At 53.0% G+C, this 57,671-nt stretch carries 45 protein-coding genes, 1 other RNA gene and 1 pseudogene; 12 read left to right on the top strand and 35 right to left on the bottom strand.

The genetic code is table 11. The features are described from left to right. Positions 1-75 precede the first annotated feature (75 nt). The 19 genes and pseudogenes from ftsA to pdxR form a co-directional block, all read right to left on the bottom strand. Positions 76-1,362: a cell division protein FtsA gene (ftsA, locus tag E1162_RS18065; protein ID WP_371312029.1), complete on the bottom strand. Its 1,287-nt coding sequence runs from the start codon at positions 1,360-1,362 to the stop codon at positions 76-78. Positions 1,363-1,394: 32 nt separating this feature from the next. Next, entirely contained in the window at positions 1,395-2,309 is a 915-nt protein-coding gene (locus E1162_RS18060; RefSeq protein ID WP_257099104.1) for a cell division protein FtsQ/DivIB, read from the bottom strand. Continuing rightward, entirely contained in the window at positions 2,297-3,220 is a 924-nt protein-coding gene (locus E1162_RS18055; protein ID WP_155134361.1) for a D-alanine--D-alanine ligase, read from the bottom strand. The genes E1162_RS18060 and E1162_RS18055 overlap by 13 nt, the downstream gene beginning before the upstream one ends. A gap of 6 nt (positions 3,221-3,226) precedes the next feature. Next, positions 3,227-4,192 (bottom strand): UDP-N-acetylmuramate dehydrogenase, encoded by a 966-nt coding sequence (gene murB, locus E1162_RS18050; protein WP_155134358.1) that lies wholly within the window; start codon positions 4,190-4,192, stop codon positions 3,227-3,229. Further along, entirely contained in the window at positions 4,192-5,607 is a 1,416-nt protein-coding gene (gene murC, locus E1162_RS18045) for a UDP-N-acetylmuramate--L-alanine ligase (protein WP_155134355.1), read from the bottom strand. The genes murB and murC overlap by 1 nt, the downstream gene beginning before the upstream one ends. After that, on the bottom strand, positions 5,604-6,728 hold the full coding sequence (gene murG, locus E1162_RS18040; protein WP_155134352.1) for an undecaprenyldiphospho-muramoylpentapeptide beta-N-acetylglucosaminyltransferase: 1,125 nt from the start codon (positions 6,726-6,728) through the stop codon (positions 5,604-5,606). The genes murC and murG overlap by 4 nt, the downstream gene beginning before the upstream one ends. Positions 6,729-6,744: 16 nt before the next feature. Further along, complete coding sequence (locus E1162_RS18035; protein WP_155134349.1) at positions 6,745-7,899, bottom strand: FtsW/RodA/SpoVE family cell cycle protein; 1,155 nt, start codon at positions 7,897-7,899, stop codon at positions 6,745-6,747. Next, positions 7,899-9,299, bottom strand: coding sequence for a UDP-N-acetylmuramoyl-L-alanine--D-glutamate ligase (murD, locus tag E1162_RS18030; RefSeq protein WP_155134346.1), 1,401 nt, complete (start codon positions 9,297-9,299; stop codon positions 7,899-7,901). The genes E1162_RS18035 and murD overlap by 1 nt, the downstream gene beginning before the upstream one ends. A 10-nt stretch (positions 9,300-9,309) precedes the next feature. Continuing rightward, positions 9,310-10,395 (bottom strand): phospho-N-acetylmuramoyl-pentapeptide-transferase, encoded by a 1,086-nt coding sequence (gene mraY / locus E1162_RS18025; protein WP_155134343.1) that lies wholly within the window; start codon positions 10,393-10,395, stop codon positions 9,310-9,312. Positions 10,396-10,405: 10 nt separating this feature from the next. Continuing rightward, on the bottom strand, positions 10,406-12,199 hold the full coding sequence (locus E1162_RS19655; protein ID WP_257099129.1) for a UDP-N-acetylmuramoylalanyl-D-glutamyl-2,6-diaminopimelate--D-alanyl-D-alanine ligase: 1,794 nt from the start codon (positions 12,197-12,199) through the stop codon (positions 10,406-10,408). Between the two features lie 516 nt (positions 12,200-12,715). Then, positions 12,716-14,185: pseudogene (locus tag E1162_RS19650) on the bottom strand (UDP-N-acetylmuramoyl-L-alanyl-D-glutamate--2,6-diaminopimelate ligase); the annotation flags it as partial. A 95-nt stretch (positions 14,186-14,280) separates the two neighbouring features. Further along, positions 14,281-15,990, bottom strand: coding sequence for a peptidoglycan D,D-transpeptidase FtsI family protein (locus E1162_RS18015; RefSeq protein WP_155134336.1), 1,710 nt, complete (start codon positions 15,988-15,990; stop codon positions 14,281-14,283). A gap of 9 nt (positions 15,991-15,999) precedes the next feature. Continuing rightward, positions 16,000-16,353 (bottom strand): cell division protein FtsL, encoded by a 354-nt coding sequence (ftsL, locus tag E1162_RS18010; protein ID WP_155134333.1) that lies wholly within the window; start codon positions 16,351-16,353, stop codon positions 16,000-16,002. 4 nt (positions 16,354-16,357) lie between these two features. Then, positions 16,358-17,395, bottom strand: coding sequence for a 16S rRNA (cytosine(1402)-N(4))-methyltransferase RsmH (gene rsmH, locus E1162_RS18005; RefSeq protein ID WP_155134330.1), 1,038 nt, complete (start codon positions 17,393-17,395; stop codon positions 16,358-16,360). Next, positions 17,395-17,868, bottom strand: a complete 474-nt coding sequence (locus E1162_RS18000; RefSeq protein WP_155134327.1) for a division/cell wall cluster transcriptional repressor MraZ — start codon at positions 17,866-17,868, stop codon at positions 17,395-17,397. Before E1162_RS18000 ends, rsmH begins: the two co-directional genes overlap by 1 nt. A 540-nt stretch (positions 17,869-18,408) precedes the next feature. After that, entirely contained in the window at positions 18,409-19,230 is an 822-nt protein-coding gene (locus tag E1162_RS17995; protein ID WP_155134324.1) for a sugar phosphate isomerase/epimerase family protein, read from the bottom strand. A gap of 150 nt (positions 19,231-19,380) precedes the next feature. Further along, positions 19,381-19,524 (bottom strand): hypothetical protein, encoded by a 144-nt coding sequence (locus E1162_RS17990; protein ID WP_155134321.1) that lies wholly within the window; start codon positions 19,522-19,524, stop codon positions 19,381-19,383. Positions 19,525-19,945: 421 nt separating this feature from the next. Next, positions 19,946-20,341: RNase P RNA component class A (rnpB, locus tag E1162_RS17985), an RNA gene on the bottom strand. A gap of 58 nt (positions 20,342-20,399) precedes the next feature. Further along, positions 20,400-21,836, bottom strand: a complete 1,437-nt coding sequence (gene pdxR / locus E1162_RS17980) for a MocR-like pyridoxine biosynthesis transcription factor PdxR (protein WP_155134318.1) — start codon at positions 21,834-21,836, stop codon at positions 20,400-20,402. Positions 21,837-22,030: 194 nt separating this feature from the next. Here pdxR and E1162_RS17975 point away from each other — a divergent pair, with 194 nt between their 5' ends. Continuing rightward, positions 22,031-22,735 carry a pyridoxamine 5'-phosphate oxidase family protein gene (locus E1162_RS17975; RefSeq protein WP_155134315.1) on the top strand — a complete coding sequence of 235 codons (705 nt, stop codon included), beginning with the start codon at positions 22,031-22,033 and terminating at the stop codon, positions 22,733-22,735. A 157-nt stretch (positions 22,736-22,892) separates the two neighbouring features. On the opposite strand, the gene E1162_RS17970 is transcribed toward E1162_RS17975, so the two are convergent. The 3 genes from E1162_RS17970 to E1162_RS17960 form a co-directional block, all read right to left on the bottom strand. Next, complete coding sequence (locus tag E1162_RS17970) at positions 22,893-23,381, bottom strand: lytic transglycosylase domain-containing protein (protein ID WP_155134312.1); 489 nt, start codon at positions 23,379-23,381, stop codon at positions 22,893-22,895. Between the two features lie 263 nt (positions 23,382-23,644). Then, the gene (locus E1162_RS17965) at positions 23,645-24,400 is read right to left on the bottom strand and encodes a peptidoglycan recognition protein family protein (RefSeq protein ID WP_155134309.1); all 756 of its coding nucleotides are present in this window, start codon (positions 24,398-24,400) and stop codon (positions 23,645-23,647) included. Beyond that, on the bottom strand, positions 24,397-25,089 hold the full coding sequence (locus E1162_RS17960; RefSeq protein WP_155134306.1) for a molecular chaperone DjiA: 693 nt from the start codon (positions 25,087-25,089) through the stop codon (positions 24,397-24,399). Before E1162_RS17960 ends, E1162_RS17965 begins: the two co-directional genes overlap by 4 nt. A gap of 185 nt (positions 25,090-25,274) precedes the next feature. Between E1162_RS17960 and E1162_RS17955 the strand changes: the two genes are divergently transcribed. Then, positions 25,275-27,341, top strand: a complete 2,067-nt coding sequence (locus E1162_RS17955) for a putative bifunctional diguanylate cyclase/phosphodiesterase (protein WP_371312012.1) — start codon at positions 25,275-25,277, stop codon at positions 27,339-27,341. 39 nt (positions 27,342-27,380) lie between these two features. Here E1162_RS17955 and E1162_RS17950 read toward each other — a convergent pair whose 3' ends face one another. Beyond that, entirely contained in the window at positions 27,381-27,839 is a 459-nt protein-coding gene (locus E1162_RS17950; protein WP_155135103.1) for a winged helix DNA-binding protein, read from the bottom strand. Between the two features lie 353 nt (positions 27,840-28,192). Here E1162_RS17950 and E1162_RS17945 point away from each other — a divergent pair, with 353 nt between their 5' ends. The 3 genes from E1162_RS17945 (at position 28,193) to yiaY (ending at position 34,111) form a co-directional block, all read left to right on the top strand. Beyond that, positions 28,193-28,933, top strand: a complete 741-nt coding sequence (locus E1162_RS17945) for a sulfite exporter TauE/SafE family protein (RefSeq protein WP_155134303.1) — start codon at positions 28,193-28,195, stop codon at positions 28,931-28,933. Between the two features lie 82 nt (positions 28,934-29,015). After that, positions 29,016-32,618: a hydantoinase B/oxoprolinase family protein gene (locus tag E1162_RS17940; RefSeq protein WP_155134300.1), complete on the top strand. Its 3,603-nt coding sequence runs from the start codon at positions 29,016-29,018 to the stop codon at positions 32,616-32,618. 341 nt (positions 32,619-32,959) lie between these two features. Further along, positions 32,960-34,111: an L-threonine dehydrogenase gene (yiaY, locus tag E1162_RS17935; protein WP_155134297.1), complete on the top strand. Its 1,152-nt coding sequence runs from the start codon at positions 32,960-32,962 to the stop codon at positions 34,109-34,111. Between the two features lie 75 nt (positions 34,112-34,186). Here the strand turns inward: yiaY and E1162_RS17930 are convergent, their stop codons facing one another. Further along, on the bottom strand, positions 34,187-34,936 hold the full coding sequence (locus E1162_RS17930) for a sulfite exporter TauE/SafE family protein (protein ID WP_257099103.1): 750 nt from the start codon (positions 34,934-34,936) through the stop codon (positions 34,187-34,189). Between the two features lie 173 nt (positions 34,937-35,109). On the opposite strand from E1162_RS17930, the gene E1162_RS17925 reads away from it, so the two are divergent. Both E1162_RS17925 and E1162_RS17920 read left to right on the top strand, forming a co-directional pair. Continuing rightward, positions 35,110-35,694 carry a thioesterase family protein gene (locus E1162_RS17925; protein ID WP_155134293.1) on the top strand — a complete coding sequence of 195 codons (585 nt, stop codon included), beginning with the start codon at positions 35,110-35,112 and terminating at the stop codon, positions 35,692-35,694. Between the two features lie 16 nt (positions 35,695-35,710). Continuing rightward, a complete protein-coding gene (locus E1162_RS17920; protein WP_306455052.1) occupies positions 35,711-36,379 on the top strand; it encodes a glutathione S-transferase in 669 nt (222 codons plus the stop codon). Between the two features lie 20 nt (positions 36,380-36,399). Here E1162_RS17920 and E1162_RS17915 read toward each other — a convergent pair whose 3' ends face one another. Beyond that, entirely contained in the window at positions 36,400-37,158 is a 759-nt protein-coding gene (locus E1162_RS17915) for a HugZ family pyridoxamine 5'-phosphate oxidase (RefSeq protein WP_155134290.1), read from the bottom strand. A gap of 264 nt (positions 37,159-37,422) precedes the next feature. Here E1162_RS17915 and E1162_RS17910 point away from each other — a divergent pair, with 264 nt between their 5' ends. Further along, a complete protein-coding gene (locus E1162_RS17910; protein WP_155134287.1) occupies positions 37,423-37,911 on the top strand; it encodes a BA14K family protein in 489 nt (162 codons plus the stop codon). A gap of 63 nt (positions 37,912-37,974) precedes the next feature. Here E1162_RS17910 and E1162_RS19645 read toward each other — a convergent pair whose 3' ends face one another. From E1162_RS19645 to E1162_RS17875, 7 genes are all read right to left on the bottom strand, one after another. Then, the gene (locus E1162_RS19645) at positions 37,975-38,841 is read right to left on the bottom strand and encodes an extensin family protein (protein WP_257099102.1); all 867 of its coding nucleotides are present in this window, start codon (positions 38,839-38,841) and stop codon (positions 37,975-37,977) included. Between the two features lie 603 nt (positions 38,842-39,444). Beyond that, entirely contained in the window at positions 39,445-40,059 is a 615-nt protein-coding gene (locus E1162_RS17900; RefSeq protein WP_155134284.1) for an FMN-dependent NADH-azoreductase, read from the bottom strand. 155 nt (positions 40,060-40,214) lie between these two features. Continuing rightward, positions 40,215-43,964: a methionine synthase gene (gene metH / locus E1162_RS17895; protein ID WP_155134281.1), complete on the bottom strand. Its 3,750-nt coding sequence runs from the start codon at positions 43,962-43,964 to the stop codon at positions 40,215-40,217. Between the two features lie 44 nt (positions 43,965-44,008). Further along, on the bottom strand, positions 44,009-44,935 hold the full coding sequence (gene metF / locus E1162_RS17890) for a methylenetetrahydrofolate reductase [NAD(P)H] (RefSeq protein ID WP_155134278.1): 927 nt from the start codon (positions 44,933-44,935) through the stop codon (positions 44,009-44,011). A gap of 1 nt (position 44,936) precedes the next feature. Next, entirely contained in the window at positions 44,937-45,932 is a 996-nt protein-coding gene (locus tag E1162_RS17885) for an ArsR/SmtB family transcription factor (protein WP_155135091.1), read from the bottom strand. A 217-nt stretch (positions 45,933-46,149) separates the two neighbouring features. Continuing rightward, positions 46,150-48,513, bottom strand: a complete 2,364-nt coding sequence (locus tag E1162_RS17880) for a mechanosensitive ion channel family protein (protein ID WP_155134275.1) — start codon at positions 48,511-48,513, stop codon at positions 46,150-46,152. 109 nt (positions 48,514-48,622) lie between these two features. Continuing rightward, positions 48,623-49,714 carry a DUF2336 domain-containing protein gene (locus E1162_RS17875; RefSeq protein WP_155134272.1) on the bottom strand — a complete coding sequence of 364 codons (1,092 nt, stop codon included), beginning with the start codon at positions 49,712-49,714 and terminating at the stop codon, positions 48,623-48,625. Positions 49,715-50,070: 356 nt separating this feature from the next. Between E1162_RS17875 and E1162_RS17870 the strand changes: the two genes are divergently transcribed. Beyond that, complete coding sequence (locus tag E1162_RS17870; RefSeq protein WP_155134269.1) at positions 50,071-50,661, top strand: helix-turn-helix transcriptional regulator; 591 nt, start codon at positions 50,071-50,073, stop codon at positions 50,659-50,661. 5 nt (positions 50,662-50,666) lie between these two features. Here E1162_RS17870 and E1162_RS17865 read toward each other — a convergent pair whose 3' ends face one another. Then, a complete protein-coding gene (locus tag E1162_RS17865; RefSeq protein WP_155134266.1) occupies positions 50,667-51,296 on the bottom strand; it encodes a helix-turn-helix transcriptional regulator in 630 nt (209 codons plus the stop codon). A 302-nt stretch (positions 51,297-51,598) separates the two neighbouring features. Here E1162_RS17865 and E1162_RS17860 point away from each other — a divergent pair, with 302 nt between their 5' ends. After that, positions 51,599-53,770, top strand: a complete 2,172-nt coding sequence (locus E1162_RS17860; protein WP_155134263.1) for a diguanylate cyclase domain-containing protein — start codon at positions 51,599-51,601, stop codon at positions 53,768-53,770. Positions 53,771-53,896: 126 nt separating this feature from the next. After that, a complete protein-coding gene (locus tag E1162_RS17855) occupies positions 53,897-54,199 on the top strand; it encodes a DUF2293 domain-containing protein (protein WP_371312010.1) in 303 nt (100 codons plus the stop codon). Here E1162_RS17855 and E1162_RS17850 read toward each other — a convergent pair. Next, complete coding sequence (locus tag E1162_RS17850; RefSeq protein WP_257099101.1) at positions 54,180-54,455, bottom strand: hypothetical protein; 276 nt, start codon at positions 54,453-54,455, stop codon at positions 54,180-54,182. The two genes, E1162_RS17855 and E1162_RS17850, sit on opposite strands and share 20 nt — an antisense overlap. 278 nt (positions 54,456-54,733) lie before the next feature. On the opposite strand from E1162_RS17850, the gene E1162_RS17845 reads away from it, so the two are divergent. After that, positions 54,734-55,657: a glycoside hydrolase family 18 protein gene (locus E1162_RS17845; RefSeq protein WP_155134257.1), complete on the top strand. Its 924-nt coding sequence runs from the start codon at positions 54,734-54,736 to the stop codon at positions 55,655-55,657. Between the two features lie 67 nt (positions 55,658-55,724). Here E1162_RS17845 and ettA read toward each other — a convergent pair whose 3' ends face one another. Further along, positions 55,725-57,374: an energy-dependent translational throttle protein EttA gene (gene ettA / locus E1162_RS17840; RefSeq protein WP_155134254.1), complete on the bottom strand. Its 1,650-nt coding sequence runs from the start codon at positions 57,372-57,374 to the stop codon at positions 55,725-55,727. Positions 57,375-57,671 lie beyond the last annotated feature (297 nt).

The following is a 57,671-nucleotide window of genomic DNA, read 5'->3' as shown; positions in this document are numbered from 1 at the left end:
GCCCTAACGGGCATGCCATTTCTCTCTCGTGCGTCCGCCCTCCCGGGCGAAACTTTTACCCAACGCGCTTGCGCGTCAGAAACTCTCCCTTAGCCACTGGCTCATACGGGCGAAATAACTACCCTTGTGAGACCAACGGCCCCGCGCAGAGCGCGGCTCAAACTGTTCTACCTGCGCAACCTGCGGGTAAATCAAAAGACCCACAGCAGCAGAAAACGCTGGTCCCTTTGCCGATTCCGGCAGGCCAGCAACTCCCAAAGGACGGCCAAGGCGCACGTTACGTCCCAGTATGCGACGTGCGGTCTCTGGCAAACCGGTCAACTGGCTCGCACCACCAGTCAAAACAACGCGTTTACCAACCCGTCCTGCAAATCCGCTATCGACCAAACGGTCACGGATCATTTCCAAAATCTCTTCAACACGCGGGCGGATAACCCGAGTCAACATTGCCCGCGGGATCTGTGTAGGCAGATCACCTTCGCTATCGACCGGAGGCACGGAAATGAAGTCGCGATCATCAACAGCGCTTGGCAGTGCAGAGCCATGCAGTGTCTTGATCCGCTCCGCATCTTCCATGCGGGTCGACAACGCCCGTGCGATGTCCATTGTGACGTGATTGCCGCCAACAGCGATGGCATCCAGATGCACCATCTGATTGTCGACGAAAATAGAGATTGTCGTTGTTCCACCGCCCATATCGATACAAGCCACGCCAAGTTCGGTTTCATCACCAACAAGGGTAGAAAGACCAGAGGCATATGGCGTTGCAACGAGGGACTCCACAGAAAGGTGACCGCGTTCGATGCAAAGCTCCAGATTGCGTACCGGAGGCAGCTCCGCTGTCACCACTTGCATATCAACGCCCAGCTTACGGCCCATCATGCCGCGCGGGTCGCTGATGCCGCGATTTCCATCAAGGCTGTAGGAAATCGGCAGCGCATGCATAATTGCACGCCCTTCGGTGACCGTGTGTGACGAACCTGCCGTCAACACGCGCTGGATGTCAGCTTCCGAAACGCTCTCTGCGGAAATCGGAACACCTGCGGAGAAAATCTCGCTCTGTAGACGGCCGCAAGTAACAGTCGTCAGAAGCGACTCCACCATCACGCCTGCCATACGTTCGGCACCATCCACCGCACGGCGGATTGCTTCTTCAGCCAGTGCCAAATCTACCACCACGCCAGACTTGATGCCCCGTGAGCGCTGATAGCCGTAGCCCAGCACTTCGACACTGTGAGTACGGCCCGGCAAAACTTCACCGTCTTCTTTCGGTGTCAGCTTTGCAATCAAGCAGCAGACCTTGGTCGATCCCACATCAAGAACCGAAACCACCGTAGCGCGCCGGCTCGGTAGCGGGCGCATACGTGGCAAGTAGACTATGCTTCTTTTGCCGCTCATGTATCTGCCCCATTACGCAGTGACCGCGGGCGCGCTTTCATAGTGGCTTTGCGGCGCAAAGCTGCATCTTCCGAAAGGCGCACAACCACACGGTCTTCCAACCTCAAATCAACTGCAACAATATCCCTGCTCAGCAAGCCACCATCTGCATCCAGACGGGTTAGCTCCAGCAAGGCTTCATGCACGCCCCGTTCAGGAAGACGCACAACAATTCCGTTATCCAGATTAAGATCCCAGCGGCGCTCGGAGATCAGGCTGGCAGCCCGCACGCGAGAACGAAGTGCCGGGAACTTGTCCAGCTCATGCTTGATTTCCCCGGCACGGCGCTGAGCACCGTGATGAACAACACGCAGCAGGTTAGCGTAACGACCATCAACCTCGTCAGTGATGACCTCGCCTTCCTCATTCACAACCGAAATCACATCGCCGCGCTGCCACAAGGCAAACGGAACTTCCTCTGTGATTTTGACAGTGAGCGTGCCCGGATAAAGCTTTTGAAGCGAAGCACTGCGTACCCACGGGATCTGCTCGATCCGCTCGCGGGCATCATGTGCATCAAACAGCATGAGAGACGGTCTCTCGTGCAATTCGAGCGCTTCAAGAATTTGGAACTCGGCGACCCGCTGAAGACCTTCCATTTCGATGGCATCAACGGCAAAGCCGAAGGTAGAGGTTACTGATTCGGAAACTGAACGAACGTGTCCGCCCAAAACAATACCGTACACTGCGGCCATGGAGAGGAACCCCAAAGCGCCCGCAGTACCTGCCCAACGCGGCAAAAGTGCAAAAATACCCACCACGCCCCATGCAGGGCGCTGGTGCAGGCGCGAGACACCAGGGCGAGAGACATGGAAGCCCCTACCCAATCTGGCTGTCTTCAGCGCACTGAATTTTGCCTTTATCTTCCGCAACTTGCGTCCTCCACGATCCAACTTACAAGGGCTTTGAAATCGTGCCCTGCGTGGGCGGCAATCTCAGGAAGCAAAGAAGTTGGCGTCATGCCTGGTTGAGTATTCACTTCAAGACAAATCAGTTCACCAGTTCCATTCGGCCCTTCGTTGAAGCGGAAGTCCGCTCTTGAAACGCCACGACAGCCCAGAGCCTGATGTGCCTTCAGACTAAGTTTTTGTAGTTCTTGGTAAACAGATGGTAAAATTTTTGCAGGAAGTACGTGCTGAGAGCCTCCAGGCACGTATTTACTGTCATAATCATAGAAGGTGTGACCTAACGGAACGATCTCGATAACGCCCAGAGCAACGTCGCCCATTACCGCACAGGTCAGCTCACGACCGGGAATGTATCGCTCCACCATGACAACCTCGCCGTGCTGCCAGTCAGAGCCTGTAAGTTCTTGCGGAGGATATTCTTGGCCCTCCCTAACAATTAGCACCCCAAAACTTGACCCATCGGAAATAGGCTTAATAACATAAGGGGGTTCCATCACATGTGAACGGGCAGCCTCTTCTCTCGATACTACCATTTCCTCTGCGACAGGGATGCCAGAAGCCTTCATAACTGCTTTGGCTTTTACTTTATTCATAGCAACAGCAGAGGCCATTACACCGCTGTGAGTATACGGGATACCCAGTACCTCAAGGATACCCTGAATGCAGCCGTCTTCACCAAATGGGCCATGCAAAGCATTGAAAACCACGTCCGGAGACAGGTCCTGTAAAATCTGTGCAATATTCCGGTCAACATCAACGCGGGTTACCTTGTAGCCTGCCTCTTCCAAGGCATCGGCGCAGGCATTACCCGAACTGAGAGAAACCGGACGCTCGTTGACCCATCCGCCCATCAGGACGGCTACATGCTTTGCCATGAATGATTACTCCCCTACTTCGCCAAGGAAAGGCAGCACTTCACGGTCCTCTGCGAACCGTCCAAGACGCTTAATTTCCCATTCCAGACGAATACCTGTCGCCTTTGCAGCGCGGGCACGAACCGTTTCACCTAGAGTTTCGAGGTCGTAAGCTGTCGCATCCGCAGTGTTCAACATAAAGTTGCAATGCAATTCCGACATTTTTGCGCCGCCGATTTGCAATCCACGGCAACCAGCAGCGTCAACGACTTTCCAAGCACTCGTTCCCTCAGGGTTCTTGAAGGTCGAGCCACCTGTTTTTTCACGGATCGGCTGAGCTGCTTCACGGTGTGCAGTCACTTCATCCATCTCGCGGCGGATGACGCCCTCGTCCTCGTGGTAGCCCTCAAGCACAGCACTGGTAAAAATAAGGTCCTTCGGCGCGGAGGAATGGCGATAGGCATAGCCCATATCCTCATTGCTCAAAGTGACAATTTCGCCCGATCTTGAGACTGCGTTAACGTTAACGACCCGTTGCTTTGTCTCTGTACCGTGGGCACCTGCATTCATGCGCAGTGCTCCGCCAAGAGCACCTGGAATACCGGTGTAGAACGCAAAACCGCCAATAGAGTTCTGGGCAGCAACTTCCGCCAGCTTCTTGTCCGGCACGCTTGCGCCTGCCTTCAGGCGGTGACCACCAAGGTGCTCAACCTGACCAAAGCCCTTCATTGGCAGGCGAATAACAACGCCTTCGATGCCGCCGTCACGAACCAGCAGGTTGGAACCAAGGCCAACCACAGTAACAGGCACTTCCTCTGGCAAAGCTTTGAGGAAGGTTGCAAGGTCCAATTCATCAGCCGGCTGGAACAGCAACTGCGCTGGACCGCCTACACGAAACCATGTGATTGCGGAGAGCAGCTGGTTAGGCACCAAACGCCCGCGGATTTCATTGGCAGTATCACCAAGCAGCGGCAGAAGATCAGGATAGGTCATCAAGCCTCCCCGCCATCAAGTGCAGCCAGTTCCTCTGGAAGCTTGTAGGCCCACTGAGTGATAGTGCCAGCGCCGAGGCAAACAACAAAGTCACCCGGCTGCGCAAGTTCACGAACAGTTGCAGCAAGTTCCTGAGGAACTGTGATGGAATGAACGGAGCGGTGACCGCCTGCTTTCAAACCGGAAACAAGGCCCTGCTCGTCAAAGCCTTCAATCGGCGCTTCACCGGCAGAATAGACCGGAGCGACAATCACGCTGTCAGCATCGTTAAAGCAGGTGCAGAAGTCTTCAAACAGGCTCTCAAGACGAGAATAGCGGTGCGGCTGAACAACAGCGACCACTTTACCCTTGGTTGCTTCACGTGCTGCATGGAGCACTGCTTTGATTTCAACCGGATGGTGACCGTAATCGTCGAAGATTTCGACGCCGTTCCAAGTGCCGGTGTGGGTGAAGCGACGCTTCACACCGCCAAAGCCTGCAAGGCCCTTGCGAATATCTTCGCCGGAAATGCCAAGCTGATAAGCAACAGCGATTGCAGCCGTTGCGTTGGAAACGTTGTGCAGACCCGGCATTGGCAGAACGAGGTCTTCAAGCACCTCTTCCTCACCCGTCTGGCGATCACGCAAATGAACGGAGAACTGCGCCTTGGCACCGTTCATCGTAACGTTCATGAAACGCACGTCAGACTGAGGGTTGCTGCCGTAGGTCACGATCTTGCGGTCTTCGATCTGGCCAACCAGAGACTGAACCTCAGGGTGGTCCAGACACATAACCGCAAAGCCATAAAACGGAACGTTCTCGACAAACTGGGTGAATGCAGCGCGAACGCCTTCAAAGTCACCGTAGTGGTCAAGGTGCTCAGGGTCGATGTTGGTCACAACAGCAATGTCGGCAGGAAGCTTTACGAACGTGCCGTCAGACTCGTCAGCCTCAACCACCATCCAGTCGCCATCGCCCATACGTGCGTTGGTTCCGTAAGCGTTGATGATACCGCCGTTGATTACGGTCGGGTCCATACTGCCAGCATCCAGAAGCGCAGCGACCATAGAGGTGGTCGTTGTCTTGCCGTGCGTGCCGCCAATAGCGATCGCCTGCTTGAAGCGCATCAGCTCAGCCAGCATCTCAGCGCGGCGTACCACAGGCAGCAGACGTTCACGCGCAGTGCGCAGCTCTACGTTTTCCGCCTTGATTGCAGATGAGATAACAACAACAGCAGCACCATCAAGGTTTTCAGCCTCATGGCCAACCATCACCTTGATACCTTTTTCACGCAGACGCTGAACGTTTGCGTTTTCGGACATATCCGAACCCTGCACGGTATAACCGAGCTTGTGCAGCACTTCGGCAATGCCGCTCATACCAATGCCGCCAATCCCTACGAAATGCACGGGCCCCAGGTTACCAGGCATCTTCATTGGCTTTTTCCTTCCTCTTCATTTCCAGATGCTGTTCCGGCGACCTGTTCAACGAGGTCAGCAAGACGGGAAACCGCATCAGGACGTCCTTGCGTTTTTGCAGCAGCTGCGGATGCTGCCAGCTTTTCAGGGGAAGCCATCAGGCTTCCAATTTCAGATGCAAAGCGCTCCGGTGTTAGTTCGCTCTGCTTGATAACGGCTGCACCGCCCACGCTCTCCAGCACCTTGGCGTTGTTGCCTTGGTCGTTATCGAGAGCGCCCGGAAGCGGCACCAGAATGGATGGCCTGCCGATGGCGGCCAGTTCGCACACCGTGCCCGCGCCGGCCCGCGCCACCACCAGATGGGCATTAGCGATGCGTTCAGGCAGATCTGTAAAGAACGAAGCAAGCTCCGCCTTAACACCAAGCTGGTCGTAAGCCTCTTGAACGCGCTGAAGATCTTCCGGTCGGCACTGCTGCACGATGGAAAGACGGTTGCGCTGATCATCGGAAAGCTGCGCGAGCATAAGTGGCATGGCGTCGGAGAAGAAACGCGCACCCTGACTACCGCCGGTTACCAGCAGACGAAACGGGCCTTCAGTCTCTGGTGCTTCATAGGCGCGATCACACACTGCCAGCACATTATCGCGAAGCGGGTTGCCGGTAGCGTTCACCTTAGCGGCAATGGACGCTTCCAAACCTGCCAGCGGGAACGTTGTTGCAACCACTGTCGCCTGTCTTGCAAGCATCGTGTTCGCACGGCCAAGAACGGCATTGGCTTCATGAAGGATTGTCGGCAACCTGCAAAGACGCGCGGCAAACATAGGCGGGAATGTCGGATATCCGCCAAAGCCTACCATCACTTTGCCTTTGGAACGGCGCACAACACCAATTGACTGGAAAGTACCCATCATCAGCTTCAGCGCTGTTTTGGCGAGCGAAATCGGGTTCTTGGAGCGAATGGTCTCGCTATCGACAAGATGGACCTCATCAGCAGGAAAAGCGCTGCCGTACTTGTCAGCGCGCTCATCTGTCAGCAGTTCAATCCGGTAACCGCGACGCCCAAGTTCTGCGGCCAGAGCCTGAGCTGGAAACAAGTGCCCGCCTGTTCCACCGGCTGTAAGCAATATTGTTGTTTTCATTAATGAACTCCGAAACTCACGAGGCTACCGGCGGTGCGCGGTGCACACCAATCGTCGGTGTTCTGCGAGGACGTGGACGACGCCGTGTCAACGCAAGAACGAACCCCATGGTCAAGGCAAGAGCAAGAAGAGAAGAGCCACCATAGGAGATGAAAGGCAGGGTCATGCCTTTAGCAGGCATAAGGTTGAGGTTCACCATCATGTTGATGCAGCTTTGCAGGCCGAACATCACCACAAGACCGGCGATAGCAAGACGGGCAAAAGCATCATGCTCACGCGCAGCGCATAGAAGACCGCGGATCACCACAAAGGCAAAAACAAGAACAATCGCAAGACACAAGACGATACCGTATTCTTCCGCCACCACTGCGAAGATAAAGTCGGTGTGACTATCCGGCAGAATGCGCTTCACGGTGCCCTCGCCCACGCCGCGACCAAGCCAGCCGCCAGCAAGGAACGAGTCCATCGCGCGGTCAATCTGGTAAGTGTCGCCAGACTCTGGATTAAGAAAGCGCATCACGCGGTCGCGTACGTGCGGAAGATAGTTATAGCCCGCAACCATACCGCCAAGGCCAAGAAGACCCATCGGAACAATTGCAAACCATGACAGGCCATTGAGGAAGAACAGACCAAACATAACGATGCCGAGTAGCATCGTCTGGCCGAAGTCAGGCTGCGCTACCAACAAAGCAGCAACGATACCAAACAGGAGCAGCGAGAATGTGCCACCCGGAATTTCCGCTCGTTTACGCGCTTCAGACAGTAAAAACGCAACAAGCACCACGAGCGCGGGCTTAACAAACTCCGACGGCTGCAAGGAAAATCCGAACAGAGAGAACCAGCGGCGAGCGCCCTTAATCTCGGTTCCACCGAACAGCGTCAGTATCATCAGCGCCACAGCACCGATAAAGCACGCAAGCGCCAAACGCCGAACCATGCGCGGGTTAAGCGTAGAAACGCCAAGCAGAATGATAATGCTCGGGATCAGGAAGATCGCCTGACGTTTTACAAAATGGAACGGGTCAAGGCCAAGGCGCTCAGCTACCGGCGGACTAGCCGCTAGAGACAGAATAACTCCCGACAGCATAAGAACGAGAATGCCCGCCAAAAGATAGCGGTCAATCGTCCAGAGCCATTCGGAAATCGGACCTCGGTCAACCCGTGAAACCATTAGCGCTCTCCCTGACCAGACAGGTTTTCTGCACATACGCGGGCCAGCGCTTCAAACGCTTCACCACGTACTTCGAAACTCGGGTACTGATCAAAAGACGCACATGCAGGAGAAAGCAGAACTGCTACCTCCCCGCTGTTATCCCGCCCTGCATCATGCGCAGCAGCGGCGACGGCCTCATCAAGGCCAACAAACACCATGGTCTCAGTAAGACCTTGGAAGCTTTCTGCAAATTCCTGAGCCGCTTCACCGATGAAGTAGGCTTTGGCAATTTTCGGCGCGTATGATTTCAGTGAAGAAATCCCGCCAATCTTTGGTCTGCCGCCTGCAATCCAGTAGATACGGTCATAGCTTGCCAGCGCATAGGCAGTCGCATCTGCGTTGGTGCCTTTACTGTCGTTGACGAAGAGCACATTGCCTGCGCGAGCAACCAGTTTCTGACGATGAGCAAGACCCGGGAAGCTCTTGAGACCTGCGATAATCTCCTCGCGCTCCAAACCAAGCGCTGCCGCCACGCTAACAGCTGCTGCTGCATTCTGGGCATTGTGAGATCCGCGCAAAGAAAGACAGCCTTCAAGGTCCGCGACCTCTTCGCTTTCCCCGTCAACGCTTTCAAACAGTTTCGTGCCAACGGCATAAACACCATCATCAACGAACGATGTTACAGAGATGCGGTCTACCGGCACGTCTTCGCCAACAAGGCGCTCTGCAATTTCGGCACAGTAGCTATCATCAACGCCGACAACTGCTAGACGGCTACCGCGAACCAAACGTTCTTTTATAGCAGCATAGCTTTCCATATCGCCATGACGATCAAGGTGGTCTGGTGTCAGGTTCAAAAGAACACCAACATCTGGCGCAAGCGATGGTGCAAGGTCGATCTGGTAGCTAGAGCACTCGATCACATAAACCTTGTCTTCGTCCATAGCGTCGAGATCAAGGATCGGGCGGCCGATGTTTCCGCCCATCTGCACATCCATACCCGCTTGTGACAGCAGGTGGGAAATTAGGGCGGTGGTGGTAGATTTGCCGTTGGTGCCAGTAATGGCGACGAACGCACACTCAGGACATCCCTGCTCGCGTTCGCGTACAAACAGTTCGACATCACCGATGACTTCAACACCAGCTTCATGAGCCATCTTTACCGACCAATGCGGCTCTGGGTGAGTGAGGGGCACACCCGGCGCTACGACAAGGGCTGCATAACGGCTGAAGTCCACATCGCGCAGGTCGATAGCATCGAGGCCAGCATCCAGCGCTGCATCAACACGGGCGGTAGAGTCATCCCACACATCCACGCGGGCACCACCAGCAACCAGAGCTTTGGCAGTTGCCATTCCCGACCCGCCAAGGCCGAACAGCGCGACCTCACGACCTTTGAAAATGGTAATCGGGATCATAGTCGGCCTCCTAGCGCAGTTTCAGTGTCGCAAGCCCGATGAGGGCAAGAACAACTGCAATGATCCAGAAGCGGATAACGACTTGTGACTCGGTCCAACCAAGGTGCTCGAAGTGATGGTGAATTGGAGCCATCTTGAACACGCGCTTACCGGTAAGCTTGAAGGATGCGACCTGAACAATAACAGATACAGCTTCCAGCACGAACAAACCGCCGATGATAGCAAGAACGATTTCGTGCTTTGTCGCGACCGCTACTGCGCCCAGCATACCACCCATCGCAAGAGAACCGGTATCACCCATGAAAATGGCGGCAGGCGGCGCGTTAAACCACAAGAACCCTAGCCCTGCGCCAATCACAGCACCGCATAGCACCGCAAGCTCACCAGTGCCCGGAACATGGTTAATTTGTAGGTAGCTCGCAAAAACGGCGTTACCACTGAGGTAAGCGATAAGCGCAAAAGACGCCGCCGCAATCATCACCGGTACAATCGCCAAGCCGTCAAGACCGTCCGTCAGGTTCACCGCATTACCGGCGCCAACCATGACGAAGGCAGCGAACGGAATGAAGAACAGACCAAGGTTGATGGTGAGGTCTTTGAGGAACGGGAAGCCGATCGCAGTTGCGTTCTGACCGGAATCCAGCAGGGAAACGGCAAAAGCTGCAGCACCTGCAATGAGGAACTCAATGCCAAGGCGCGCTTTACCGCTAAAGCCCTTATGGGTCGCGCGGGTCACTTTCAGGTAGTCATCATAAAAGCCGATCAAGCCAAAGCCGACGGTCACACCCAGCACAATCCAAGTGTACGGATTTGCAAGGTTTGCCCAAAGCAGCGTTGCAACAATCATACCCGACAAGATCATCAGGCCGCCCATGGTAGGCGTACCCTTTTTGGTCAACAGATGGCTCTGCGGACCGTCCTCACGGATTGGCTGTCCTTTACCCTGCTTGAGGCGCAGTGTGGAGATGATTTTCGGCCCGAACAAAAAGACGAACAGCAGCGCGGTCATAATCGCGCCACCTGTGCGGAAGGTAATGTACCTAAAAACGTTCAGTGCCGAGAACTGGCCAGCCAGCTCTCCCAGAAAATACAACATTCAATAGTCCTCAAGCCGGGTCTGAATTGGCCTCGGTTGGAAAATGCTTTTTCAAGGTCTCCACGAGCGGTCCCATTTTGGTGCCCAAGGAGCCTTTAATCATAATAATGTCATTCACACGAACCGCACGAACGATGGTTTCACGCAGTTCGTCGGATGATTCTGCATACGCGCCACGCACCGTTTCAGGCAAGCGTTCCCAAAGGTGTGCCATATGCGTACCCACACAATAAACCGTATCGATTCGTGCTTGAGCCAAATCTCGCGCCAAATCAGCGTGGAACTTGTCGGAATTCTCGCCCAGCTCAAGCATATCGCCAAGAACAGCGATACGGCGACCGTTGCGCAGTGGCGTTTGCTCACCCAGTACAGCAATCGCTGCCCGCATGCTTGCAGGGTTTGCATTGTAGCTCTCGTCAATGAGAACTGCATTGCCACCGCGCATGCTTAGTACGGTCTGCTCACCCCGCCCCTTCGGCGCACGCATATCGGCAAGGGCCAAGCCCGCACGGGCAAGGTCTGCGCCCAGCTTGCAAACACCAAGCAGAACGGCAAGAGAGTTCAGAACGTAGTGATTACCCGGCGCGCCGATTTTGTAGGTGATCTCTTCACCCAGAACCACAGCATTAAGGCTGGTGCAATCAGCGGTCGTTGCGGTCTTGGTTACATAAGCATCGCAACCCGCGCGGCGGCCGAAGGTAACAATATCCTTCACACCTGCAACACTTGCCAGATAACGCAGCAGGTCATACTGGCGGTTATCGCGGTTAAGAACAGCAGCGCCGCCCGGCTCCAGACCCGCAAAGATCTCTGCCTTGGCTTTTGCAATCTGCTCAACAGAGTCGAATGCAGCCAGATGAACAGGTTCAACAGTGGTGATGATAGCCACATGCGGACGAACCATTCTGGAAAGTGGCGTAATTTCGCCCGGATGGTTCATGCCGATTTCGAAAATACCGAAATCAGTGTCTTTTGGCATGCGAGCCAAAGTCAGCGGCACACCCCAATGGTTATTGAAGGATGCAACTGGCGCGTGGGTCTTGCCAGAACGCGATAGCGCAAGGCGAAGGGCTTCCTTCGTGCCGGTTTTACCGACGGAACCTGTAACAGCAATCACACGGCCATTCATACGGCTACGCGATGCGATACCGAGACGTTCCAACGCTTCCAGCACATCGTCAACGACGAGGTACGCACGGCGGCGTGGCAGATCAGCAAGCTTCTCACGGGCAACAACCGCAATAGCCGCACCGCCGGAAAGCGCGGTCTCAACGAAGTCGTGGCCATCCATGCGATCACCCTTGATCGCAAAGAAGGCATCACCCTCAGAGATGCTACGGCTATCGATGGAAATACCGTTGATGAGCTGACCCGGCTGGCCCATGAGTTCACCGCCAATAGCGACAGCAAAATCATGCAGCGTCCAAAGAGCAGCATCACCGCCTTCTGGTTCAACCTGAGCCAGATGGGCATTCACAAGCTCTGGAGCTTTGCGAGGAAGCGGCTTGGAGATAACCTTACGCGCCTGCGGCAAGGATGCCGGAACGCGGGTGTGAATTGGAGCGGCTGCGAACTGCTCTGAGCGCGCCTTGGCTTCCTCATCAATCACCGGTTCTTCAACGGCAACACTTTCTTCCAGCGCTTCGGCTTCGACCTCGGCCTCAACTTCGTCGGTTACTTCGAAGGCTTCTGCCTCTTGGGCTACATCTTCAGCAACAACTTCATCGGCTTCAACAGCCTTACTAACATGCGCGATTTCGCCGGATGCCAGTAGCTTGTCAATCTCTTCAAATGCCGATGCCATGTCAGGATTTTCAGCGCTTAGCTGCTCTTCGGCAACTACATCGGCACCATCATCCAGCTTGGTATCAGCAAAGAGAGCATCATCAGCTTCAGCGGCTTCAACCTGCTCGTCTTTCTTGTCGTCGGAAAGGAAGGATAGGTCTTCCAGAACCGCCATCAAGCGAGCAGCATTGTCCTGCGAAACCTCTGCTGGCTTTTCGTCTGTAACTTCTTCAGCAACAGGTTCGCCCGCATTTTCAGCTTCAACGACAGGCTCGTCTGCTTCTGCAACTTCTTCTGTCGCTTCATCAGCAGGCGCTTGTTCTTCAGCAACCTCGTCCTGCTCGATAGCCAGATCGAGATCAAGGTCATCAAGCTGGAACTCTTTCGCCAGAGCATCTTCTAAGGACAGGCCATCGACTTCGACAGCTACATCATCATCGCCCTGCTCGTCAGCTTCATCAAAGATATCGAGGCCAAGGTCTTCCGCCAAGCTATCAAGGTTCACCAGCGCAGGTGCACCGGAGCGCTCCGCAGCTTCTTGCAGATCAGCAGCTTCAACAGCCTTCAGGATTTCTTCGTGATCGGAGAACGGCAGAACCTCGGAACCGACGATCTGACCGGTCTCGTGCCCTTTACCAGCAACGCAAAGCACGTCACCACCAACCATCATATCAACGGCACGGCGGATAGCAGTTGCACGGTCACCAATTTCGATAGCGGCCGGACAAGCATCGAGGATCTGGGAGCGGATGCCCTCAGGGTCTTCGGTACGCGGATTGTCATCAGTAACGATGGTGATATCAGCAAGGCGCTCGGAGATTTCGCCCATGAGCGGGCGTTTTCCGTTGTCGCGATCACCACCACAGCCGAACACGCAGATCAACCGGCCTTCGGTGAACGGGCGCAGAGCGGTGAGAACGTTTTCCAGCGCTTCTGGCTTGTGAGCATAGTCAACAAACGCAAGACCGCCGTTTGCTTTTGTCGCAACGTGCTCGATACGGCCCGGAGCGCCTTTCAGCTGCTCAAGGGCCTGCATAACAACGCCAGTTTCAACACCAGCGGCAATTGCGAGACCCGCAGCGATCAGCGCATTAGCGACTTGGAAATCACCTGCCAGCGGCAGAACGATGGTGTAGATGCCTTCAACGGTCTCAATGCCAAGAACCTGAGAGTAACCGTCAGCAGACATGGAAAGCAGGCGCAGGTTATTACCGTTAGCACCAACGGTAAACGGAACAAGACCACGCTCTTCGGCCACAGCCAGAATGCGATCAGCAAACGGGGTATCAGGATCTACTACAACCGCAGCGCCTTCTGGCAGCAGTTCGGTAAAGAGACGCAGCTTTGCCTGAAAATACTCTTCAACCGAGGCGTGGTAGTCCATGTGATCACGGCCAAGGTTAGTGAAACCAGCGGCAACCAGATCAACGCCATCAAGGCGGAATTGGTCAAGACCATGGCTGGAGGCTTCCATGGAAGCATGGGTCACGCCATCATCCGCAAGGCGTGCGAGGTCCTGATGCAGCTGCACTGGACCCGGAGTTGTCAGACCGCCATAGCTTTTGCCAGTGGAGGTGATCGTGCCCAAAGTACCAAGGCTTGCAGCATTGAGGCCAGCATACTCGAAAATCTGACGGGCAAATTCGGCAACCGATGTCTTGCCGCTTGTACCGGTAACAGCAACCATTGTTGCAGGCTGATGGCCAGCAAAACGGGCCGCCATGTAGGCAAGCTCACGGCGCGCGTCAGCGGCGGCGACCAGCGGCACACCTTTGGCAGCCTCGCGCACAGCATCATCAACACGATCGGCATCAATCAGAATTGCAGCAGCACCAGCTTCGACAGCCTGAGGGATATAGCTCACGCCATCAGCCTTAACCCCTTTGAGTGCAGCAAACAGGTAACCAGGCTCAACGCGTCGGCTGTCCTCGGTTAGACCGGTAATTTCAACATCCAGACCGTTTTCAGGGCTGGTGGCGGTTTCTATAATCTCTTCTAGCAACATAGCGCTGATATGTCCGGCCTATGAGACGTCAATGTGGCAGCAGGTCCCTACTCTCGAATGCCCCAGTAACGTTATCCAAATTATTATTGCGCCCCTCAGTAAGAAACGGCGATAGTCTCGCCACCTTCTATAAAGTTTGGCTTTACTCCTAGCATCGGTGCAATCCTACGTATGACAGAAGCGGTCGTTGGAACCACATTCCAACCGGCAGTCGCATACGGCTGCCCTTCCAACTTCTGAGGCTCATCCAGAGATAGCAGAACGATGTATTGCGGATCGCCCATCGGGAACGAACCCAAGAAGCTATTCAAGTAAATACCTTCCGCATAGCGACCATCGATAACTTTCTGCGATGTCCCCGTTTTTCCGCCAACATCATACCCCGGCACAGCGGCGCGGCGGCCAGAACCGTTTTTGACGTTCATACGGTTAAGCAGGCGAACAGCATCGCTGGTCTCTTGCGAGATTACCTGAGTGGCAACCTTGCTAGCTTCTTCCTCGGTTCGCGGCAGGAAGGTCGGATTAATGAACTTACCACCATTGACCAAGGTTGCACCCGCTACAGCTGTATGTAACGGCGTTACAGAAAGACCGTGACCAAAGGAAATGGTCATCGCAGCAACTTCGTTCCAGCGAGGAGGCAGAAGCGGCATAGCGCGTTCAGGAATTTCTGTGCGAAGCGGAGTGGTCAGACCCAGCTTTTCCATAAACTTGCGCTGCTCATCAATACCAACTGCCAGCATCATGCGAGCGGTACCGATGTTGGAAGAGTAGGTGAAGATTTCAGGTACGCTCAAAATGCGCTTTTTGCCGTGGAAGTCATCGATCATTCGGCCACCGGCACGGATCGGACGGCGTGCATCAAAGCTATCACCCAAGTTCACGTGGCCGCTGTCCAGCGCCATCGCAACAGTAATACCCTTGAACACAGAGCCCATCTCGAAAACACCAGCGGTGGTGCGGTTGAGACGATCAGGTAGCAGCGCTTCACGGCGATCGTTCGGGTCATAGTCCGGCAGCGAGACCATAGAGATAACTTCGCCGGTATGGACATCAAGCACCACGCCCATTGCCGCTTTGGCCTTGTAGTACTCCATCGCGCGGACCAGCTCGTCACGAACGGCATACTGAACGCGCAGGTCTACTGAGAGCTGAACAGGCTCCAAGGTCTTGTTGCTGGTGAAGCCAAGATCACGAAGATCCTTCAGCCATGCAGTATCAATGTACTTCTCAAGGCCGGAAATACCGTTGCCATCAACGTCCACGGTACCCAGAATGTGAGCTGCCGTGTTGCCGCCCGGATAGAAGCGGCGCTGTGTTTCTTCAAACCCGATGCCCGGCAAACCAAGATCATGGATCGCATCGCGCTGCGACATGGAAATTTCGCGGTCCAGATACACAAAACTCGCCTCACTCTTGAGACGCTTTTCAATAGTCGGTGTATCCAGATGCGGCAGAACGGAGATCAGCCCTTCAAAGACTTCATCAGGATCAGGAATCTTTTTAGGGTAAGCAACCAGATCAGCACTGCGAATATCCGTCGCCAGAATATCGCCGTTCCTGTCAAGGATATCTGGACGGGACATCAGCGTTGGCGAGCGGTAGGAGATGTACTCCCGCGCCTCTTCCGTATCCGCTGAGCCCAGCATCACGAGCCGACCACCAATTACGGTGAACACGCAGAAGAAAGCCATCATAGCAATGATGATGCGAGACTTTGCAGGCTCGCGAACAGTCGATTGCATGACCCGTTTTTTGCGGGCTTCTGGTGCTTTCAAAAAGGAGGTCGGTTCCAACGCTGCCATAATGCCCCCTTAACGAACAGCAGGAAGGGCACCAGCGTACCCACCCATACTATCATGTGCAGCTGGCTCAAGCTGAACCGGCTTCATCGGCAAGGCATCAAGTGTCGTGATCTGCTCGGCACCTAGAGGCTCAAGCTGAAGGTAACTGTTGTAACGATCAACCACGCCCTGCAAACGCGAAGGCTGATTGAGCGCACTCCACTGCGCCTTGTACCAACGAATATCTTCCCGCTCTTTCTCGATCTGACGCTGCAGTTCGGAAACGCGGTCGTTCAGGTGTTCGGTCGACATTTTCATGTCGTAAACCGCCACCGCGCCGACAACGACGGTGAACATGAAGACAAGGTTGATGATGCGCAGCAAGACGTTACCCCCCAAGCCCTTTGTAGGCTGCAAGGTGTGGAACCCCGGCCTCAAAGATGTCCAACTCCCTAGCCGGCGTATCCAGACGAAGACCAGCACGAAGACGAGCAGAACGCGCACGAGGGTTCATTGCCACCTCTTCGTCGCTTGCGTCCTGATTGCCCTTTACGATGTATTCAAAAGTTGCCGGAGGCACTTCCACCTCAGGCATATGACGGGAACCGCCACCACGTGTCTTGGTGCGATCTGCCAGAAAGCGCTTAACGATTCGGTCTTCCAAGCTATGGAAGGTCACCACAACAAGACGGCCACCCGGCTTGAGAATACGCTCCGCCGCAGCAAGAGCACCAGCAGCCTGATGCAGCTCGCCGTTCACATAAATGCGCAGCGCCTGAAACGTACGAGTTGCAGGGTGGATACCCGGCTTCTTCGGATTACGGCCAACAACCTTCTCAACCACACGAGCAAGCTCAACTGTACGCTCGAACGGCTTTTCATCACGCGCTCGGCAGATTGCGGCAGAAACGGCAGAAGCACGTTTTTCCTCGCCCAGCAAACCGATGATGCGGGTTAGGTCTTTCTGCGGCATGGTGTTGACCACGTCCGCAGCAGAAGGCCCTGCCTGCTCCATGCGCATATCCAGAGGTCCGTCACCACGGAACGAGAACCCGCGCTCAGGCTGGTCAAGCTGCATGGAGGACACACCAAGGTCCATCACAACGCCATCGACACCTTCAAAACCGCAGGAGCGCGCATGCTCATCCAGATCAACAAACTGGCCATGGACCAGCTTCAAGCGACCATCGTAAGCGTCAACCAGAGCCTGACCATTAGCAATTGCATCTGGGTCGCGATCAACCGCAACAACGGTTGCACCAGCGTTCAAAAAGGCTTTCGTGTAACCGCCCGCACCAAAGGTACCATCAACGATTACATCACCCGGCTTCGGCGCCATCGCTTCACATACACGATCCAGAAGAACCGGAATGTGAGGGGCAGAGCCGTCATCACCAGAGTTATTAGGATCTTTGCGATCGCTCATCACGCCGCTCCTCCCGCTTGACCGGAGAACCCAGGCTGCGATCCTGCCAGCACCGCCATAGCGCGTTTCATTGCTTCTTCGCGATGTGCACGGAACTTACCTGGTTCCCAGATCTGAAACTTGAATCCTTGACCTACAAAGGTCACTTCTTGATCAATGCCCGTATGGGCACGGATGCTGTCAGTCAGCACAATTCGACCATCACGGTCGATCTTCAGGGTCTCACTAGCACCATACAGCGCCGTAGATAGCACATCATATTCCATCGAAAGCGTCGAGAACCCCTCAAGTTTCTTTTGAATTTCGTGGGTCAAACCATGCCCACCGGCGTCCACTGCTTCCTGAAAAGGAGAAGGAAAACAATAAAGGCCTTCGAAACCGTCCTTCGCCAACGCCGCACGAAATGGCGCAGGGATCGATACACGACCCTTGGCATCCACCCGATTGGTGTAGTGCGAAACGAAGCCAGTCATTGTTCCTCTCAAGCGACCACTGAAATATGAGAGGCCGCCCATTAAAAAGTTTGCGCTTCCCTGAGGGCGTCCGACGCTTCCTGAAAAACTAAAGGACGCGATACGAACTCCCAGCCGAACGACAATTTTCCGGTTTTATTCGGGATACTATGGGATAACATGGGAAAGCATGGGACGTCAATCAAACAGCAACGATTTGATGCCGTCATTTATGGCAGAAGGCGAACCTGCACAGCAAAACATCCCCTACGACAACTAAAGGGGTAAAAATGTTTATATTTCATTTATTTATGGAAGTTTTGCGCAAAATAACGAGGAGTTGCACAGCTAAACAGGCAGCCGCAAAACGGGCATTTTCAAACAGCTATCAAAACACGGGACAGCAAGGTTCGCCCAAGCTTTTCCAGCTTGGTGGGGCGAGATTCCAAAGCATGGTGGGGCGTTTTCCCAAATCATCCCGTAGAGAGCGCAAATCACACACCAAGCCAGCGCTGAAAGCAGCTAGTCAGCACAAGCCTATGATCTCTTTAAGGTAATTGATTATTGAGCTAGACCCAACTTTTCCAGATGAGCCGCCGCCTCTGGTATTTTAGAGTTCTCAAAGAGCTCAATCAGCAATCGAGGCCTTGAACCCTCAGCCCACAGCACCTCGAAAAACTCAGACCAATTGATAGTGCCTGCACCCATTTCCCAATGACGATCCGCGAGCCCGTCGCAGTCCTGCAGGTGGATATGTTGAAGATGAGCGCCTGCAGAACGTACCCATTCCGCCAGCTCCGGCCCATCATGCGTTTTGTGCGCGTAATAGGCATGGCCTGTATCAAGAGAAACCGCGAGCGCTGAACTATCAAAGCGCTCCACTAGCTGCCTGCGGAAATCGGGATCAACATCCTCTGCATTTTCCAAAACGAGCGTACAGCCGATATTTTCCGCTCTTTGAACCGCTTCGCTAATATTTTCCTGCGTGCGATCAAGCAACCCATCCACGGCGCCAATGTAGTTTTCACGGTTGTGGTGAAGCCAGATCGTATAGGGGCTGTGTAATACGAGCTGCGTCGCCCCCAGTGCTTCGCACGCATCCAGTGACTGCATCAGGCGCTTTTTCAGCACCTCAACCACGTCCACATCCAGCGAACCGAGACCAGCATCCCAGAACGGCCCATGCAATCCCAAGCGCCCGCGATAGTCGGAAAGCATCGCCTTGATGCTACTTGCCTGCTCACTCCAGTCGCTATTGAGCGTAGAACCCATAACGAAGTCCTGCAACTCAAGATCGCGCTGCTTTTCCAGAACCCAATCGAGATGATCGGGAAGCTCAAAGCTCGTCAGCGCAGCACCTAATACCGGAAGTGTCGAAGGCATATCAAATCACTCAAATAAACGCTTGAAACACTCGGCAACCTAACGAAGTAAAAAGCACCTGTCAGCAACCTTCATCATCACAAACAAAAACCGCACCTCATTTCACTGAGACGCGGCTCATATTCTCATCGTCAAAGCTGGATACCGGCTTCAGTCAGCAAACAGCTCAGGAACGCTCATTCCAAGTTCGGAGCAGATGACGCTTAGCTTATCCATTGGAGGCTCAAGCCCATCCTCGATAACTGAACGCAGATATTGCGCTTCAAAACCAGCCTTGGAGCTGACTTCATCCATGCTCGTTCCCAAGTCCGTTATTTTCTCCAAGAGCCGCTGCCGCCACAACTCATTTGGAACAAAAAGGCTATCCACCAAGTGCACCTCCCTGCATGCAAGCCCGACGCATTCACAATGCGCCTGATCCACACAATCTATGCACTATCACCTACACCCTCCAAGCTGGAACTTTGAACTAGTCCATTCCACTAGGTGAGCTTCCCCAAGGTTTATTTCGCGGCACACTTCCAAGAATAATAGGAAAATGGGTCAGCGCTTTCTCGCAAAGCACCAGCGAAGAAACCGAGAGGTTTCAAGCATATTCAATAGAAGTACCCCAACTAGGGATAAAAAATAAATGCGTTGCAACACACGATAAAAGTGCATGCATTACACACATGCACCTCGAAACAACTAAGACTGTTGTTTATAGCAGTTAAAAGGAGCCAGACGGCCTGTAAGCCGGGTTCTGTATGGCGCAACACCCGAAGGTGCGCACGCGACGACTATTCATCTGGGACGCCCATTGCTGAACGCCTCTAGCAACCAACCCGGGTGGTCAGGTCTGGAGAAGACTGGAAGTCAAGCTTCCGCGCCACCCCTATTCGGTCTTGCTCCCGGTGGGGTTTACCATGCCGTCTCTGTTGCCAGATACGCGGTGAGCTCTTACCTCACCCTTTCACCCTTACCTCCACATGTGAAGGCGGTATACTCTCTGTGGCACTTTCCCTAAGGTCACCCTCGCCGGACGTTATCCGGCACCGTTTCTCCATGGAGCCCGGACTTTCCTCCACCACGGCCTTTCGACACTTGTGGCAGCAGCCGTCCGGCCGTCTGGCAGCCCTCAGGTACGGGCCTAGTCGCTTGAGGTCAAGCCTTTTTCCTGCATTCCCTCTCTATGGTGAAGCAGGAACCAGCTTATCCAGTGTTTCGGCAAACAATCTAGCTGTTGCCTCATCTACCTCAGCAAAGCCGCAAACAAGGCCCATCCTTCGAACTCTACTGGAGTTTTTGATGTAGTAACTACTAAGTGGCTTAACGCCAAAGCCGCGTTCATCAAGCTGACTTGCAACATACTGGTCGTCGCAGTCTTGAGGCAGGAATATAGGCATTTGCAAGCCTCCAGCCGGCTTTCCGACACCCACCCGATTTCCCAGAACTCTGCGAATTTCAGCGGAAAGAAGCGCCCCGCGCTCCTCATAGGCACGGCGAATTTTCTTTAGGTGCGCCCGGTAATGCCCCTCTTCAATGAAGTGAGCAAGTGCCGCCTGTCCGTGGACGTTGGCAAGTCCGCCTAGGGACCGGTGAGCAACCCGCAACGCCTTTGCATAGCAGCGCGGCACCACCGCATAAGCCAGCCGAATACCCGGAGCCAAGGATTTGGACACGGTGCCGATATAGACAACATCACTTCCCGCGTTCAAGCCTTGCAAGGCAGCCAGCGGCCTACCTTCAAACAGGAACTCGCTGTCGTAGTCATCTTCGATGACCAGAGCGCCGCTTTTGCGCGCAAACTGCAACACCTCAAGACGTCTTGCCATATCCATGCGCATACCCAGCGGGAACTGATGGGAGGGTGTTAGATAGATCAGCCGAAACGCCTTGCCGGCAAATGAAGAGAGCCCCTCGGAGGGGTCAAACCCTTGCACATCGAGCCCGGCAGCATGAAACGCAGAACGAGCGCCTGTGTAGCCCGGTTCCTCAATAAGCGCCGGATCACCCTCATCGGAAAAGCTCTGGGTTATCAGGGTGAGCAGTGACTGGACACTTGCGCCGACGATAATTTGCTCGGCTTCCGCTCTAACACCGCGCTCCTGCAACAAATACTGTGCGAGAACAGACCGCAGCCGATCAAGGCCAAACGTATGCTCGTAAGCGAGCTGGCTATCACCAACTGTTCGCGCTGCGCGCCTCAGACTTCGCCCCCATAGATCATAGGGAAAAAGCGAGCGAGCCGGTTCCCCCGGCTGCATTTTCTCCCCCTTAGATGGGAACCGCAGATCTGCGGAAAGGCGCTTACCTCTCTTTGATAAACCTTGCGACGAGCCTGATATCGACGATGTAGTTTCCTTAGAGAAAGCCGAGGGCTGCTCGCATACCACCGGAGCTGCGCCGCGTCGAACATCAATCAGGGCCTCTGCCTTAAGCAGCTCATAGGCGGTATTTACGGTATTACGGGAAATGCCAAGAACACTGGCCAACTGACGGGATGAAGGCAGCAACGCGCCCGCCTTGAGCTTGCCTCCGGCGACGCCTTCGCGAACATACCTGTAGATCTGACTGGAAAGCGGCACACCGCTCTCTCTATCCAACTGAAGCTCGTAAATGATCATTGGAAGCCCCCCACCTTGAGCGGAAGACTAAGGGCGCGAGCTGGTGCCTGTCAAAGAAATCATGGAAACACGTAAAGGAAGGGAGATCAGCAGACTGGCACTATGAAAAAGAAAAAAGTGGCTCTTTCACAAAACCAGCCTGCCGATCAAACTGGTCCTATGTGCCGATTATATTGCTCAAAACCGAGGACCAGATGACGGTAATTGAGAAAACCCCAGAAGAACGCAAGGTCGAATTCGCCAGCCGGGACAATCGTCCCCCGTCTTTTGCCCGCGTTCGATCTTCCAACCGTGCAAACTACGATTGGGAAACGATCTATCCTATTTTACAGAGCGCAATGGTCGCTCATGTTGGCTTCATCGATGAAGATCGCCCGATGGTGATCCCGATGGCCTTTGCGGTAGTCGATCGCACGATCTACATTCACGGCGCCAAAGCCGCCCGCATTATCAAAAAGCAAAGTGAAACTGCATCTCTTTGCCTAACAGTTACACATGTTGACGGTATGGTTCTCGCCCGTTCGGCGTTCCACCATTCCTTTAATTACAGAAGCGCCGTAATTCATGGCAGCGCCCGTCATGTGACCGACCCACGAGAGGCCGAAGCGGCGCTTATCGCAATTACCGAACACCTTCTACCGGGACGCTGGGAAGAAGTTCGTCCAATGACAGACAAGGAACTTCGCTCAACCGGTGTGTTGGCACTGGAAATTGAGTGGGCCGCAGCCAAAATCAGAGAGGGTGGTCCTGTTGACGACGAAGAGGATCACAGCTTGCCACACTGGGCAGGTGTTGTTCCTGTTACGACCGCCATTGGCCAGCCTATAGATGATGGAAAAATCCTTGAAGGCGTTAAAATTCCGGCTTCTGCAAAGGCCGCACGTCGGAAGTTTCTATAAATCCCAATGCTCTGGAGATGGATGGTTGGTATTGCCCATACCAACCATCCCACGTCCTTGCAGACAGACTGACCTACTGGCCAGACATTCCAGAAATCTTTGAGAAACCGAATTCACCCGATTGGCAGCAGCAGCATGCAGCGCGCCCTAAAGCTTATTAGCTTTTACCGAGGATGTTTTTCACTTTGCTGCAGTAGCGAGCGCTGATGCGGTTCATGCGCTTTGCAGCATGGCCAGCGTTGTAGCGCAAAATGGTACCGCAGAGGTCGCCACCAGCCTTTTTGTGGGCACCTGCGAGGTAACGCATACCCCAATCAATGTTTGTTTCCGGGTTGTAGAGGGCCTTTGTAGAACCGCGATAACCCATGCCGCGCGCTGTCGCTGGCTTGATCTGCATAAGACCAACTTCGCCTGCTGCGCCGCGAGCTTTTGCGTTGAAGTTACTTTCTACCTGCACAACAGCGCGAGCAAGGTCTGCTGGTACGCCGTGTTTCTTTGCATGTTTCTTGATAAGCTTATCGTAGTTGGAAGACTTGGAAGCCGCGTGAGCTTGGTCAACAACCGGAAGTACACCAGATACGCCAGACAGAACAATGCCTGCCGAAGCAAAGGTTACAAGTGCAAGTTTCTTAAAGTTCGTGAACATCTATTATGTTTCCTGACACGATATTAGTTTTGAGCGAGAAGCTATATCGTCGGCAGATGCGTCAAGAATCTGACTAACCAGATCACGAAGTGTTTCAAGAACTATGGAAGAAGCATGGCAAAGATGCCAAATTATGACGAGCATGTGGCACAATGCAGCCACATCGGCCACATGCATGGGCAAACAGAAGCTATGTCAGGACCTTCCCTTACGATAGCCTCAAAACTGGTATACTACGGTATTTTACTAATACATCAGTATATTTACAGAGAAGGTAAACTCTTTAAAAGTGTATGCAGGGTCGCGACGGTCTGTGCGTCAGCTGCGCCATCCACAACCTGTGGGCGGTAATGCCGTTGAAACGCTGTAACCGCACGTTTTGTAGCGTGATCGAAAACGCCAGTCGGCATGACTTCATAACCGAATAGGCCCAAAAGAGACTGGATTGCATCAACCGGAGCGCCCTCGTCGCCAAGCTGAAACACAACACTGTTGTTTGCCTCAACAGGCTCGATTGCATTCCCTACGCCAGCACGAGCAAGTTCAAGCCAAGGGAACAGCTCACCAGGGTCCTTTTTACGGGACGGTGCAACATCAGAATGAGCCAGAACGCGGTAAGCAGGAATGTTGTGGCGAGCGATAATGTCCTTGCACAGGGCGATAACCGCATCGATCTGAACCTGCGGGTATGCAGGACGACCGAAATCATGGCCTCCGTTTACAATCTCGATGCCAATGCTACACGCATTTATGTCCCGATCACCCTTCCAGTAGGACTTTCCGGCGTGCCAAGCGCGTCTACTTTCAGGCACCATCTGCAAAATCTCACCGTCTTCCTTGACGAGATAGTGCGCAGAGACTTCTGCCCGTGGGTCACACAGGCGCGACACCGCGGCCTCTTCGCTCTCCATACCGGTATAATGGAGGAGAAGCATATCAATCGGCAAATCACCGCGCTCGTTATGATTTGATGATGGGTGAAGACGTGCGGGCACACCGCATTCTACTTTTTTGCTCATAGGCCACGTTCTAGTTGGATTTGCTCAAAGGCACTATTAATGGCCGCAAGGCGGTCATTGGCTATCTTGACGAATTCTTCAGGTACGCCGCGCGCAATCAGTTGGTCAGGATGAGTGTCTTTCACCTCTTGCAGATACCGCTTGCGAATTTCGGCATAGCTGGCGTCAGGTGAAACATCCAGAACCACATATGGATCGCTACCACCACGGATATGGCGGGCTTTAATTTTTGCGTAGCAGCGTCCGTCTATACCAAAGATCTGGGCAACACGCTCCAGATAGGCGTCCTCCCCTTCGTGGAAGAACCCATCTGCTTTGGCGATAAAGAACAAGGCATCAAGAATATCGATGCGCGTTTCTTCATCTTCAAGAAACAGACTATTGATCCGCTCGGCGTAAGCCTCAAAGCCAGCAACATCCTGCTGGGCGAGACTAAACAGCCGAGCAACGTTCCTCTCTTCACCTGCCGGAATGTCGAATAGGTTCTCAAAAGCCAGAACTTCTTCTGCTGTAACAACCCCGTCCGCTTTCGCCATTTTGGCCGATAGAGCGATCATAGCTACGGTAAACGCCAGTGAACGACGGTTCTCCTGTGCAGCTGTCAGCAAAGACTGGATACGGTCCAGCAACTGCGCACCACTTTGCTGAAGCGCACTAACAAAGGAGGATAGATTTTGCCAAAAGTTCATAGAGCCCAAACTAACCAAAAGAAACGGATTCGGCGACACGGGATATCACCTGAGTCGCGTTTGCCCACTCTGCCCAAAGATTGCAATTACTACGCACATAAATTCACTGAATCTTTGTTTTTTAAAGGGCAAAATATCTCTAACTAAATTGATTCTTTCTTGTCCGACTCGTGAAGGTCTTTCTCGTGGAGAAAATTCCGCCGTTCCGCACAGCACTTTATGCGTGCATTATTTTATCCGGACTATCCATACTGGCAATGTCGTTCTATGCCATTGATCAGGCAGCCATTTATTTGATGGTTAAAGAGGATGCTGAAGAAAACAGCGCGTTGGCACAAAAAGCCATCGTGGAACTGCAGGCTTTCAAAGACACAAAACCGGAGACGGGAGTAGACCGGGAGATCTTTACAGGTCTTGCATTGCGTGGGTCCAGTTCTATCAAGCTATCGACTGTCGACGCCAGTGCTCAGCTCGCCTCCGATGACATAGAGCGGCTTTATAAGCTGCTCGAACCGGATATGGATAAGCTGTCTATTGTTGCAATGGCAGCCTCCGGCAATACGATTGCCGGATACAGCAGTGCAGATGTTCAGCATTCAACGGAGAACTCTGCCCTTTCGGACGATGCTCAGGCAGCTATGGTTGATGCACTGAACACCGGCGAAGAGCAGTTCTACTCGAACTTTTCTTTCACGAATCTAACGATACCCACCTTTACGACAGTGCTACCGTTCAAGTTCGACGGTATGCCAATCGCGACGCTGTTCATTACAGCAGAACCGAGCATCTCGAAAGCCGCTTACATCCGCTCGCTTTCTTTTGCGACAGCCTCCACCTTCACGGTGGTTCTGTTGTTGACACTATGCTCCATCTACTTTGTGTGGCAGTACCTGCGTGACCGCTGGAAGACATCCAAGACCATCAGTTTCCTTGCTCACAACGATCCGTTGACGAGACTGCCGAACCGCTCGGTCTTTTCCACCCACCTCAATCAGTCATTGAGAAAAGCGCAGATTACTGCTGCAAACCTTTATGTGGTTTCCATCGATGTCGATAAATTCAAAGAGGTGAACGATACCCACGGCCATGCAGCCGGTGACATTTTTCTGCAAGTCATTGCTGACCGTCTACGCATGGTACTTGGAAACCACCTTGTCGCCCGTCTGGCAGGTGATGAGTTCGCCGCAATTATTGACAATGAAAGAAACGACGAGGCTGTTCATGCTTTGATGCAGCGGGTTATGTCCGCGTGTCTCGCCCCATGCATCATTGATGGTAAGGAACTTGGCATCTCACTAAGCATTGGCATAGCGAAGGCGACGGACGCTGCATGGCGCGCCTCCCGATTGCTGCACTGTTCGGATCTTGCCCTTTACCGTTCCAAATCCAGTGGCCGGTCAACCTTCACTTGGTACGACCCAAGTATGGATGAAGACCTTGAACGTCGCCGTGAGATCGAACGGGATATGCGCCGTGCCCTCAAGACGAACGGCTTTTCCGTTCATTACCAAGCACAGGTCGCGCTACAAACCCAAAGACTTTGCGGTTTTGAAGCGCTGCTCCGTTGGAACCACCCTGAAAAGGGCATGATCTCACCGGAAATCTTCATTCCTATTGCTGAAGAAACAGGAATGATCGAGGCCCTTGGTGAGTACGTTTTGCTGCAAGCCTGTCAGGATGCGGTAAGCTGGGCAGACGATACATTAAAAGTCGCGGTAAACTTCTCGCCAGCCCAGTTCAAGTTCGGCTCCATCGAAAAGAGTGTGGAACGTGTGCTTATTGAAACAGGGCTAGTGCCGGAACGCCTTGAGATCGAGATTACCGAAAGCCTTCTGATCAATGACACCGAGAGCGTTATTGAATCGCTTAAGCAGATCAGCGCAATGGGCGTTTCCATCGCTATGGATGACTTCGGTACTGGCTACTCCTCGCTGAGCTACCTCTCGCTATTCCCGTTCGACAAGATCAAGATCGATAGAAGCTTCGTTCAGCACATCGGCGAACGCACCCAGTGTGACGCAATCATTGCAGCTATTGTGGGCTTGGGCCGTTCGCTAAGCGTGGTGATTACGGCGGAAGGTGTTGAGACCGCGAAACAGGCAGAGCAGCTTAAAGAAGTGGGCTGCCATCTGGTGCAAGGTTACTACTACGGCAGACCAAGTCCGGTGAATCCGGCCAATCCGGCTGAACACCTCAACGGCGTTCGAAAGTTCGAGGCCGTACAGCACATTCCGGAGAGTCTATCAGCCTAAACGGTTACATAAGAGGGGACTTAAACGTCCCCTTTTTTGTTACATGGCAGCAGCAGCGCGTGCCGCTTGATCGTAGTGGCCGGAGATAGAACGAAGCGTTGACGCGATGCGGGAAACCTCTCCCTCATCCATTCCCAGCTCCTTAAGCGGAGCGACAAGTAACGCCTCCCGAAGGCGCCCATATTCATTGCAGAGCTGCTCGCCTTCCTCGGTAATAGAGACGGTCTTTTCCTTGCCCCGCTTGCCAGATTGGACAAGTCCACCCTTCTCCAGCTTCTTCAAAGCGTAGGAGACGGTATGCGTATCCTCGATATTCAGCACAAGGCACAAGTCTGCCATTGTCTTGGGGCGACCTCGGTGATTGACGGAATGCAGCACGAGCGTTTCAAGAGGAGACATTCCCTCCTGACCAACAGCCGCCATGCACCTTACCATCCACCGGTGATAGGCATGCACCATCATGGTCACCGCAAACTCCACCTCGGAAAGCGCAGGCATTTGCCCGCTGGCAAGGTGAGCAGCTGAAACGACGGGGCCGATACCTACGGCAACCTCTTTATCAGAATGAGTATCTTTAAGCTCTTCTTTGGCCACGTGGCCTCCCCCAAACTTGCCAAGGCATCACGCCAATTCCATTGCTTATCAATTAGGCGCTTCGCAAGTTACTGTCAAAACACTAGTTGTTTTCACATAGAATTCCGATCATCTCCCGCAGAACAATGTTAGCGCTGTCCGTAGTCTCCCGTCTTAACCTGCACAATTTTAAGGAATAGGACTTTCTTCCTCGTCCTTTTTTGGTCTTTTCCGCGACCAAACCGTGGCCAATCCAAAAATTAGAAAACGTCAGCCCCATGTCCTATATTCTTGCGTGTCTTCCCGACCTATCCGTGCTGGTGCCTGCCTTTATCGTTGTAACCATAGGGGCTTGTATGCAGGCATCTATTGGCATGGGGCTTGGTATGATCGCAGCACCTGTTCTTGCTGTCCTTGACCCAACAATGGTTCCGGGCACCATGTTGGTGCTTAGCGCCTTTATGGGTATTGCGGCCGCAAAACGCGAATCTGTTGCCATTGTTTGGAAAGAATACTCAATCGGTGTTCTGGGCCGCCTTACCGGCACTGTGATCGCTGGTCTGATTCTCGTTCAAATCACAAGCATCCAGACATTTTCTCTTCTGTTTGGTGTCGTCACAGCAGTTGCCGTGCTTCTTTCTCTGGCAGGGTTTGGCGTTCGTTTTTCCAGCTTGTCGCTTGGCATCTTCGCAACAATCTCCGGCGTTATGGCAACCATCACATCAGTTGGCGCACCGCCAATGGCAATCGCCTATCAAGGCCAGCCAGTTGCCCATGCCCGCCCGAACATGAACGCGATTTTTGGCACAGGCTCTGTACTTTCCTTGTTTGGCACCGCCGCTTCCGGCTGGCTGGGCTTTGAGCATCTCATCTCAGCAGCAGTCCTCTTCCCTGCCCTTTATTGTGGCTTTGCTCTGGCTGGCGTCGTGAAGAAGTATACCGATCAGCGCTTCCGTTACATCGCGCTCGGCTTTGCCTTCGCCTCCGCCATGCTGCTTATCTACCGAGGTATAAGTTAGCTCTTATTGACAATTTATCGACATTTTGTAGATATTAGCGCTCCTATGAAGAATTACTGAAGCAAGTGGGAGCGCAGTACTGATGACTGAGGGCAAGTGGGATTTCTGGATTGATCGTGGCGGCACCTTCACGGACATTGTTGCCAGAAAGCCAGATGGCTCTTTGCAGGCACACAAAGTTCTCTCGGAAAATCCGGAGGCTTATAAGGACGCCGCTCTTCAAGGTATCCGCGACCTTCTAGGCATCGCAAAGAACGAGCGCATCCCTGCCGAGACAATCGCAACCGTTAAAATGGGCACAACGGTTGCGACCAACGCTCTGCTAGAGCGTAAGGGCGACCGCACCGCACTCTTTATTACCAAGGGCTTCCGCGATGCGTTGGCGATTGGCTATCAGGCCCGTCCTGACATTTTCGCCAAGGAAATCATCAAGCCTGAGCTACTCTATGAAAGCGTGACAGAAGTTGGCGAGCGTATCCGCGCCGACGGCACTGTTGAGCAAGCACCAGACCTTGATGCTGTGGAAGCAGACCTCAAGCGCGTTTATGAAAGCGGCATCCGCTCCCTCGCCATCGTTTTGATGCATGCCTACGCCTACCCAGAGCACGAGAAGGCACTGAAAGCCATCGCTGAGAAGGTCGGCTTCCCGCAAATCTCCGTCTCCCATGAAGCCTCCCCGCTCATCAAGCTGGTAGGCCGCGGCGATACGACGGTTGTTGACGCGTATCTCTCGCCAATTCTACGCCGCTATGTTGAACAGGTTTCCAGCGAGTTGGACTTGGAAAACACCGGTTGCCGCTTGATGTTTATGCAGTCCTCTGGTGGCCTTACAGATGCATCGCTGTTTCAGGGTAAGGACGCTATTCTCTCCGGCCCTGCGGGCGGTGTGGTTGGCGCTGTCGAAACCTCCAAGATGGCTGGTTTTGAAAAGGTCATCGGCTTCGACATGGGCGGCACATCCACCGACGTATCTCACTTCGATGGCACTTACGAACGCGCCTTTGAAACCGAGGTGGCCGGTGTGCGCATGCGCGCGCCAATGATGATGATCCACACCGTTGCCGCTGGCGGCGGTTCTATCCTTCATTATAAGGACGGACGTTTTCAGGTTGGGCCGGATTCCGCTGGCGCGAACCCGGGTCCAAAGTGCTATCGCCGCGGCGGCCCGCTCACCGTCACCGACGCCAACGTTATGACCGGAAAGCTCAATCCGGATTACTTCCCGAAAATCTTCGGGCCAGACCAGAACGAACCACTGGACGGCCAAGCTGTTAAAGCGGCCTTCGAAGCGCTAGCCACACAAGTTGGTGGCAATACAAAGCCCGAGGAAATCGCTGAAGGCTTCCAGAAGATCGCTGTCGAGAACATGGCAAACGCCATCAAGAAAATCTCCGTTCAGCGCGGTTATGACGTTACCGAGTACGCCCTCACCTGCTTTGGCGGTGCTGGCGGGCAGAGTGCCTGCATGGTGGCCGACAGCCTCGGCATGACCAACGTCATCGTTCATCCGCTCTCCGGCATTCTCTCAGCTTACGGCATGGGTCTTGCGGACATTCGCGCCACCCGCCAGCAGGCAGTAATCAAGTCGCTGGACGCTGCCCTACTTCCGCAGTTGGAGGAGCTGAAAAGCACCATCGCATCTGCTGCAAAAACGGAGGTCAGCGACCAAGGCGTTGCGGATGACGAGATCACCGTGATCGCCCGTGCACACCTGCGCTACGACGGTACAGACACACCGATTGCAGTGGAGCTGAACACCGCAGACTGCGCGCCGATGATCGAGAAGTTCACGCAGGCTCATATCAAGCAGTTCGGCTTTGCCTATGACAACAAAGGTATTGTTGTAGAGGCGCTTGAAGTAGAAGCCGTAGGCGGTGGTGCTGGCCTGACAGAGCCAGACCTTACGCTCAACTCTGACCGGCCTGAGGCAAGCCAGACCACCCAGTTCTTCGCTGGCGGCAAGTGGCGCCCTGCAAACATCTACAAGCGCTCATCCCTGCTACCGGGTATGCGCCTCAGCGGCCCTGCCCTCATCATGGAACCGCACGCGACTATCGTGGTTGAGGCTGGTTGGGATGTAAAGGTCAACGCCAAGGATCACATCATCCTGACCCGCGTTGAAAAGCTGGCACGCGCCAAAGCTCTGGGAACAGAAGCTGATCCGGTGATGTTGGAGGTATTCAACAACCTCTTCATGTCCATTGCCGAACAGATGGGTGTTACCCTGCAAAACACTGCTTACTCGGTAAACATCAAAGAACGTCTCGACTTCTCCTGCGCAGTCTTTGACAGAAACGGCGCACTAGTAGCCAACGCTCCGCACATGCCGGTGCACCTTGGCTCTATGGACCGCTCTGTAGAGACAGTTATCAAGCTCAACGAAGGCAAGATCAAACCGGGCGACGTATTCGCGCTGAACGCACCTTATAACGGCGGCACCCACTTGCCGGACATCACCGTCGTATCTCCGGTGTTCGACGAAGAAGGCAAGGAGATCCTCTTCTGGGCCGCGTCTCGCGGGCACCACGCAGATGTCGGCGGCTCAGCACCAGGTTCCATGACACCTCTTGCTACCAAGGTGGACGAGGAAGGTGTACTCATCGACAACTTCAAGCTAGTTGATGAAGGCGCATTCCAAGAAGAAGCGTTGGTTGAGCTACTGACCAACCACAAATATCCGGTTCGCAACGTTCACCAGAACATTGCCGACCTGAAAGCCCAGATCGCCGCAAACGAAAAGGGTGTTCAGGAACTGAAGAAGATGACCGATCACTTCGGTCTGGAAACCGTGCAAGCCTATATGGAGCACGTGCAAGACAACGCCGAGGAGAGCGTTCGCCGCGTAATCGAGGCTCTTGCAAATAGTTCCTATGAGTACCCGACCGATCAGGGTGCTGTGATCAAGGTGAAGATCACAGTCGATAAGGAAAAGCGTGAAGCAACTGTCGATTTCACCGGCACAAGCGCGATGAAGGAAAACAACTTCAACGCTCCTGAGCCTGTAACCCGCGCGGCGGTTCTCTACTGCTTCCGCGTCATGGTAGACAGCCCGATCCCGATGAACGCAGGCTGCCTGCGCCCGATCAACATTGTGGTACCGGAAGGCTGCATGCTGAAGCCACACTACCCTGCCGCTGTCGTGGCCGGTAACGTGGAAACCTCCCAGCATGTCACTAACGCCCTGTTTGCCGCTCTTGGCGCAATGGCAAACTCCCAAGGCTCCATGAACAACCTGACATTCGGTAACCAGACCTACCAGTACTACGAGACGCTGTGTTCTGGCTCTCCAGCTGGTCCGGATTTCAATGGCACCGACGGGGTCCATGTTCACATGACCAACTCCCGCCTAACCGATCCGGAAATTCTGGAGTTCCGCTATCCGGTGCTTCTGGAAGACTTCCACATCCGCAAAGGCTCTGGCGGTAAAGGCAAGTGGCATGCTGGTGATGGAACCAAGCGCACCATCCGCTTCCTTGAGGATATGGAATGCGCGATCCTCTCTTCTCACCGCACAATTGCGCCAAAGGGTATGCATGGCGGTGAAGATGGGGAGTTAGGAGCAACGTCCGTTAGACGCCTTGATGGCAGCATCGAGGTACTGGGTGGATGCGACCAGACCACGCTAAAGGCTGGAGAGGCTGTTACCGTGACAACGCCAACCAGCGGCGGTTGGGGTAAAGCATAATCCCAAAATGAGCTTACGAAAGGCCCTGTTGCAAAAGCAGGGCCTTTCTTTTTGATAGGTCTACAAAAGAAAATAACAGCATATAAGCAAACAACTTATCCATTCGAAAAAGTAAGCAACACTGTCTTTTGAATCCGTAAGTTGCTGAAATAAGCACAGCACACCCGACATATCTTGAATACCGTAAAATACAATCAAATAAAGCGCACAGAATAACTACAAAACAGCTCTAAAAGCGTTACAAAGTAAGTAGTTAGCCAATTGCCGACAGATTCCCCAGAGGCCTAGAATGAGTACGACTCGAAGGCTTTATCGCTAAGAACGGATAAGGGAAGGTCTCAATGAGCAACTACCGCTTCTACATGCCATCACTCAATCACATGGGCCCTAACTGCCTTGAAGAGGCAATTAAGGACCTAGCCGGAATGGGCTTTAAAAAAGCCCTCATCGTTGCAGGTAAGGTTCTCACAAAGAACGGCCTCGTAGACGGTGTGGTTGAAAAACTTGGCGCCGCTGGCTTGAACTGCGTTGTATTTGCAGGCACGCAGCCAAACCCAACCTGTGGCAACGTTGAAGAGGGGCTGGCGCTTCTTCAAAAAGAAGAATGCGACTGCGTTATCTCCATCGGTGGCGGCTCTCCGCATGACTGCGCAAAAGGTATTGCTCTTGTGGCCACGAACGGTGGTTCTATCAAGGATTATGAAGGCCTTGATAAGTCGGCAAAACCTCAGCTCCCGCTTGTCTGCATCAACACTACCGCAGGCACAGCAAGTGAGATCACCCGCTTCACCATCATTACCGATGAAAGCCGCCATGTAAAAATGGCAATCGTGGACAAGAACACCACACCAATTATGTCGGTGAATGACCCTGCCCTTATGACCGGTATGCCAAAGAGCCTGACCGCTGCAACCGGTATGGACGCGCTTACCCACGCAGTGGAGGCTTATGTTTCCATCGCCGCAACTCCCGTGACAGATGCATGCGCAATCAAGGGCATCGAGCTGATCGCCAAGTGGCTTCGTGCAGCCGTCTATAACGGCGATAACATGGAAGCACGCGATAACATGGCCTATGCCCAGTTGCTTGCAGGTATGGCGTTCAACAACGCAAGCCTTGGTTATGTGCACGCAATGGCTCACCAGCTCGGCGGGTTCTACGACCTTCCGCACGGCGTCTGTAACGCGGTTCTTCTACCGCACGTATCCCAGTTCAACGCGCGTGTGTGCCCAGAAAAGTTTGCAGAGATCGCACGGGCTATGGGCGTGAACACCACCAACCTCAGCCCTCGTGAAGCTGCAGACCGCGCCCTTGCAGAAATCCGCGCTCTATCGGCAGACCTCGGTATTCCGGCGGGTCTAGCGGACCTTGGCGCGAAGGAAGAGGATATTCCGGCGCTTGCTGATAACGCGCTTAAAGACGCTTGCGGCCTGACGAACCCAATTCAGGCAACTCGCGACGAAATCATCGGCATCTATAAAGCTGCGTTCTAATCGAACGACCTTCCAAACAAAAAAGCCCTGCGTCTTCATCAAGGCACAGGGCTTTTTGCATTCAGATCGGCTTCGTTAAACGAACATACCAAAGCCAAGAACGAAGAGCAGACCCAGTACGATTGTTCTGAAAGCGGCATTGGACATGCGCTTACGAACGACTCCGCCGAGCTTGGTTCCCGCCCAGACGAATAGCAGTGTCGTCATGGAAACAGTAGCGGCTGAAAGGTCCAGAAGACCAAGATGCCAAAGACCGATCGACATAATGATCGTTGAAAGCGAGAACGAGATATTGAGGCCCTGAATAAACTGGTTGCGCGGCATATCCAGCGACATCAGGAACGGCATCAGCGTCATGATCTGCGTTCCGGTAACACCGTTCACGGTGCCGGTGATGAACCCGCTGATTGGCCCCACAGGCCGTTCCAAGTGCGGCGGCAGACGAAAACTTGGCGAGAAGTAAGCGATAAGCGCGTAAAGAATGAGAACAACGCCAAGGGCCATTGTCGCAGTCTCAACCGGAACACTATCCAAGATCCAGAGACCAAACACGACGCCCGGAGCTGTCGTTAAAAACATCGGCCAGAAACGCTTCAGCGTTACGCCAAAATCACCAGCGTCCACCATCACAAAGAAGTTGCTGATGAGAGATGGAATAAGCACCAGTGGCAAACCGCGCTTCAAGCCTACGGTATAAACGAGAAACGGTAGGCAGGTGGTGGTGAACCCCATGCCCGTTACGCCCTTAACAAAAGCGGCAAAGAAAAAAGTTGCAGCGATAATCACCATCTCGACGATGGTGAAGCCGAAAAATTCAAACGGCATAGGTATGCCTTGCCTCCCAGCAAAACCCTCTCAACTGTCGCGCTCTCATGCCTGCCCCTGCTTCAAACTATCACTGTAGTTCTTGCAAAATACATCCCTTGGGCCAACTGGACACGACACCCCGTTAAAGGGCATATAGCGCAGGTATTTGTTTGTACATACGGATGTTTTCTATGCGCTTGTGGTTTCGGCTGATCCTGTTCCTTTTGATCACACCTTTTCGGAAAAAACTGGAAAGCCCAACTGGCCCGTCCATTCTCAAGTATCGGGTACATCTCACCGATATTGATACCAACGTGCACCTCAACAATGGCCAGTATCTGACCTTCATGGATCTTGGACGCTTGGACCTATTGGCCCGTACCGGTCTTTGGCGGCCAGTGCTGAAGCATAAATGGATGCCGGTCGTGTCTGGTGCTGCCATCCGCTTCCGCCGTGAACTGCGCTTGTTCGAACCGTTCATTCTGGAAAGCAACATGGTCTACTGGAATGACGAAACAGCCGTGATGGAACAGCGCTTCCGCTTTATCAAAGGCAAACGTTCTGGCGCCATCGCCGCAACTGCACTGGTTCGCGTCGGCCTCTATGACCGAAGCCAGCGCCAGTTCGTGCCTATGAGCCGCCTGATGGAAGAGACCGGCCACTTTGTGCCCCAGCCAGAGTTGAAAGAACACATTCGCGCGTTTCTGGAATCGGAAGAGCAAATCAAGTACCATGATCGCCAAGACCCATCCGCTCAAACAGCCTCTGCTGCCTGATTTTTTGTGACACTTTATGATGCTTACCGGCCAGCTACCAATCCTTTATTCGTTCCGCCGTTGCCCCTATGCAATAAGGGCACGCATGGCGCTGGTCAGTAGCGGAAAGTCCGTCGCTCTTAGAGAGATCGTTCTGCGGGCAAAACCTGCCCATATGCTGGAAATATCGCCCAAGGGTACTGTTCCGGTTCTTCAACTCGTAGATGGAACCGTGATTGACGAAAGTCTTGATGTGATGCTCTGGGCGCTGGGACAGAACGATCCTGATAGCTGGCTCACTCCGCAGCACGGATCGCTTGCCGACATGAAAGCGCTGATTGCTCTCATGGATGGCGCATTCAAGCATCATCTTGATCGATATAAGTACGCGACGCGCTATGAAGGCGCTGACCCCGATAGCCATTACACAAGCGCGATAGATGAGCTAAAGCACCTCGATGAGCGCCTGAAAGAACACCGTTACCTATTTGGAGAGCGCCCATCATTGGCCGATCAGGCGCTGTTCCCGTTCGTCCGCCAGTTTGCAAATGCCGATAATGAACGTTTTGAAGACGCCGCCCCTGAAAAGGTAAAAACGTGGCTTGGTGAGCGTATCACCTGCACTGAATTCCAGCAGGCCTTTGGAACCAAGTGGAAGCCATGGGCAGAAACAGGAGAAGCCCTCCTGTTCCCAACGATTGCTTAGAGATCAAAGCACGAGAGCAATTACTGCGCTCTAGCTACTTTTAGCAGATCGATCAGTGTGGATTTAATCTGCCCCGCTTCGATGGTGTTTTCAAACCAGTAGCGAACCACAGTACCGCTCAGAACAAGATCCATCCCTTCAGGATCGATACCAGCCAGAAGCCAAGCACCCTCGCCGCCCTTACACAACACGGTTCCATATAGACGCGTGGCATCGGCATGATCGTCGTTCATATGGGCTACTGCTGAACCTTCTGACGCGCAGAACCGTTCCATATCCTCGCAGCGGCTATGCAGATCATCAGGGCTGAGAAGGAAGGCCTTACCGAATCCGCCGTTCAAGCTGCCCCGCTCCATATTCATGCGGAAGAAAGCAAAGTCAGGGAAGTCGATGTAAAGCTTGGCCTTCGGGTGACGAAGGAGATACCGAGCCCTCAATCGCTCGTGCTCGTCACTAGTCCGCTCGACTTTCTCAAACTGTCCACTCAATGAAAGACGCGGATGCGCCAGCGGATCACCCTTGCCCGGAGAACCCACCATTAGCGAGGCGCGAGGATCCTGCTTAAGCCCGCTGGTATGGGCCGATAAAGTGGAAATGAGAATGTAGGGACTACCGTCAACGTCCACACTCACACCGACACGGCTCACAAACGGATAACCCGTTTCAGGTTCCAGAACAGCCAAGGAGCCGAAGAGCGAGGTATGAATAAGCCCCTTTGCCAAACGACGCGCTTCATCGTCTGTTGGCCGGATTACATCCTTCTTTTTCTGTTCGCTCATAAAAGAACCTCCTGATGAAACGCTACTTTCACAGCACGTAACTACGAATACATGAATATTAAATTCATATTATAAAATCCTGCATTACGAGAAAACCCTCATCGACCCCCGCCCCACAATTTTCAAATTCTCGCTGTAAATCCATATGGTTAGAAACTGTTACAATTATGAACACAAGATGAATACTGCCCTCAGAAACGGTTCAGTGCCCCTATGATTAGTTAGGGATCAGAAACAACAAGCCCAAAAGGGACAGAGGATAAAATGAAGATCACGAAGAGCCTCGTCTCGGTAGCAGTGGCTGGTGCGCTGCTAATTCCGAGTATCGGTACTGCAAGTGCGCTTACCGTTCAAAAAGCTGTAGCAACCAACGCCGACATCTCGCAGAACATTGTAGAAGTTGGTGACCGTCGCTACAGACCACACCGCCCGCATCATCGGCCGCACCGCCCTCATCACCGTCCGCACTACAAATACCACAAGCATAAAGGTATCAGTGCCGGTGAAGCCGCAGCAATTGGTGTTCTTGGCCTGGCAGCAGGCGCAGCACTGGCTAACTCTATGCAGCCAGACTATTACGCTCCGCCAGCATATGCGCCGCCACCACCAGCTTATGTGCCGCCGCCAAGCTATGGCGCGCCACCAGCATGGTCTCCCGAGTGGTACAGCTACTGCTCTGCAAAGTATCGCAGCTTTAACCCAAGCACCGGCACCTACACCACCTATTCCGGTGTTCAGAGAATGTGCCAGTAACACCTTCCAAACCCTCCCCCATAAAAAAGAAAGCTCCGGTAGTCCAACCACCGGAGCTTTTTTCTATTTGCAGATTTTCACACGGCACCCTTTGCCGTGACAGGCAAGGTCCAAGTGGAAGTGATCTTTGTGGAACCGGTCTGCATTTGGCCCAAGAACTGTCGAGAAAGTTCCACATGCCGATTTATGAACGGCCTGCAAAAACTTGCGATGCTTGCGCTTACCCTTCCAGCCGGACTTAACCGAAACAACTGTGCCGTCTTTGAATACGAAACCTGAGATATCGATGGCATTGCCTTTGCCATGCTCAGACAATTTTGCCCCGCGCTGGTTATTGCGTGGTCGGCAAGAGTAGCTACCGGCGATTTTCAATCCAACTAGCTCGCTACCCATTTGCTTCTTCGCAATTTTGAGAACGTCGTCCTGCACCCAGCTATCAAACGCACTAACTAGTCCGCAGTTGGCCTGAATCGGCATACTCAGGCCGAGCGTTCCGCGATCCAGTTTCAATGCATCAACTTTAACCGGCTGCTTGATGCCGCAAGCACCAGCGCCCTTCACATCGGGCATAATTTTAACGCTCTGGTTCTGCAACGAGCACTGCTTGCCGGAAAAGAGCGGAAATGAGAAGCCGGATCCTTCGTGCTTCTTCGTTTGTTTGCGCGGCTTGCTTACAGCCTTGGCAGTTGGCCGTTTTGGGCTAACAGAGACCTTCGGCTTGGCTTTGGGCAAGATGGTCTCTACCTGAGTGCGAGCAGGCGCTGGAGCGATCTCCTCTTTAGGAGAGGTCGCTTGTGGCAAGACAGCAATAGGTGAAGGCTTGGGAACAGGAACAGCCTGAGCAGTCGTCACACTGCCTGCGCACACAACAGCAGACAGAAGGGCGAGAGGGAACAAGCGCGCATGCGGCGCCTTAAACCAGAGAGACAAGCCCACCTCGGAGTTTATATAGGGTTGGTCGGAGTCAGTGAAGATTGCAGCGGTACTGACTGAGTCCCCCGTCTGACTACATAGGAAAGTGGACAGAAATCTGTTCTACACACAGGAAAGAATCGCAAAAACAGCACAATCAGAGATACGCAATTAACAGTATTAAGCACAAGCTAAAGATGAGATACGTAATTTAATTTCAATATTTCAATGAGTATTTTTATCAATATTTCAATACATACTGCCAATTTTACTGATATATAATTCAACGAATTTTAATGCCATTTGGCCGCATCTTGTATTTTAGGCTTCCACATTAGTTAATTGTCACCTAAGCTCCTTTCATTGAGTAAGTCCTGGGAGGCATTTCAATGACTATTTCGCGAAGCGTAAACCTTGTCGCTATCACGTTCGCCTTTACATATCTGGCAGCAATCGTCGTTGGAGTTCTGTAAGCTTTAAGCGCTACTTGGATACTAGAAGCAGCTTTATATAGACTGCTCATTTTGGGAGTTGGCTTGGGAGAGCCAGTAGGTGGTACCTAAAAAAGGACCGATGCACGGCTGCATCGGTCCTTTTTCTTTTCTGATTACTTTTTGTGGTTTATGCCGCCACTTTACCAATCATATCAATCTGCTCGGAAGCTTCTGCGATTGCCTTCTCGCGGTCCATCGCAACACCTACCGCTGCAATCACCTCAACATCATTGACACCGATGAAGCCAAGAATATGCTTGAGGAACGGGGTATTGAAGTCCACTGGAGAGCCAACCGGCACGCCGCCATGAGCAGCCACGATGTAGGCCTTCTTGCCTTCACCCACCAAGCCCACAGGACCGTTTTCAGAGTACGCGAAGGTTTCACCGCGGCGGGTGACAAGGTCAACCCATGCCTTGAGGCTTGCAGGCACACTGAAGTTGTACATTGGAGCGCCGATGATGATGACGTCCGCAGCTTTTAGCTCTGCGATCAGTTCATCAGAAAGAGCCAGCGTAGCTGCCTGCTCTGGAGTGCGCTCAGAAGGATCAGTGTAAGCTGCACCAACCCAGCTAGGATCGATAAACTCTACTTTGTTGGCATCCAGATCGCGCTTGGTAAGCTCAACAGGGCCATGAGCAGCTTCAAGCTTGGCAATCAGGTCCTCAGAAAGCTGACGGGTAACGGAGTTGCCTGCCAGTGCGGAAGAACCAACGCTAAGAATTTTCAATGTGGTGGTCATAATCATTCCAATCTGTCGAATGTAAAAAGTGTTCCGTGTTCGTTGACACTACATTTAAGACAGACTGGTGATTTCGGAAGATGCCGAATAGTGAACAGTGCGTTCAACACTGTTCACCTAATCGTATTTTATATAGCCGCGATCAAAACTGCTTATTATTCAGCAGCTTCTTGCTGGTGCGGATTGTAGTTGAGAATTGGAGCAAGCCAACGCTCGGCAGTCTCCAAGTCCCAGCCCTTGCGCTTTGCATAGTCTGCAACCTGATCCTGCTCTATTTTGCCAATGCCGAAATAGTGGCTTTCTGGATGGCTGAAGTAGAGGCCGGAAACCGCTGAGCCCGGCTGCATCGCAAAGCTCTCGGTCAAAGTAATGCCCGTCGCAGCCGTTGCATCCAGAAGGTCGAACAGTGTCTCCTTCTCTGTGTGGTCAGGCTGAGCAGGATAGCCCGGCGCAGGACGAATACCCTGATAGCCTTCCGCGATTAGCTCCACATTGCTGAGAGACTCATCTGCGGCATAGCCCCAGTATTCCTTACGCACCAACTCATGCAACCTTTCAGCAAATGCTTCTGCCAAACGATCAGCAAGAGCCTGAGAGAGGATCTTGTTATAGTCATCGCCTTGGTCGGCGTAATAGCGCGCCAGCTCTTCTTCACCCAAACCAGCAGTAACTGCAAAGCCACCCACATAATCCGGCACACCGCTTTCCTTCGGTGCTACGAAGTCAGATAGCGCCATGTTGGAGCGTCTACCGCCAGAGCGATCAATCTGCTGGCGAAGCGTGAAGAGGCGCGCTTTTTCGGTTGTGCGGCTTTCGTCTTCGTAGACGATTAGATCATCACCATCTGCAGCACATGGCCAGAAGCCAATCACGCCGTTGGCACGCAGCAACTTACGTTCAACAATCTCTTCCAACATCGCTTGCGCATCATTGTAAAGCGCCTGCGCTGCAGGACCATACTTGTCGTCGGACAAGATCGCTGGATAAGTGCCTCTGATTTCCCAAGTAGCAAAGAACGGGGTCCAGTCGATGTATGGAACCAGATCCTTGATCGGGAAGTCGGTCAGCTTCTTGGTACCAATGAAGCTCGGCTTGGCCGGAGTGGCCTCACCGTCAAAGCTGTAGTTTGGCTTCGCAGAGCGAGCCTTCTCAATAGAAACGCGCTTTTTGGCCTGCTGAGAACGTGCGTGCTTTTCTGCAACATCTGCATACTCTTCACGCAGTTCGGCAAAGTACTTCTCGCGCTGCCCTTCGGACATCAAGCGAGAAGCAACACCAACCGCACGGCCAGCATCGGTAACGTAGATCGCCTGCCCCTTGCTGTAACCCGGATGGATCTTCACTGCCGTATGAACGCGGGAAGTCGTCGCGCCGCCAATCAACAGCGGCACATCAAGGCCCTCACGCTCCAATTCGGAAGCAACGTGGCACATCTCGTCCAGAGATGGCGTAATCAGGCCGGACAGACCAATGATGTCTACGTTATGCTCTTTGGCTTTTGCGATGATTTCAGCAGTTGGCACCATCACGCCAAGGTCGATAACCTCGAAGTTATTACACTGCAGCACAACGCCAACGATGTTCTTACCAATATCGTGCACATCGCCCTTAACGGTCGCCATCAGGATTTTGCCGTTGGAAGACTGACCAGTCTGGCCTAGCTCTTCCTTTTCCTTCTCCATGAAAGGCATCAGATAGCCAACGGCCGCCTTCATCACACGGGCAGACTTCACCACCTGAGGCAGGAACATCTTACCGGCACCGAAGAGATCACCCACCACGTTCATGCCGTCCATAAGCGGACCTTCAATGACGTGCAGAGGACGGGCAAAACTCTGACGCGCTTCCTCGGTATCAGCGGTGATGTAATCGGTAATACCGTGGACCAGAGCGTGTTCAAGACGCTTCGCAACAGGAAGCTCGCGCCAAGAAAGGTCAACCTCACGCTTCTTACCGCCAGCACCGCGATACTTCTCGGCAACTTCCAGAAGGTTGTCGGTGGCCTCATCATTGCGGTTCAGCACCACATCAAGGCATAGCTCACGAAGTTCTTCCGGCAGATCATCATAAACAGCAAGCTGGCCAGCATTCACGATGCCCATATCCATGCCGTTCTGAATGGCATGGTAGAGGAATACAGAGTGCATAGCTTCACGCACCGGCTCGTTACCGCGGAAGGAGAACGAGAGGTTCGATACACCGCCGGACACATGAGCGTGTGGCAGGTTATCGGTGATCCACTTAGTCGCGTTAATAAAGTCAACGCCGTAGTTGTTGTGCTCTTCAATACCGGTCGCTACAGCGAAGATATTCGGGTCGAAGATGATGTCTTCCGGCAGGAAGCCAACCTCATTGACCAAAATGTCATAGGAGCGCTTACAAATCTCGATCTTGCGCTCGTAGCTGTCTGCCTGACCGCTCTCGTCAAAGGCCATCACAACAACAGCTGCGCCATAACGACGGATGAGTTTGGCGTGCTCTTTAAACGGCTCCTCACCCTCTTTGAGTGAGATGGAGTTCACTACAGGTTTACCCTGAACGCACTTCAAGCCAGCTTCAATAACAGACCACTTGGAGCTGTCGATCATGATCGGCACGCGAGCGATATCAGGCTCGGCTGCAAGCAGGTTGAGGAAGGTAACCATCGCCTCTTCACTGTCGAGGAGGCCTTCATCCATGTTGATGTCGATAATCTGAGCGCCGTTCTCTACCTGAGAGCGGGCAACATCCAGCGCGGTGTTGTAATCGCCGCCTTTAATGAGCTTACGGAAACGGGCAGAACCGGTAACGTTGGTGCGCTCACCCACGTTTACAAAGTTTACGTCCTTGGTGAAGGTGAACGGCTCCAGACCGGAAAGGCGCATCAGGCGCGGTACTTCCGGCAGCTTGCGCGGAGCAATGCCTTCTACAGCCTCGGCAATCGCTTTGATGTGTGCAGGTGTCGTACCGCAGCAACCGCCAACAACGTTGACAAGACCAGCTTCTGCGAACTCCTTCAGCAAGCCAGCCATGTGTTCAGGGCTTTCGTCATAAAGACCGAATTCATTTGGCAGACCGGCATTCGGGTACGCACACACGAGCGTGTCGGCAATGCGGGACAGCTCATCAATGTGAGCGCGCATTTCCTTCGCACCAAGTGCACAGTTCAAACCGATGGAAAGCGGCTGCGCGTGACGCAAAGAGTTCCAGAACGCCTCTGGTGTCTGACCGGAAAGCGTACGGCCGGAAAGGTCGGTAATGGTGCCGGAAATCATCACCGGCAGCACAACGCCTTTTTCCTCAAACACCTGTTCAATGCCGAACAGCGCAGCTTTCGCATTCAAGGTATCGAAGATGGTCTCTACGAGAATAAGGTCTACGCCGCCATCCAGAAGGCCTCGCGTTGCTTCAGCATACGCATCCTTCAAAGCATCAAAAGATGTTGCGCGGAAACCTGGGTTATTCACGTCTGGAGAAATGGAGGCTGTACGGTTGGTTGGGCCCAAGCCACCTGCAACAAAGCGCGGGCGCGATGGGTCAATCGCTTTCATCTTCTCAACCGCTTCACGGCAAAGGCGTGCACCTTCTTTGTTCAGCTCGTAAACAAGGCTTTCCATCGCATAGTCGGCCTGCGCGATAGAGGTAGAAGAAAACGTATTCGTTTCGATGATGTCGGCACCAGCTTCCAGATACTGGAAGTGAATGTCACGAATAGCATCCGGCTGGGTCAGGATGAGCAAGTCGTTGTTGCCCTTGACTGACTGGTTCCAGTTTTTGAAGCGCTCGCCGCGATACCCGTCTTCGTCCAGCTTCAGGTTCTGGATCATGGTACCCATGGCACCGTCCAGAATAAGGATACGCTCCTTGGCGGCCTCATTCAGGACTTTGAACACGTTCAGCCCGGATTCTTTACTATGTATGCTCATGGGTACTGTCTTCTACTATTCTTCAAAAAATCGCTGGTCGAGGTTTAAGCGGCAACGCACTGTTTTGTCACCATGCCCTCGCGGGAACGCAACCCCAACATATGGCAAATGGCGTAAACCAGATCAGCCTTGTTCATCGTGTAAAAATGGAAGTCGATCACGCCGTTATCGACCAGATCGAGCACCTGCTCTGCTGCAACAGCAGCGGCTACCAGTTCGCGAGTGCGCGGGTCATCATCCAGCCCTTCAAAACGGTGTGCCAGCCAAGCCGGAACAGATGCGCCGGTCTTAGCGGCAAAGCTTGAAATGCCCTTGAAGCTAGTCACAGGTACAATGCCCGGCAGGATCGGAATATTGATGCCAGCAGCACGAACACGGTCCACGTAACGAAGGTAATGCTCGTTATCAAAGAAGAACTGCGTGATCGCACGGGTAGCACCAGCATCAACCTTGGCTTTAAGCACGTCGATTTCAACGTCCCAGCTCGGGCTTTCAGGATGGCGCTCAGGATAAGCGGAAACGGAAACCTCGAAGTCGCCAATCTCACGAATGCTCGCAACCAGATCGGCAGTAGTTTGGTATCCATCAGGGTGCGGCTTGTACTTCTCGCCAACACCAGCAGCTGGGTCACCGCGCAGCGCCACGATATGGCGAACGCCAGCATCCCAGTAAGACTGGATAACCTCGTTTACCGCTTCTTTGGAAGCATCAACACAGGTCAAGTGAGCGGCTGGCTTAAGCTTGGTTTCCTGAATGATGCGCTCAACGGTGGAGTGAGTGCGTTCACGGGTAGAGCCACCAGCACCATAGGTGACGGATACAAAGCTAGGGCACAAAGGTGCAAGACGCTCAATAGAGGCCCACAGAACCTGCTCCATCTTTTCCGTTTTAGGCGGAAAGAATTCAAACGAAACAGAAATGTCAGAGGCGCCATTCAAAAGAAATCGGCGATCTACAACGGTTTCAGACATTTCAGGCAAGCTCCTGTGTGGGGTTGGCTACCGGCAGATCGGTGATGACACGGCGATCCTGCGCAAGCCATAAAGTGACGGTGAGATGATTGTTTTTGGTAGTGTCAGGCGCAAGGTCCTGAATACAAATGGTGTCGAGATCAGCTTCGTTCAGCCAGCGAGAAACCTGCTCGTGAGAAAAGCCCAAACGGCGGTGTGCATGGTTCTCGCGCAGGAACTCCAGATCATGCGGCGCAAAGTCCACCACAAGCAACCGGCCACCCGGACGCAGCGCACGAGCGGCTTCCTGAATAGCGCGGGCCGGATCCTCTAGAAAATGGAGGACCTGATGGATTACTGCAACATCGGCAGAATGAGGCGCGATTGGCAGCGCATAGATATCCCCCTGCCGCACTTGCGCATTCGCAACCTGCGCCTTTTCCAGATTAGCACGAGCAACGGAAAGCATGTTCTGGCTGCTATCAACGCCGATTCCGCGGTTGTACTGCTCGCGGAAAAGCTCCAACAGACGGCCTGTACCGGTTCCAAGATCAAGGAAGCTATCGAAAGGTTTAGAGCCGATCACATCGACCATTGCCTTCTCAACGGCGACCTCCGGCACATGAAGCGTGCGCTCCTTGTCCCAAGTGGAAGCGCGGGAGGCAAAGTAATTGGCGGCTTCCTCGGCTTTAGCACGGCGAATAGCATCCAGACGTTGGCGATCTCCAGCCAGAACCGGATCACTGCGATCAAGAGAAGAAAGGATTGCCCGCGCAACCGCGGCAGCGCCTTTTTCTCCCAAACGGTAATAAACCCACGCGCCTTCCGGATAGCGCTGGATGATACCTGCCTCACACAACAATTTGAGGTGACGGGAAATGCGCGGCTGGCTTTGCCCGAGAATGGTCGTGACGTCTTTAACCGTCAGCTCCCCTTCACTAAGCAGCGCAAGCAAGCGCACACGGGTAGATTCACCCGAAGCCCGCAAGCAGGCAACAAGCTCTTCAACCGGCAACATTCCATTTTTTCCAGAGTGAACCACGTCGATCACGAGACACTATCCCGCCTTCAGCTTCATCAAGACTGAATACGTGATATAAAGATATCTTTATACGTGCAAGAGGTAATTTTCAAAAACTGTATTAATGCCTGCGAAAAAGACAGGAAATTTCGTGAGATGCCATCAGTTTTGAAAGAATGGAAGCGCAGAAGGAGCTTTCTCGGGCTAAGGGCCGTCAACGCGTATCCTGACGGCCTTGCTGTGCCTGCCCTTGCTCACCCTGCTGCTCTTCTATGGCAGGTAAAACGGCTCCGGCGATTTTTTGCTTATCTTCATCCGTCAGCGTGTGCCCTTCTGGCACGTCTGACAGGCGAACCTTCACCTCACGCGCTGCGAACTGGATGCCTTCCTGCGTGAAGATATCGCGAATACCGGCATAAACCACCTTGCGAAGCTCAAACTGATCGCCGGGTTTGGTCATGAACTTCACCCGCACGATCATCGCGGAATCCTCCATAGAGGTCACGCCCTGCGACTTAACCGGCTGAAGGAACTTGTGCCCGTAGTCGGGGTGTTCGAGCAATCCTTGTCCAAATTTCTTGATGAGCTTACGCACCTTCTCAACGTCGGTATCGTAGGTCACGCGGAAAGCCAGTTTCATCATGGCCCAATCACGGGAGAAGTTCTTCACGAACTTGATCTCGCCAAACGGCACGGTGTTAAGCGGCCCATTGTGGTGGCGAAGCTGCATTGAGCGGATAGAGATGCGCTCTACCGTGCCCTTCACATCACCGATATCGATGTACTCCCCTTTTCTGAAAGCATCATCGATAAGAAAGAATGCGCCCGAAAAGATGTCCCTAATGAGGGTTTGAGCACCGAAGCCAACCGCGAGACCAACTACACCAGCACCGGCGAACAACGGCGCGATATTCACTCCCATCTCAGAGAGAATAACCATGCCTGATATCGTCGCGATGGTGATGAGAAGGAAATTTCTAAAGATTGGAAGCAAGGTTGCAATACGGCTTTCACCCGCACCGCCAATCTCTATATGCCCCTCGCTTTCTTCGTCTTTTTCCGGCTTTTCTTTTTCAATTTGCTGATCGAGAGAAAGCGCAACCGCACGGTAGGCCATGTAACCAAGAAAGGCGATGATCGCGACTTCCAGAATATTGCCAAGGAAGTTGTTGTCGCTCGCAAGCGGCACACCCCAATCAAGCGCTAGCAGCCACACCGCAATAATAACGGTCAGTATCTGCGCGCCATGATCCAGTAGCTCTCTGAAGGGCGCCCGTGCTTCTTCCTTCTCCATAGCCTCAGCGCGCGCCTGCGCTTCCGCTTCTTCCTCTGGCAACAGGTGTCCCGTTTTTTCTGCTTGCCGACGGATATCCCGTGCAATGCTCTTTTGCCGAAGCGGGCTATCAAGCCGAGGCAATATCAGCCTGTCAATTACAAGCAGCAGAACGCCGTAGAGAACCAAAGCGATGAGAAGTGTCTTTATCGGCGCGATAACCAAACCAACCGCCGAAGGTAGTTGGAGAACAATACGGTGAGTTGAAACTAAGAACGCTACCCAGAAATAGAGAATAAAGGGAATGTGCCAAACAGAACCGATAACTTTTCGGTAAAACGTGCCTGTCTCCGAATGCCCACCACCAGCAATGGCATTACCAATAACAGTTCTATAGCGCAGCGCCACAATGGTGAGCAGAACCGAAGTAACAAAGGCGGCGAAGATCAGCAGGAACCTATGAATGGTTTCGGAAAGTCCAAGCCCCTCCATCCACAAACACACACCAAGAATACTGCCCGATATAATCACCACGCCGAATATGCTGTTGAACAGCCCCTGCGCATCACGATCACTTAGAGGCAGCATGCGGTGGCTAGGCGTATCAGGGGCAAGCAGGTTAAGCGCAACAATTCGAACAATACGAATAAGCAGGTAAATACCGAGGAACATCATCGCCGTCATTCGGCTAGGGGGATGCCCTACAAGCAGAACCAGAATGATTGTTCCTGAAACAATGGCGCTAACAACAAGCGCTGCTACCATTATCAATGCACGAGTAAGCAGGTATCCAATTTTCTCCGCTCGCCCTTCCGGGTTAGGTCGATAGAGATGAAGAAACTGGTTTCTAGCCCAACGCTGAACCACTCGATTGGAAATGTAACCAACCAGAACCGCACCCACGGCGATTAAGAGAGCCCTGTAAAGCCACCCCGTTTTTCCATCAGGGTGCGCATTGGCAAGAGCCTTCGCCATCTCGTCAAATGCAGATGGAATTTCCTGAACGATCCGCTGACCTTCCTCAACGAACCGGTATGCCTCTTCTACAGAGAAGACAGATCTACTTGGGGCTTCCTGTTGGGTTTGCGTGCTCTGGGTTTCTGAAGCGGCCGAAGATGGCGCCGTTTCCTCAGTAGCCTGCGCTTTTTGGGAGACAATAGCACCAACAAGACCGCCTGTGGCGTGAGCACCAGCCGAAAAACCAAGGACCAAAACTAAGGCAAGAAGTGAGCAGAATAGCCCAGCTCTCAGCCGGAGAAGAAAGCCCTCTGCACTTCGCACTGTCCTGACCGTTAGCCTGCTCATAGTTCCTCCTTCAAGAGGCCCATGCAGAACTCACCATGCACAGGCCCTCAAAGTAGAACGTAAAAATCAGGAGATCAGGTTAGCAGGCTTCGGGAAAGCCAATTCTAGCTTAAGAGTTCATTACCCAAGGCTCGAGCCACTTGTTCAAGCTCGCACGCGCCTTGTTGCCCTCCATCTTTTGATAGGAGCCAAGAATAACCTCGCGCTCGACATTACTCAGGCGGAACCGCCACGGGCCGATTTTCAAAAGAGCCTGCAGTGTCATCATGTTGAGGCCAACGGCCTTACACATAATAAGAAACGGCTCTACATCCTGACGCACCATCCAATGCCGCGCTTCTTGCATACCAACGCCGGCAAACACAGCCATTGCTGCAACGGCTTCCGGAAAACGATCTTCCTCCGCCATCTGGCGAATGGTGTGCTCCGTAATACGTCCCTTGCGAGCGATCTCCAGAACACGACCTTCTGCGGTTTCAAAATCGAACCGTCCAAGCCAGAACTCATTGGAAAGACGCTGCGCTGCAACCCGTGCAGCACGGCTGATCTGTCCGGTATTGCTCTCTTGCCCCTTCTCGATCAACCGCGCGCGCACTTCCGAAGTAGCGATATCGATCAAGCGGTCAATATGGATTTCTGCAAGGTCCGCACGCTCACCAAGGCTGGACTGCAGCAACTCATCTTCCTCGGCAATATTCAGCAAGCGGTCCATACCATCGTGAGAAAGCAGCGCGCCTTCATTGGCAGCAAGGCGTCGCTGAACAGCAAGACTGCCTTCGCAGATCAGGGCATCACAAAGCGCCTCAGAAAGGATCTCCCGCCCCGCAATAGCAAAACGATGATCATCACCGCAGCTTTCCGTGATGGACAGAAGGTCACTTTCCCGAAGACAAGTGGACTGGGCAAGCAAAGGTTCAGCCACCTCAATCTCTTGAGCTGATAAGGCCCTAACGGTTTGCTCTGGCGCACGGCGGATGGATGCCAGCGTTTGCGCCATGTAGATGCGCACCTTCATCTCAACCAGCGCCGAGAGTTGCAGCAAAACCTGATCGTAAACTTCGATCTGCTCCTGCGAACAACGCTCCCATACGCGGGAAAACAAAAGGGTCACATGTTGCGCAAGCTCTGCTTGGCGCTCCTTGTTATTTGCCAGATCGCTCGAATTAAAATCGACGAGCTCTGTCCGCCGCCCGAATGTCATTATGAAACCACCCTAAGTATTTTCCTTATTGGTAATCAGGCGAATCTAAAGATTCTTTAGAGTTTCACATGGCAATTTGATTCAAATTTTCATTGTTTAATTCAGTTCTGACGAAAATGGCTGAAGCGCGCGAACCTGCCTAAACCCTCCCGTTTACTCTCAATTTTCTCATCCAAAAATTGGCGGCAACAGCCTTTGAAAATTGCTCGCAGTTCAGAGAAAAACTGGGCACCCTTGCATGCCCTCCCGCTCCCTCCTAAAAATATGGGAGGCCTTCGAATCGGGACTTCCTCTCGCACCGATCATTTGAAGGCAGCCAATATTGGCTTGGGGCATTATTATTTAGAGAAGTTGGAATGGACCTCACCCTTTCATCGCACCTTGATTTGTTGTTCAAGACGCTCGACAGAATGAACCGCGGTGCTGTGTTGGTGGATCACAATCTTAATATCATTGCCCGAAATCTAGAGGCCAAGCGTGTTCTTCTGGCACCCAATCGCATCTCAATGGCAAGCGGCCGCTTTGAGCTTACAGGCCCGGACCTGCAAAAGGAGCTGATTAGCGCGCTGGAAGCTGCCCTCTCAGGAAAGCAGCAGATCGAAGAACGGGAACTCATTATCGAAAGAGAAGACGAGTTTCTTCGGCCCATTCATATAGAGATTATGGCTCAAAGTGGAGAGACCGTTCGCGGGCAATTACTGCTACTGATAACCGATCTAGAGATCGATTGGACTATGAAGCTTTCCCGTGCGACCAGCCTGTTCAAGCTGACGACGAAAGAACAGGATGTGCTGCAAGAGCTGTCTGGCACCAAGTCTGAACACCAGATTGCAGAGAGCCTTCAAATCTCCCTCAATACGCTGCGCTCTCACAGAAAAAACATCTACGCAAAGCTCAATGTCTCATCCAGACTAGAGCTAGCACTACTGCTGCACCGCTTGAGCTAGGAACGTTAACGCAAAGGCTTGATGTGGTAGCTGCAACGCCGATCACCGGAAACAATGTGCTCGCGTCGCGTTACCTCACAATCATCACCCAGAACGCTTTCAAACAAACGCAATTCCGAGAGACAGAGCGATGGCTGCTCTTGCGCAGCCGTACAAATCGCGCAGTGATTTTCTACCAGCAGGAAGGAGCCATCATTATAGGCCTCAACCTCTGCCATATAGCCGTCTTGATCTCTAAGTGCGCGCAAGGTTTCAACGCGCTGGGAAAGAAGCCCCTGCCCGCACCCACGTTCAACAAATGAAATCATGGTCTTATGTTCGCGAAACTGAATAAGCTTTTCGACAGCGCCGTCACCGTAAAGCGCATTTACACCAGCCAGAAGGTCGGCAGCCAAAGCGCCATGCCTATCCGGAAATTCCTTTTGGCCACGGGAGGAAACAGACCATAGGCGGCGCGGCCTACCCACTGCACCTTTCAGGTCTTCAAAGGTTACAAGCTCTTCCTGCAAAAGCGCATCCAGATGCTGGCGCACTCCGACACGGCTGATTTTGAAAGCCTTTGCCAGATGAGCAACGGTCTGCGGTCCTTCGGTCTTGAGGTGTTCAAAAAGTCTGGTTCGCGTACGGTCTGTCATTGAAGCAATGTAACACAACCTATGCTCTGTTCATATGATAGCTACTGGCTTTTCTTTCATAGATTCACGAAAGTATCCTTTACCGTGCGCCTACTATGCCGCCCCCAATTTTTAAAGGAATTACCCCTTGTTTTTACTGGTAACATTATCCACACACCGTGGAAACTAACCAATGAACACTTGAAAACCTAAGCTCAACCATCCCTGAATTATAGGGGTCATATGCTGCAATGAATATATTCAGGATTTATAGTCTCCAACTACAGTAGTTTCAGTAAAATGACGTTGGAGAAGTACGGGGAATGCTGCATCAGTTTAGGGAACAAAAACTCCCGGATCAGTCCCATATATACGCGCCATCGCGTAGCCAGAACGAACACCTGTGGCATTCTGTCCTGCAGTCTATCGGCGCTCTTTATGGGCAGCCTGTAGCGCTCTTGATGTTCGATCACTCTCCAATGGGGGCGCAAGTCTTCACAACCCATGGCAGCGTGTTCACCCGCAATGACTTGAGAGAGATACTCCCCCGCCTTGGGGAGCCCTATGAACTTATCCATCCCGATGTTCAGCTTGAAAAGAGCCATTTGGTTATATCGCAGGCCTGCACGATTGCATGCCAAAGTCCTTCGCAATGCGCTGTCCTGCTGTTGCTGAGTGAAAGACATGAACACTTCAGATTACCAGAGCCTGCAACAGCCCTTCAAAAGCTTACCCGATTACTTGGCCATATGCTCGATAAAGACGAGTGCGATATTGCCAAGTGGAATGATTGCACCACGCAGGACGAAGCCTGCAACGAACTCCCCATCAGCCTGAAAGAACCAGCTTCAAAAGAAGCAACCAATCTACCCTATTTTGACGAGAACCCCGTAGCGACACTGATCGTCGCTCGGGAAACACTACAAATCCTGAAGGTAAACGAAGCAGCCTGCACGCTCCTTAACACCGACGGCCGTAAGCTTTCGCAATTCACTTACGATCAGCTTCACACCCAGCACGACCGGCAAGAACTAAGAGCCAGAGTGAGCAGCGGCGAGGGTTTTGAGCCTACTGGAGAACGCTGGAACCTTATGCGGCCCAATGGCACCAACGCAGACCACATTCTCTTCTCGAAGCCTGTGCAATACCAAGGTCATGCATGTCTTTTCATCTCGCTAGTAGACATTAGCGAACAGCAGCGCAGGGAAGAATACATCAAGCTAGCGGCTACTCAGGATCCATTGACCCGCCTGCCGAACCGCCAATGTTTCGAAAAGCTTCTAACAAACGCGATTAAGGATGGTCGAACCACGGGCAATAGTTTTGCATTGGCACTGCTGGATCTGGACCACTTCAAGCAAATCAACGACACCAGAGGTCACACCGCTGGCGATAAGGTTCTAAGAAAGGTCGCCAACCGCCTACTCTCTCTCAAAGAGCAAGGTCATATTGTTGCGCGCCTTGGAGGGGATGAATTTGCGGTAATCGTTAAGGCGCCGACACGAGCAGAACAGACTACGGTTCTAACAACGCTACACAGCAGACTAGGCGGCCTCGTTATGTATGACGGCCACAAAATACGGCCCCAATTCAGTATTGGTGCGGCCGTTTATCCAATCCACGCAACACGGGCTGAAACGCTGGCAAAACATGCCGACCTTGCCCTTTATGACGCTAAAAATCGCGGACGAGACCGTCTCTGTATCTTTGACGACAAGATCAAACAGAAGCAAACACGACGCCTTGCCATCAAAGACCTGACCAAGAGCGTACTGGAAGGCAACGACATTCGCCTTTGCTATCAACCTGTCCAATGCCTCAGAACGAAGAAAACAGATCAGTACGAGTGTCTTTTTCTATGGCCTGACCACCTTCGAAAGCTTGCGAGCAGGCAAGAGATTAGGTCCATACTGGAGGAGCAATCTCTCGATGAGGCTGTAACAAGCGCGTTCTTCAGACATGCAAATCAGGAACTTGGACAGATATTGCAGCAAGCCCCCGATCTAAGAGGCTTCACCATTCGCCCGCTGCACCGGTTATTTAAAGACCCTAACTTGCCAATCTTCTGCGAGAACCTGCTGACCAAGCTTCAGCTCCCGTCTTCCAAACTAACTTTGGAGGTTCCTGAAAACTCGATCATCTCTGGCGCGACACAGCTTCAAAGAGCAAATCTTGGGCGCTTGGTGGGCGAGCGGGTACAGCTATCGCTTGGCCATTTGGCGCTTGCCGATATAACTTTGCCAAGCCTTCACCACTTCAACATCTCATCGATAAAAGTGAAGGCGAACTTTCTGCAGCTCATGAATGCAGAACCGCAAAAAGCAAAGCTGTTGAAGGCATCCATAGAGTTTGCTCGCAACATGGGAATTGAGTTGATTGTGACGAACGTAAAAACTCAGCAACAGTTGGAGTTCGCTCATAAGCTCGGTTGCACCCACGCCATGGGAAGTGCAATTGGCCAGCCCCTCACTGCTGACGAACTCTGCAAATGTTAAACGGTAGAGCAGCTATACGGGCTGGAAGAAACACGCACTAAGGCATGCTATCTTGGCGCAATGAAGCAGCAACAGATTAGTCAGGGAAAGCCCCACCGTCAGACGCGTAAGCAGAGAATACGGGAGGTGGCGAACCACCTTTTGGGCTCAACGCCAAAATTTGACCGGCAGGAGATTGAGGCTAAGGCCGCCGCTTCGCACCTTCGGCATATCGGAGAGGCTGCAGCCATCAAACTTGCAGCGGCGAGTTACATCCGCCACTGCTACACATCCTATGATGACCTTCTGCACGAGGGTTATGACCGTGACAGCGCACGCTTCTACACACTAAGCGCTATCAACGAGCAGCTAACCCAATGGAATTGCAAATTTCGGGTATCGGCAGAAGAAAACATGCTAGGCGGAGCAACTAGCGGCAGACCGCGATAACCCAAGCAAATGCAAGCGGCACCATACACAATGCCGGAAGAATGATAGCCGGATAACCAAAGAACAAGATTGCCAAAGCCCACGTCACAGCAACATTGGCGATGAAGTAGTACTTGGCATCGCTCTGCCCTTCCATCGCATCACGCAGCAGCCACCCGACAAACGGCACCATAAATACCAGTCGCATCAGCAACGACTGTTGGTCAGAGGTCGCGTTTTTGCGCTGAAGCACAGGATTTATTGTTACGTCGCTCATTAAACACCATTTTGCTTATTCATATAACATATTGATTTACATCAATTTATAGGCAAGCCAAATGCGACGCATTGGCACATATACGTATTGCCAATATCCTCGCGTCTATAAGGATTTTAGCTCCCTTTTACTCCCATTTGCTTCAAGAGTTAGCGCCCTTCTTGTTCCTTTGGTTAGGTCATCAAGTGGAACCCGGTGAATCAGTTCACAGGGTGCAGGTCGTGCTCGTCTTGTTGGTTTGTCACCACAGGCATTTCAAAAATAATGGAGCAGACCAGATGACCAAACCTGAGATCGTAATTTACACGGACAATGGAAACGCCCCGATCAACAAACTTGTCGGCACACAATGTACTTTGGGAATCCAGTCATTCCTGACCGCACCAAGCGGAAGCACGCTAGTACCCGACTACCCCCTTTCAGCAGCAATAAGCCATGGCCTGATTGAGCAAGCCAAAGAAGGCGGAAAACGGAAAATCACCGTAGCAATTGGCGGTGCAGGTGCCTTTCCCAGCTCATCTTGGGCAGCAGCGGACAAGAACCTTTCCGCCTTCGTCGACCAAATCTGCACGTTCGTGACGGACAATCACTTTGATGGCGTAGATATTGACTGGGAAGACACGGCCGCCATTACAAGCAACCAAGGATACGATCCTGTCGAGTTTCTCTCCAACCTCAGCGTCGAGTTGAAGAAACAGCTACCGAGCGGCCAGAACTTCATTTCTCATGCGCCCCAGTGTCCATACTTCATGAACGATGGAAGCAACCCCTTCAAGAACACATACAACCAGATCATGCAGCAAGCAGGCTCGTCTATCGACCTGCTTAACATCCAGTACTACAACAACCCGCAGGCAATCGGCACAACAGTCGCAGAGCAAGTAAGCGCAGTGGCTGGTACGAGCGGCACTCCTGCAACATGCAGCATTGTCGGCTTGGTCAACGCAGGTATTCCGGTTGAAAAGCTTGCTCTTGGAAAACCGACAACCCCGGAAAATGCGGGCAGCGGATTTGTCGATACGCAAAGTCTTTGCTCGCAGCTCATCGCCCCTCTTGCTCAGAAGTACGGCAGCTCCTTCGGCGGCGTGATGGGCTGGCAGTTCGGTGAGAGCAATGTGTCCGATCAGCTCGTGACGTCATGGATCGAAAACGTGGCAGCGGCTGCTAACTCAGGATCGGCATCAGCCAAAGCCGCTGAATAATAGATCTACAAACAAAAACGGCGGAGCAATTGCTCCGCCGCCTTCGTAAGATTTATGTGCCAAGCGCTTAGCGGGTAAGCGGCTTGTACTTGATGCGGCGCGGGTCAGCAGCGTGTGCGCCCAGACGACGTACCTTGTCTTTTTCGTAGTCTTCGAAGTTACCTTCGAACCACTCAACGTGGGAATCGCCTTCAAATGCCAGCATGTGGGTAGCAAGACGGTCGAGGAACATACGATCGTGCGAGATAACAACCGCGCAACCTGCATAGTTCTCGAGCGCGTCTTCCAGCGCTGCAAGGGTTTCAGTATCAAGGTCGTTGGTCGGTTCGTCGAGCAGCAGAACGTTTGCGCCAGACTTGAGAACCTTCGCCAGATGCACACGGTTACGCTGACCACCGGAAAGGTCGCCAACTTTCGCCTGCTGCTGAGGGCCCTTGAAGTTGAAGGAAGAGCAGTATGCGCGGGAGTTGATTTCTTTACCGTCGAGGTAGATAACCTCTGCGCCTTCAGAAATTTCTTCCCAAACGGTTTTGCTGTCATCCAGCTTATCGCGAGACTGGTCAACGTAACCAAGGCGAACACTGTCACCGATAACAACGTTACCGGAATCCGGATTTTCCTGACCGGTCAGAAGCTTGAAGAGCGTAGACTTACCAGCACCGTTCGGGCCGATAACACCAACGATACCACCGCGTGGCAGTTTGAAGTTCAAGTCTTCAATCAGGAGACGGTCACCAAAGCCCTTGGAAACGTTATCTACGTGAATAACGTTTGCACCAAGACGCTCACCAACCGGAATCATGATCTGCTCGATGGAAGGCATACGCTCTTCCTGAGCAGCCAAGAGATCCTCATAAGCACGGATACGAGCTTTAGATTTGGTCTGACGGCCTTTCGGAGACATGCCCATCCATTCGCTTTCGCGCTTGATAGCACGGGAGCGGGCCATGTTCTCGCGACCTTCCTGATCCATACGCTTGGCTTTCTTCTCCAGATAAACGGAGTAGTTGCCTTCGTAAGGAATGCCCTGACCACGGTCGAGCTCAAGAATCCAGCCAGTTACGTTGTCGAGGAAGTAACGGTCGTGGGTGATGATCAGAACAGAACCCTTGAACTCGCGCAGGTGGCGCTCAAGCCAGTGAACGGTTTCAGCGTCCAAGTGGTTGGTCGGTTCGTCGAGCAGCAGCAGATCTGGCTCGGAAAGCAGAAGCTTACACAACGCCACACGGCGGCGCTCACCACCGGAAAGGTTGGTCACGTCAGCGTCGGATGGAGGGCAGCGAAGCGCTTCCATAGCCATCTCAACCTGGCTTTCCAGGTTCCACAGGTCCTGTGCGTCGATGATGTCCTGCAACTGAGCGCCTTCGTCGGCGGTCTCGTCGGAGTAGTTCATCATCAGTTCGTTGTAACGGTCGGTTAGCGCCTGCTTGTGAGCTACGCCTTCCATCACGTTTTCAAGAACGGTCTTGGTAGGATCCAGATGTGGCTCCTGAGGCAGATAGCCGACTTTAGCGCCTTCAGCAGCCCATGCTTCGCCGGTATACTCCTTATCGATACCAGCCATGATCTTGAGGAGGGTAGATTTACCCGCACCGTTAGGACCAAGGATACCGATTTTCGCATCCGGGTAGAAAGAAAGATGAATGTTGTCGAGGACCTTCTTGGCACCGTATGCCTTAGAAACCCCATGCATGTGATAGATGAACTGGCGCGCCATTGGGTGCCCGCATCTCCTGATCTAGCGATTGCAAATGAAACTCTGGTCGGCACTCATAAAGGATACCGTGCTTTGGAGCAATCTTTATCAACAAATCTAGGAGGAAAGAAGGGTCAAAACGCCCCATGAAGAACGCTTTTCAGCCAAAAACAATGATTGAGGTGCCGTTGTAACGTCACGGTTTGGAGAAAATTCTTGCATCTATGAACCGGCCTAGAGGCCGATCGAAGGAGCAAAAGAACTGCCCCTTGAAATAAAAGGAGGGCGTGTCTAGCCAACTAGCTCACGCCCCCAAGA

It is taken from the genome of Pseudovibrio flavus (assembly GCF_009711345.1).
Taxonomy (GTDB): Bacteria; Pseudomonadota; Alphaproteobacteria; order Rhizobiales; family Stappiaceae; genus Pseudovibrio; species Pseudovibrio flavus.
This window is presented reverse-complemented; position numbering and strand designations above follow the sequence as displayed.

Coding starts and splice junctions, on each gene's coding strand:
- ftsA (WP_371312029.1), bottom strand. CDS start 1,362: ATGCGCCCGCTACCGAGCCGGCGCGCTACGGTGGTTTCGGTTCTTGAT.
- E1162_RS18055 (WP_155134361.1), bottom strand. CDS start 3,220: ATGGCAAAGCATGTAGCCGTCCTGATGGGCGGATGGGTCAACGAGCGT.
- murB (WP_155134358.1), bottom strand. CDS start 4,192: ATGACCTATCCTGATCTTCTGCCGCTGCTTGGTGATACTGCCAATGAA.
- murC (WP_155134355.1), bottom strand. CDS start 5,607: ATGAAGATGCCTGGTAACCTGGGGCCCGTGCATTTCGTAGGGATTGGC.
- murG (WP_155134352.1), bottom strand. CDS start 6,728: ATGAAAACAACAATATTGCTTACAGCCGGTGGAACAGGCGGGCACTTG.
- E1162_RS18035 (WP_155134349.1), bottom strand. CDS start 7,899: ATGGTTTCACGGGTTGACCGAGGTCCGATTTCCGAATGGCTCTGGACG.
- murD (WP_155134346.1), bottom strand. CDS start 9,299: ATGATCCCGATTACCATTTTCAAAGGTCGTGAGGTCGCGCTGTTCGGC.
- mraY (WP_155134343.1), bottom strand. CDS start 10,395: ATGTTGTATTTTCTGGGAGAGCTGGCTGGCCAGTTCTCGGCACTGAAC.
- E1162_RS19655 (WP_257099129.1), bottom strand. CDS start 12,199: ATGGCATCGGCATTTGAAGAGATTGACAAGCTACTGGCATCCGGCGAA.
- E1162_RS18015 (WP_155134336.1), bottom strand. CDS start 15,990: ATGGCAGCGTTGGAACCGACCTCCTTTTTGAAAGCACCAGAAGCCCGC.
- rsmH (WP_155134330.1), bottom strand. CDS start 17,395: ATGAGCGATCGCAAAGATCCTAATAACTCTGGTGATGACGGCTCTGCC.
- E1162_RS18000 (WP_155134327.1), bottom strand. CDS start 17,868: ATGACTGGCTTCGTTTCGCACTACACCAATCGGGTGGATGCCAAGGGT.
- E1162_RS17995 (WP_155134324.1), bottom strand. CDS start 19,230: ATGCCTTCGACACTTCCGGTATTAGGTGCTGCGCTGACGAGCTTTGAG.
- E1162_RS17990 (WP_155134321.1), bottom strand. CDS start 19,524: ATGGATGAAGTCAGCTCCAAGGCTGGTTTTGAAGCGCAATATCTGCGT.
- pdxR (WP_155134318.1), bottom strand. CDS start 21,836: ATGATCATTTACGAGCTTCAGTTGGATAGAGAGAGCGGTGTGCCGCTT.
- E1162_RS17975 (WP_155134315.1), top strand. CDS start 22,031: ATGACGGTAATTGAGAAAACCCCAGAAGAACGCAAGGTCGAATTCGCC.
- E1162_RS17970 (WP_155134312.1), bottom strand. CDS start 23,381: ATGTTCACGAACTTTAAGAAACTTGCACTTGTAACCTTTGCTTCGGCA.
- E1162_RS17965 (WP_155134309.1), bottom strand. CDS start 24,400: ATGAGCAAAAAAGTAGAATGCGGTGTGCCCGCACGTCTTCACCCATCA.
- E1162_RS17960 (WP_155134306.1), bottom strand. CDS start 25,089: ATGAACTTTTGGCAAAATCTATCCTCCTTTGTTAGTGCGCTTCAGCAA.
- E1162_RS17950 (WP_155135103.1), bottom strand. CDS start 27,839: ATGCCTGCGCTTTCCGAGGTGGAGTTTGCGGTGACCATGATGGTGCAT.
- E1162_RS17945 (WP_155134303.1), top strand. CDS start 28,193: ATGTCCTATATTCTTGCGTGTCTTCCCGACCTATCCGTGCTGGTGCCT.
- E1162_RS17940 (WP_155134300.1), top strand. CDS start 29,016: ATGACTGAGGGCAAGTGGGATTTCTGGATTGATCGTGGCGGCACCTTC.
- yiaY (WP_155134297.1), top strand. CDS start 32,960: ATGAGCAACTACCGCTTCTACATGCCATCACTCAATCACATGGGCCCT.
- E1162_RS17930 (WP_257099103.1), bottom strand. CDS start 34,936: ATGCCGTTTGAATTTTTCGGCTTCACCATCGTCGAGATGGTGATTATC.
- E1162_RS17925 (WP_155134293.1), top strand. CDS start 35,110: ATGCGCTTGTGGTTTCGGCTGATCCTGTTCCTTTTGATCACACCTTTT.
- E1162_RS17920 (WP_306455052.1), top strand. CDS start 35,711: ATGATGCTTACCGGCCAGCTACCAATCCTTTATTCGTTCCGCCGTTGC.
- E1162_RS17915 (WP_155134290.1), bottom strand. CDS start 37,158: ATGAGCGAACAGAAAAAGAAGGATGTAATCCGGCCAACAGACGATGAA.
- E1162_RS17910 (WP_155134287.1), top strand. CDS start 37,423: ATGAAGATCACGAAGAGCCTCGTCTCGGTAGCAGTGGCTGGTGCGCTG.
- E1162_RS17900 (WP_155134284.1), bottom strand. CDS start 40,059: ATGACCACCACATTGAAAATTCTTAGCGTTGGTTCTTCCGCACTGGCA.
- metH (WP_155134281.1), bottom strand. CDS start 43,964: ATGAGCATACATAGTAAAGAATCCGGGCTGAACGTGTTCAAAGTCCTG.
- metF (WP_155134278.1), bottom strand. CDS start 44,935: ATGTCTGAAACCGTTGTAGATCGCCGATTTCTTTTGAATGGCGCCTCT.
- E1162_RS17885 (WP_155135091.1), bottom strand. CDS start 45,932: ATGTTGCCGGTTGAAGAGCTTGTTGCCTGCTTGCGGGCTTCGGGTGAA.
- E1162_RS17880 (WP_155134275.1), bottom strand. CDS start 48,513: ATGAGCAGGCTAACGGTCAGGACAGTGCGAAGTGCAGAGGGCTTTCTT.
- E1162_RS17875 (WP_155134272.1), bottom strand. CDS start 49,714: ATGACATTCGGGCGGCGGACAGAGCTCGTCGATTTTAATTCGAGCGAT.
- E1162_RS17870 (WP_155134269.1), top strand. CDS start 50,071: ATGGACCTCACCCTTTCATCGCACCTTGATTTGTTGTTCAAGACGCTC.
- E1162_RS17865 (WP_155134266.1), bottom strand. CDS start 51,296: ATGACAGACCGTACGCGAACCAGACTTTTTGAACACCTCAAGACCGAA.
- E1162_RS17860 (WP_155134263.1), top strand. CDS start 51,599: ATGCTGCATCAGTTTAGGGAACAAAAACTCCCGGATCAGTCCCATATA.
- E1162_RS17850 (WP_257099101.1), bottom strand. CDS start 54,455: ATGAGCGACGTAACAATAAATCCTGTGCTTCAGCGCAAAAACGCGACC.
- E1162_RS17845 (WP_155134257.1), top strand. CDS start 54,734: ATGACCAAACCTGAGATCGTAATTTACACGGACAATGGAAACGCCCCG.
- ettA (WP_155134254.1), bottom strand. CDS start 57,374: ATGGCGCGCCAGTTCATCTATCACATGCATGGGGTTTCTAAGGCATAC.